Genomic DNA, 50,189 nt, shown 5'->3' with positions numbered 1-50,189 from the left:
CAGCTCTGCAAGCGAATCCTTTAGGCCGTGAAACACCATTCGCTTGCAGGGCAAGCTCCTACAGTGGCCTTGTGGCTACCTCTGCGTTTGGGTCCGGCATCAGAGGTCCGGCGTCCACTCCCGGTCCGGGTCGTGGGCCAGGAATTCCGGGCGCCGGCGGCGCGCGGCGAACGGTGCCTGGCAGCGGTTATCGCGGCGGTTATAGACGAAAAACACATTACTGCGCGGGTCCGGCGACATATTGGCGTTGGAGCCGTGCAGCGTGTTGCAGTCGAACAGCAGCAGACCACCGGCGGCACCGGTGGGCGCCTCGATACCGTGCCGCCGGATCAACTCCGCCAGGATCGCCTCGCCGGGAACACCGATCTCCTGCCGTTGCAATGACTGTTCATGATGATTTTCCGGAGTCTCACCGAGACAGGGCACGAACACTTTGTGCGACCCCGGGATCAGCATCAGAGGGCCGTTGAAAGTGTGATTGTCGGTGAGCACGATGGAAGCGCTGACCGCGTGCATGGCCGGCATGCCATCCTCCGCGTGCCAGGTCTCGAAGTCCGAATGCCAGTTGAACCCCTTGCCCTTGAAGCCGGGTTTGTAGTTGATCCGGGACTGATGCACATAGGGTTCACCGCCCAGAATCTGGCGGGCCCGGCCGATCAAACGCGGGTCCTCCGCCAGTTGGCGGAAACGCCGGGACAGGAAGTGCACCGCGAACAGAGAACGGATTTCACGGCTGTCCGGCTCCGTGATGGTGAAAGGGCGCCCTCGAAATGACGGCGTATTCATCAGCGATGACATTTCCCGCCGCAGCGCCGCGACCTCGCCGGCATTGAGAAAGCCGGGTTCGAACAGAAAGCCCTGACGTTCAAACCGCTCCAGTTGATCCGCGGACAGCGGGCCCTGTCCGGCGTCGCCTTTGACCACTGCCTCACGGCGTTGCAGCCAGGGAAGGTCCGGAGTCCGCGCAAGGCGGGTGGGATAGGGGTCGTTTCCAGACCGGAAAGACCTGGGATAAGACTGACGTGATAGCGTCGGTGCTGACATCAAATCACCTCCGAGATTTGCGATCAGTTCCAGCGCGGCGGCACGATCCGCCTGTTGCCTGGGTGTTCAATAACCTTTTCAGTGACTGAGAAAATCCACGAACGGAACCTTCAGTGGTGAGGGATGATGGTGGCCACAAGAAAAATTTCAAGAGCCTTGCCGCACACCCGCGCCACGGAAGCCACGCCGATTCATACCAACCTGCCGGTATTGCCACGGGGCTGTCCTGACGTCCCTTTCGGCGTACAGTAACCCCTCGATCGGCCCGGTTTGGCCGGCATCAAAGGGAGAGACAGATGGGATTCGATTTCAACGACACGCGCGTGGTGGTGGCCGGCGGCAGCCGTGGCATCGGCCGCGCCATCGCCCTGGCGTTCGCGGCGGCCGGCGCCCGGGTCTCGGTCTGCGCCCGTGGCGCCGAGACGCTGGACGCCTTGCGCCAGGACGCCGCCGCCAAGGGGTGGGAACTGCATGTAGCCACCTGCGACCTGGGTGATAAGACCGCTATCGACGGCTATATCCGTGATGCGGCACAAGCCCTCGGCGGGCTCGACGTACTGGTCAACTGCGCTTCGGCCTTCGGACGCGGTGATGACGAAAGCGGCTGGGGCATGAGCATGAACGTGGATCTGATGGGCACGGTGCGCGCCTGTCACGCTAGCCTGCCGTATCTGCGGGAATCTTCCCGGGCGTCGATCATCAACCTGACCTCCATCGCCCAATTCCACCCCTCCGTTCGCACCGCCCCCTATGCCGCGGTAAAGGCGGCGGTGAGTCACTACACCAGCAGCCTGGCGTTGCGGCTGGCCGGCGACGGGATCCGCGTCAACGCGGTGGCACCAGGGTCAGTGGAATTTCCCGGCGGTGTCTGGGACGACGCCCGCCGCGATAATCCAACGCTGTATCAAAATATCCTGGCCGGCATCCCGTTCGGCCGCTTTGGCGCGCCGGATGACATCGCCGAACCGGTGCTGTTCCTGGCTTCCCCGCAGGCGCGCTGGATCACCGGCCAGACGCTGGCGGTGGACGGCGGCCAGTTGCTCAGCTGAGATGGCCAACTCCACGCAGCGGCTGTTCTTCGACCTGGTGGACCTGCGCCTGTTCATCAATATCGCCGAAGCCAACAGCCTGACCCGTGGCGCCGAACGCTCCTGCCTGTCCCTGGCGGCGGCGAGCATGCGCATCAAGAATCTGGAAGATGCCATCGGTACCCGTCTGCTCAACCGCGCCAGCCAGGGCGTGACACTCACCCCCGCCGGTCAGGCCATGTTGCGCAACGCCTTGCGCATTCTGCAGCAAAGCGAACGCCTGCTCGGCGATCTGGCGGAGTACGGCCAGGGAGTCAAAGGCCGGGTGCGCCTGTTTGCCAACACCACTGCCATGACCGAGTTCCTGCCCGCCGCGCTGGGCCGGTTCCTGTCCGACCATCCGCGGGTGGATATGGATCTGCGCGAGCGGCTCAGCCACGACATCGTCAAGGCGGTCCAGGACGGCGCCACCGACATTGGCATCGTCGCCGGCTCGGTGTCCACCGAAGGCCTGCAAGCCCTTCCCTATCACGGCGACCGGCTGGTGCTGGCCACCGCCCTGAACCATCCCCTGGCCAGTCGTGCGCGGCTGGCGTTCAAGGAGGCGCTGGGCCACGACTTCGTGTCCCTGCACTCCGGCAGCGCCATCCACACCTTCATGGCCCAGGTGGCTAGTGAGCTGGGCCTGGATACCCAGATCCGTGTCCAGGTTTCCAGTTTTGACGCGCTGTGCCGCATGGTGGAAGCGAATGCCGGCATCGGTCTGCTGCCCCGCTCCGCGGCGCGCCGGCTGGCCCAGTCCATGGATATCCATGTCATCGAGCTGTCCGACGCCTGGGCCGAACGGGAGATGAAAATCTGTGTGCGGGAACTGGAAGCGCTACCAACCTTCGCCCGGGAGTTGGTGGATTATCTGTTGGCGACGCCAGGGCCGGCCAGTTGACGCCCAGCGTTCCTGTTTGTGTTTGCCACCGGCCTTCGTCTGCAAGGCAGACTCCCACAGCGGCTTCGTCGGCGCTTTTTGTAGGAGCCTGCCCCGCAGGCGAATATCATCATCCCAGCTTTGTCCCTTAGCTCACCAGGTTCGGCAACCATAGCGCCAGTTGCGGGAAGCTGCTCAGCAATAGCAGCAACAGCGCTTCACACAGCAGGAACCAGAGCAGGCCCTTGAACACGGTGCCCAAAGCCACCTGGTCACCCACCACGCTCTTCACCACGTAGACGTTCATGCCTACCGGCGGCGTCAGCAGTCCGACCTCGATCAGCTTCACCACCAGCACGCCGATCCAGATCAGATCCATGTTCAGGGCATGGAATACTGGCAAGAACACCGGCAGGGTCAGCAGCATCACCCCCAGCGGATCGAGGAACATACCCAGTACCAGGTAAACCAGCACCAGTGCCAGCAAGGCCCAGGCCACGGTCATATCCATGGACGTCACCAGCTCCACCAATCCGGTGGAAAGGCCGGCCATGGCCAGGAAGCGGGTCAGCATGACCGCGCCAATGGCAATGAAGAAAATCGATGCGGTGGTACGCAGAGCTTCCGCCAGCGACGCGCAAAAGGCACGCCAGGGCAAACGCCGTTGCAGCAGCGCAATGGCCAGTGTCATGGCGGCTCCGAGAGCCCCGGCTTCGGTGGGGCTGGCGACACCGCCGTAGATACTGCCGAGCACGCCCAGCACCAACAACGGCAATGGCCATACCGCGCGCAGACTGGCCATGCGTTCCGCCCAGCTCACCTGCTCATGCCGTTGCGGCGCCAACTTCGGATTGAGCCAGCAGCGGATCACGATCATGGAGGCGAAAAAAACGGCGGTGAGCAGACCGGGAATCACTCCGGCGAGGAACAGCTTGCTGATCGATTGCTCGGTGTACCAGCCATAGATGATGAACAGGATCGAGGGCGGAATCAGCGCCCCAAGGGTACCGGACGCGGCCACGGTGCCGGTGGCGAGCCCTCGGTCATAGCCATAGCGGAGCATCTCCGGAATCGCCAGTCTCCCCATGGAGGCGGTGGTGGCCATGGAGGAGCCGGATACCGCGGCGAAACCGGCGGAGCCGAAGTTGGTCGCCAGGGCGAGCCCGCCGGGCACCCGCATCAGCCAGAGCCGGGCGGCGTCGTAAAGCAGCCGGGTCAGGCCGGAATGGTAAGCGAACGCCCCCATCAGCAGAAACATGGGCACCGCCGACAGGGTCCAGCTGGCGCCGAATTCATAGGGCATGGCACGCAGCATGCCCAGCGCCGGATCGACCCCCCTCAGGGCAACGATTCCCCCCAGGGATACCACGCCCAGGGACACCGCAATGGGCACACGCAAAGCCATGAGCAGCAGCAGAATGCCGACGCCGCTCAGGCCGATCATCATATCGGTCATGACAAATTCCTCAGGCCACGGTGTCGTCTTGGTCCCACGCGGAGAACGGATTGATCGGCTCCAGTGAGCGTTGACCGGCAACGAGCATGATCAGGTCATCCACCGCGTGCAGCAGGAACAGTGCCGCCATCAGCAGACCGCCAGCGGGTACCAGCCAACGGGCCGGCCACACCACGATCTCGCCAACACCGGCGGTCCAGGTTTCACCGATCAGGGTCATATCCCAGGCTTCCAGCGCCCCCATCCAGATCAGGACGCCGACGTAAACCAACGCCACCACGTTACCGAGCAGATCGAGCCCGGCTAGCGGGCGCTCGCCCATATGCCGGGTAAACAGCTCCACGGTGATGTGATCACGGGTATAGGTCAGCAGCCCCAGGGGCAGGAAAATCAACGCCACCATGTAATAGTTGGCGACCAGTTCCAGGGTGCCATCGATCGGGTGGTTGGCGAGCCAGCGCAACAACACATCCAGCGTCACCTGGCCCATCATCACCAGCATGGCGCAGGCGGCGATCAGGGCGAACCCCTGCACCAACCGCATCAGCAGACGGTCGAGAGCCTTCATTGTATTTCCTTAAAAAAGAGGCTTGAAAGGGCGTTTTGAAAAGGGAGGACACGGCGGCCACCGGTGAAGGCGCCGCCCGTCGCTCTATCGGCTACAGCTTGGAGAAAATTTCGTCTTGCAGTGCCTGCTGATAGGCATCGTAGTCACCGTCCAGGTCGGCGACGAGTTTTTCCCATTTGCTCAGAGTGTCCAGGAACCCCTGGAGAAAAGCGGCCGGGTCATCACCGCCAACCCCACGCTCCTTGGCCAGCGCCAGCACCCGCCGGAATTCGCTATCGACATGATCGGCCAGCTTCTTGCTCTCGGTTTCGGAAGGCTTGGCGAATACCACGCCGGCGGCTTCGCCTTCGGAACGCGCCTTGGCGGAATCATCTTCGTAGCCTTCGGTGACGTCGCGAACCAGTTTCGCCAACTGGGACGAGATCACCGCGCGCTCGTCATCAGAAAGTTTTTTCCAGGTTTTGTCGTTCACTTCCAGGACGGTGGCGCCGTAATAGGAACCGAACGGCATATCACTGACCCACTTCACCACTTCCTTCAGATTGAGCGTGTGCATGTAGGCCAGCGGGCCGACGTTGCAGTCCGCCTGTCCACGCTGCAGCGCCTGATAGATGTCCTCGGTGGGGACCGCGACGATGGTGGCGCCGAATTGCTCCACCCAGTTCACCAATGGCGTGCTGGTGGCACGCACCCGCTTGCCGGCCAGATCTTCCAGGCCGTCGAGCTGTTGCCGACATTCAAAGTGGTACGGAGCGGAACCATAGTACGCCAGCGGGCGGGCGTTGTGCTTGAGGTGTTCGTCCATGCACTCGGGGCATTTCAACAGGTAATACTCGTTGGCGGCGGCCGCGGCGACACGGGCGTCGCTTACCGCCAGCATCAGCGAGGCAATGGTATCGGTGGCCGGAATCTGGCTGGTGACCCAGGCCGGGACCACCAGGCCGGAGTCGACGATACCACGCTGAATAGTGGACAGCGTCGCCGGCCCCTTGGCCATCACGCCACCGGAATAGACGGTCAGCTTGACCTCACCGCCGGAAGCCTCCTCCACGGCTTTGGCGAAAGGCTCAATGCCCTTGGCCACGGTGGTGTGGTTGCTGGGAAACGGAGAGGAGTAAGACAAATTGGCGGCGCTGGCGATACCACTGAACAGCGTCAGACAGAAGGCGGCCAAACCGGCCGTACGGGCAGTCAGAGTCATAGTGTACTTCTCCTGGGGCCCAAGCACGCATCCACAGCCCCAATCACTGAATTGTTGTTGTCATCACCGGGCCGTGCCGTCGGGCCGGCTCTATCACACTGCCCGCCCGGGCCAATGGAGACAATTCAGTTTTCCCTAAGTCTGCCTTCAGGAGGAGTGAAGGCCGCTTCCGCCGCCCGCTGGACCCGTTTGCCGTTGGCCACCATGTCACGCACCAGCCGCACCAGCTCCCCGAAACGGGTCACCACCGCATCCGGGCGGTGGGGGTGGCGTGGCGAACCGGGGAAGATCTTGTCCAGCCAGGACTGCGACCACTGGGCGCCGTTGTAGAACACGGCGGTGACGCCGGCTTCCTTGCCCGCGATCACGTCGGTGGTGCTGTCGCCCAGATACCAGCAGGTGGGGCCGGGCTCCTGCCCAAGCCGTCGTAGGGCTTCGAGAATCATATCCGGGGCGGGCTTGCGGTGGGCCACGTCGTCACCGCAGACGATCACGTCGAACAGCTCGATCCAGGCCCCCTCCTCCAACCGGCTCAATTCGTGCTCCAGATAGTCCCTTTTACGGTTGCTGATGATGCCCATGGGGATGCCCAGTTCCCGCAGCCGGCGCAGTTGCGAGGTGGTATCCCCCTCCAACGCATGAACATCGTCCACGTACTTCTTGTAGCAGTCGTCGAAAGCCGCGTGGATGCGGGCCTTGGCGTCCTGATCCGAACCGAACAGGACTTCGAAGATATCGGTGCGCGAGATTTTGCGCTGGGCGGTGATTTTCGGATGCAGTCGATGGTGGTCACGGACGTACTTGACCAAACGGGCGTCTTCCAGCGTCTTGGACTGCTCAGTGGTCAACAGCCGGTCACGCAGGCCCAGTGCTTCCAGACGGGGGAGCACATCGTCGATGGCGTGATACATGGCGTCATGGGTATCCACCAGGGTGGCGTGCCAATCCATCAGTAGCGCCGTGGGCACCGCCTGGGGAAGCTGCAGAATACTCATGGTCCCTCCAACATCCGTTCTCACGCAATGTAAGGTACTCGACATCGCCATGCAGCATAGCATGCTCTTTTTACCTTTCCGGGACAGCAGCGGGTGGCCAGTGCGACCATCATTCAATACCATTCGCCTCGCCGCCCTGAAGCCTGCTCAAGGGCTCTTATTCACCGGGGCTGAGGGAGAGGAGCCCGCATGCGCATCACCCCCATCTGGTCCCGCATCACCGCCCTGCTGTGTCTGGTCGTGGCCGCCATCCTGGCGGGACTGGCCTGGACCACCGCCAGGACCGCCTCCCCGCTTTTCCTGGACCGCTATGCCCAGGCCGGCGTTGATCTCTTTTTTGCCGCCGTTCTCCTGGTCCTGGCGCTGACGCTGCTATGGCGCCGCCGTCTGCTCGGCCTGCTGTTGGTACTGGGCGGGGCTGCCCTGCTGATGCTCGCCGCCTCGCCGATAAGACTGGTACAGCTGGACTGGAGCGGCGAAGGGATCACCGTATCGCTCCGCTCTCTGCCGGAACTGGCGGGTGAAGGCTGGCGGCGTCAGTCCATGACCACCGAGCTGGTGAACTTCAATGAGCCTGCTCCCGGCCCCACGGCCTGTATTTAAGAGCGGGTGGAAGCCCGGGGCCTGTTTCGTTTCCAGCAGCGTTATCGCTGGCGCACGCCCGAGGCCCTGACCGAGTCGCGCACCGGCGGAATCGAGGAATGTCTGCGCTTCCGCCATCAATTGATGGCGCAATTGGACGGGCTGGAAGGCGCTCTGGTGAGGGGCGATGCCGACGGGGCCAGGGCCTTGCTTGATCAACACCACGCCGAGAAAGGCCGGCTCGCGCTGCAACTGACCGATGTGGGCGAGCCACTGCGCGGGGCGTTGGCGAAACTGCTGCACACCGATCCGGCCTCCCCGGCCCCGCTCACCTTGGCGGACATCGCTCTGGTGCTCGGCAGCCGGCCACACGTCCAAGCTTGGCTGCAGCCCGGCGACGCCCAATGGTATCAACGCTATGCCCTGTTCAAACTGGGCCTGACCGACCTTGTACCGGTGGAGACACCACGTGAAGACACCGGTTTTGGCTGGCGCGGGGAAGATCCGATGTCCGTCTCCCACCTGCGCGAGACCGGCGGCTACCGGGCATTCGACTACACCGCGGCCAATCTCCACTGCGACGCGGACTACGCGGGTTTTCTCAAGAAGCAAGGGCTCGCGGTGCCAGCGGACAGCGCCGTGCTGCAGTTGTTTCTATCCCGGCTCTGGGCGACGACACCAAAAGGCGCCACCGATGTGTCCCGGCGCATTATCAGTGTCAATCTGCCCAATTTGCCCAGCCAGGCGGAAGACCCTCGGGATTGCGTGGCGCTGGCCCGCTTCTACACCGATCCGGAACCTTCTGAGCACGTAATTACCCTGCTGCGCCGGGCCACCGGTGCCGGAGTTTTCAACCACCAGCAAAGAATGCTGGGCGCCGAGATGGACAAGCTGCCCCGGGAAGAACGTTTCAAACGACAGAGCAAGGCCGTTCGGAAGGTCTATGAGCAGTTCGAGTTCAGTGAGAAGACCCTGCCCCTGCCGCCGATCGTGCCCATGTTCACCGCCATATTGGCGCCAAGGCGGGACACCAACGCCCTGTGTCAGGCACTGTACGTGATGCCCTGGATGGTGAGCCACGACAGCGCTCTGGAGACGCTCTACGACCTGGCCCGGCAGTGGCGCGGCGAACCGATCCGCCTGGACATGGCCGGTCCGCCGGAGGAAATCTGCTCGTTGGGCCTGATGCTGCCGCCTGGCGGCTTCGAGCGTCAAACCCGGGAGCGAAACCGGTTCCTGGCGCAGGCGAAGCTGCCCTGTAAGGTGGTGCTGCCCGAGGGCACCTACATTCACAGCGAACGACTGGAGTGCCGCCATGAGCAATGAGCGTGCCGTCGAATCGCCTCTCTATCGTCCGGCACCGGGGTTGATGCTCGCCATTGTGGCGACTTTGGGCTGGGCCGCCGTGACCCTGCTGTCGCTGTTGCTGGATTGGGACTATCTGGCCCCGGGCTACCGGACCATAGGTGATGACATCAGCGCCGCCGGCGCTCAGATCTGGGGTCTGCCCTGGCTACTGGCGCTGCTGACGGCGGCCTCCACCCTCGTCACCGCGCTTTTGTTTATTCGCCAATTGCGCGGACGGCGGCCCGGGCTGATGTTCACCATCACGGCGGCCCTGGCCTTTTCCGCGCTGCTGTTACTGCTGGCACCGCCGGGCGCGGACTTCCAGGTGCGCTACTACCATGGCCCCGGGGACCGCACCATGGTTCTGTTCACCGGCCACCGCACACCGCTGTTCCGCTACAGCGAGAGCCATGAGGAGAGCACGCTGTATGGGGAAGGCTACAAAGACAGCCGCCACTTTGTCTGTCTGACCGATCGTACCTGGAAGGTCGGCGTGATCCGGGTCAGCCGGAGTCTGTTCCCGATTCTCGACAAGGAGAACCAGCAGCGTATTCTGGAGAGCCAATGCCGGGAACGGTGAGCCCGGTTCAGTCCGGGTCCACCAGACGGGCACCGCTGCCTTCTTCCGCCAGTTCGTCCATGGGGTTACGCAACGGACAGGCGGACAGGGAAAGACAGCCGCAGCCGATGCAACCACTGAGTTGATCCCGCAGCAGGGTCAGCCGCTCGATGCGCTTGTCCAGATCCTCGCGCCATTGGGCCGACAGGCGCCCCCAGTCCTTGGCATTGGGGGTACGCTCCTCCGGCAGGGTGGCCAGCGCCTGGGCGATTTCCGCCAGCGGAATGCCGGTTCGCTGGGCAATCTTGATGACCGCCAGCCGCCGCAGCACGTCACGGGTATAGCGCCGCTGATTGCCACTGCTGCGGCGGCTCTGGATCAACCCCTTGGCTTCATAAAAATGAATGGCGGACACCGCAAGGCCGGTGCGTTCGGCCACCTGGCCCACGGTGAGCGCCTTGCCCACATTATCGGCATTGAGCCTTTCCATGATTCACCTTTGACCTTAACAATGCTTGAGGTTGTAGCTTTTTCTTTCTGAATTCGCAATACCGTGGTGGTATCGTCGATTTACTTCGAGCCGCTTCGACCAGAAACAAAGCCTCATCACAAGGAGCCTCCGTGGATACGGTTATCTCGGTCAGAAATCTCAACAAGACCTACGACTCGGGTTTCCAGGCGCTGAAACAACTCGACCTGGACATCCATAAAGGGGAAATCTTCGCCCTGCTTGGCCCCAACGGCGCCGGCAAGACCACCCTGATCAGCATCATCTGCGGCATCGTCCGCCCCACCGCCGGCACCGTGCTGGCTGGCGGTTTCGACATCCAGCAGCACTACCGGGCGGCGCGCGGAAAGATTGGCCTGGTGCCACAGGAACTGACCACCGACGCCTTCGAAACGGTGTGGGCAACGGTGACCTTCAGCCGCGGCTTGTTTGGCAAGCCACGTAATCCGGCTCACATTGAACGGATACTGAAAGACCTGTCCCTGTGGGACAAACGCAATGACAAGATCATGGCGTTGTCCGGCGGTATGAAGCGGCGCGTGATGATCGCCAAGGCACTGTCCCATGAACCGGAGATCCTGTTCCTGGATGAACCCACCGCCGGCGTCGACGTGGAGCTGCGCCGGGATATGTGGCAACTGGTGGAACAACTGCGCGAGCGCGGCGTCACCATCATTCTGACCACCCACTACATTCAGGAAGCCGAGGAACTGGCCGACCGTATCGGCGTGATCAACCATGGCAAGCTGGTACTGGTGGACGAAAAGAACGCGCTGATGCAGAAACTGGGCAAGCGCGAACTGCATGTGCAGCTGGTGACGCCGCTGACGCGGATCCCCGAAGCCCTGTCGGCCCTGCCGTTGACGCTGTCCGAGGACGGCTTGGAGATCACCTTCACCTTCGACGCCCGCGACGAGCAAAGTGGCATCGCGCCGTTATTGCGTCAACTTGAGGACAACGGCATCGAATTCCGCGATCTGCGTACCCGGGAAAGCTCTCTGGAGGACATCTTCGTGCACCTGGTCCATGAGTCGCGCCATGATGAAACCACACCCGGGAGGGAGTCCGCATGAATTTCCACGCCATTCGCGCCATCTATCTGTTCGAGATGGCCCGCACCTGGCGCACGCTGCTGCAAAGCATCGCCTCGCCGGTGATTTCCACCTCGCTGTATTTCGTGGTGTTCGGTTCCGCCATTGGCTCCCGCATGGTGGAGATCGACGGTATCAGCTACGGCGCTTTCATTATTCCCGGCCTGATCATGCTGATGCTGCTCAACGAAAGCATTTCCAACGCCTCCTTCGGCATCTACATGCCGCGTTTCTCGGGCACCATCTATGAAGTACTGTCGGCGCCGGTGTCCTACGTGGAAATCGTCACCGGTTACGTCGGCGCCGCCGCCAGCAAGTCAATCATTCTCGGCCTGCTGATCCTCGCCACCGCGCGGCTGTTCGTGGACTTCCACATCGCCCACCCGGTGTGGATGGTGACGTTTCTGGTACTCACCGCGGTGACCTTCAGTCTGTTCGGCTTCATCATCGGGGTGTGGGCGGACGGCTTCGAGAAGCTGCAGATCATTCCGATGATGATCGTCACGCCACTGACTTTTCTCGGCGGCACTTTCTATTCAGTGAACATGCTGCCGCCGGTGTGGCAAACGATAACGCTGTTTAATCCCGTGGTGTATCTGATCAGCGGGTTCCGTTGGAGTTTTTATGGCGTCGCCGACGTCAATGTCGGTATCAGCCTGGGCATGACCGTGTTGTTCATGGTGCTGTGCGTGGGGGGGATCCACTGGATCTTCAAAACCGGCTACCGGCTGAAGAATTAACCGGTCAGCGGCGGTTCGAGCTGCCCGGGCGGTCCTTATCATCATCGTCACCCAACAACTCGTCCAGATCTTCCTGACTGAGGTAGTCCAGGTCCCAATGGCTGGTGTACCGTTCCTTCAGACGGTGACGGCCGCGATGTAGATCCTCCGGCTCGTCACCGGCATGGGCGGCGCCGGAGTCTTCCTCCGGCGGCGCTGACGGGGGGCGGTGGAACCAGCGTTTCAACCAGGCCAGCATGAGCACCTCACTTGGCTTCCCGGAAGCCATTGACTGCGCTTTTACCCGGAGTGAATACCGGGGTAATCACCAAACTGACGGACATAGCATGAATCTGCAACTCACGGACCTGCTTTTGCTCAGCGCCTTGTGTATCGCCGCGGCCCTGTTCTGGCGCGCCCAGAAGATTCGCGAAAGCGCCCTGCTGGCCACACGCCGGTATTGCCAGAGAGAAGACGTGATGTTGCTGGACGAAACCGTGGCGCTGCGCCGTGTGCGGGTACGCCGCGATCCGGGCCGAGGGCTTTGCCTGCTGCGCTGCTACAGCTTCGAGTTCACCGTCACCGGTGGCGAACGTTACCAGGGCGAGACCCGCATGCTGGGGCCAAGGGTGCTCAGCATCACCCTGCCGCCGCATCGCTTCAGTCCGGAAGATCAGCGCCTGCACTAGAGAGCGGCTGTGGGAGCTTCGTAGTCCCTTCCGTGGGAATCTTGCCGTTCCATAATGGCGGGACAACACCGCGATGTGCCTTGCCTCGTTGCCCCAAAAGAAAACGCCCCGGGAATCGCTTCCCGGGGCGTTTTTTGCTTCGTTGCGAATCGACTGGGTATCAGGTCCAGCCGAACAGCAGGTCCAGCAGGCTGCTCAGCAGGTCACCCAGAACAGGAACGTCCTGCAGGGCGTCCTCAATCGGGCTCAACAGCTGCTTCAGCAGGCTCTCATCGTTACCGGTCAGGGTTTCCAGCAGACCGGCCAGCGGATCACCCAGGGCCGGGATTTGCTCCAGCAGGTCACCCACGGTCGGAACCAGGGCACCGCCGTCACCGACAGGGCCGTCGAGGACACCACCAAGCAGGCCGTCCAGATCCAGGTCACCGCCCAGCGCGCCGCCCAGCAGGCCGGTCAGCAGATCGCCCAGCACCGGAATATTCTCCAGCAAGGACAGATCAGGCTCGAAACCGCCGTCACCGCCAGGCAGACCACCACCCAAAGTACCCAGTATCTGGTTCAACAGATCACCCAGTACCGGGATCTGATCCAGAGCGCCGGTGAGCATATCCAGCGGGTTGCCGTCACCACCACCCAAGCCACCGTCGGCCAGGCCGAGCAAGGTGGCCAGAAGGGGATCGAGTACGTCACCCAGCACCGGAATCTCACCCAGCAGACCGGTCAGACCGGACAGCTGGTCGCCGGCACCGGCCAGGCAAGACAGCGGATTACCGGATTCGCAGGTCAGCGCGCCCAGTACTTGCTCCAGCACGTCGCCCAGCACCGGTACTTGATCCAGCAGGCCGGTCACGGCTTCCAGATCGCCACCGCTCAGACCACCCAGCAGACCTTCCAGATCCAGCGGCAGGCCGCCGTCACCACCGATATCGCCGTTGAGGATACCGCCAATGATATCACCCAGAACCGGAATCTCGCCGGTCAGATCACCCAGCATGCCCAGGTTTTCCAGCAGGCTGGTGAGCGGATCGGAGCCGTCGCCCGGAAGCGGCAGGCCGCCTTCCAGCAGACCGCCCAGCAGATCGCCCAGAACCGGAATGCCGCCAACGGCATCGGCGATCGGGCCCAGGCCTTCGCCGATATCCAGTAGACAAGTCAGTTGGTTCTCGCCATCTTCACAGTTGCCACCCAGGCCAACCACGGTGGTTACCGCGCCCAGCACTTCGGTAAGACACGCTTGCGGGTTGAACTCGGACGCATTGGTGGCCACCGGGCACAACGCCATGGAAACGGTGTTCACGGTGCCCAGCAGCAGTTCGCCACTGGCCAGGTTGTTGGCCACGCCGGTCAGGCAGGTCTGCGGGTTCATCATGTCTTCGCAGCCCAGCAGGCCGACCACGCCCTGGATGGTATCCGGAGTGGACTGCAGCACCTCGACCAGACAGGTCACCGGGTTGCCGTCCGCGTCCTGGGAGTTAGCCGGACACAGTGCCTGGGTCACCGGGCTGGTACCGTCCAGCAAGCCAGTGATGGTGTTCTTCAGGTAAGTGCCGCTTTCCAATACACAGGCTTGCAGGAAGTCTGGATTGGTGGCGCTACCCAGCAGACCGGACTCGGTGTCCGCTACCGCGTTGGCACACAACAGGCCCAGCAAGTTGTCGTTGCTCAGGGAAATGTTTTCAAGCGCTTCATTCTGACAAGTCAGAACATCAATCGCATCGCCCAGATTGGAGTCGATCAGAGCACCAGGACAAACAGAAGCGGTGAAATGGTTGTTGCTATCGATCAGCGTCAACAACTCCGCTTCTTCTTCAGGAGTCGGCTCGTCGGGATCGTCGGGGTTATCAGGGTTGTCGGGATCATCCGGATCATCGGGATTGTCCGGGTTATCAGGGTCATCCGGATTGTCCGGGTTATCGGGGTTGTCCGGGTTATTCGGGGTTCCCGGGTTGTTCGGATCGTTCGGCGTACCGCCGCCACCACCACCGCCACTGCCACCACAGGCGGCCAGGGCGACCACCATCAAGCACAGTAGCAGGCCTCTTGCCATGGACGTAATCATCGCTTCCACCCTCATTGAGTAACCATTGTTCGAAAAATTCAGGTCATCCAGTGACCAGGGTTGAGCTCCCCGTCCCCCTGAAAACCGATGAACCTCGAATGAACGAATGTACAAAGGGTGGCTATGAAAAAATGTAGAATGTGATTTACGTCATGTTAACGGCGCGTGCTCAGGTAACTCCGCGGTTTCCGTTGTCAGCGGCTGTAACCGAATTGTGACTTTTATCTCATCTATCAGGAGAACCGCGTAACAGGATTGAGCAAAAAACAACAAGATTGGCGCGCCCTGACCGGCGCGCCGAACCTGTTTCTGTTCCAGCAAGGATCGCTTGTCAGCCAGAGCGGGCCGACAGGACAGGAAGGGAATCAGGTGATCTCTATCATCACCCGGTGTCGATAAGCGGGGCGCTCGGCCAGACGGTGATACCAGGCTTCCAGATGAGGCAGATCCGGGCGCTGGTCATCCAGCTCAAACCACGGATAGCTCAGGCAGCCCAGCGGGATATCGCCCATGCCAAAGTCATCACCGGACAGGTAGGGCTGGCTGGCCAGAGCCTGGTCCGCCACCGCCAGTTGCTCGCGTAAAAACCGCAGTCCCCGTTCCATGGCCGCCGAATCGCGAGTCTCCGCGGTTCGGCGTACCCGGTTGATGAACCAGTCCTTGTAGGCACCCACCAGGGTGGTGGAAGCCCAATCCATCCATTTGTCCGCGCCGGCCCGGCGTTTCGGATCCGAGGCGTACACCCGGCCGGCGCCGTACTGAGCGCCGAGATAACGAACGATGGCATTGGATTCCCACAACACCAGGTCGCCATCCTGCAGGCAGGGAATCAGGCCGTTCGGATTCATTTCCCGATATACCGGCTCATCCAGCCCGCCGTAACGGCCACCAAGCGGCTGATGCTCCACATCCAGCCCCAGCTCATCGGCGCACCACAGCACCTTTTTCACGTTGGTGGAATCCTTGCGGCCCCACACTTTCATCGCTCTTCTCCGGTTCCGGGCCGGCGCCGTCAGGCAACCGGCCACTCAACGATCAGCCATCCACCTTGTTCAGGTGCACATCCATTTGCGGGAAGGGGATGTTAATGCCCGCTTCATCGAAGCGGCGTTTTACCTTCTCAGTGATATCCCAAAGCACACCCCAGTAGTCCGCGTTCTTCACCCAGGGACGGCAAAGAAAATTCACCGAGCTGTCCGCCAGTTCGCCGACCACGATGGTCGGCGCCGGATCCTTGAGGCAGCGCTCGTCTTCCGCGATCACTTCCTGCAGGATCTGCTTCACCTTGCTCAGATCCGAGTCATAGCCAACCCCGAACACCATGTCCACCCGGCGGGTGGGCATTTCCGAGTAGTTGACGATATTGCCGGCAATGATCGGACCGTTGGGCACCGTCACCACTTTGTTGTCCGGCGTGTTGAGGATGGTGGCGAAAATCCGGACTTCCTTCACGGTACCGGAGGTGCCGGCCACTTCCACATAGTGCCCGACACGGAAAGGCCGGAACATGATCAACATGACGCCGGCGGCAAAGTTGCCCAGGGAATCCTTCAGTGCCAGACCCACCGCCAGACCGGCGGCACCGACAATGGCCACCAGGGAGGTGGTCTCGACACCCAGTTGATCCAGCGCGGCGATCACCACGAAGACAAACAGCAGGATGTGGATGATGTTACCCAGGAAATTGGCCACCGTCGGGTCCAGGCGCTTGTTCAGCAGCCCTTTGCACCAGTTGGAGATACGCTTGGCCACCCAGATACCAATGACGAAGACCACCACCGCCATGGCGAAACTCCAGGCGTATGGCATCAGGTTCTCATTGATGAATGTTTCGATCTGTTCCATGTACCCACCTCTTTTCCTGAAAGCCCAAAATTATGCCGCATCCTTAGTGGCATCCCCATTCGTGGACCGCCTTCGGGCTGGTGTTTTTACACAATATTCATGGTTCGCCGGCACCGCGCGATGCCAGCGAACACTATCAACCCAGTTGAGCCAGCACGGTTTCCGCGCTGCTTTTGTCCACGCCTTTGGCGTCCACGCCCAGATACTTCACCACGCCATCCTCGGCGATCAGGGCGAAACGCTGACTGCGGATACCGAGCCCGGCACCGCTGGCGTCCAATTCCAGCCCCAGGGCACGGGTGAACTCAGCGTTGCCGTCCGCCAGCATGGTAATGTGTTCGGCGTTCTGGTCCTGCTGCCAGGCGCCCATGACAAAAGCGTCGTTCACCGCCATGCAGGCGATGGCGTCCACTTTCTCCAGTAACGCATCAGCGTTCACCACGAAACCCGGCATGTGGGTCACGGAACAGCCGGGGGTAAAAGCGCCGGGAACGGCGAACAAAACCACCTTGCGGCCTTTGAAGAAATCACCGGTGGGCAAGTCTTCCGGTCCTTTGGCGCCATTGGTTTTGATGGTGACGTCGGGCAGTTTATCGCCAACGGATATAGTCATGATCAGGTCCCGCTTGGTTGTCGTTGAAGCCAGGGCGCGCTCCGCGCCAGGAAATCCGCATCAATGTAGCATGCCATCAGGGCATTCTCCCAACACACCCCAAGTCCACCACCCAGCGGCACCGACGACATCGGCCCGGCCATTCACATCCTCCTCACGATCATCGGCAAGCCCCACCAACGGCCGGTCCTTGCCACACTTGACCTAAAGCGGAGTTGAGGTTTTACCCTGCGGCACCGAGAAAATTGGCTATCAGGAGCAATGCGATGCGAATCATGATCATAGGCGCGAGCCAGGGGCTGGGCAGGGCACTCATCGATGGGCTGGGGAATACCGGCGATACACTGATAGGCGTCTCACGAACCGTGCCCGATCCGCTGCCTCGGCGCGACGATGTGATTGTCGACTGGGTCCCGGCGGATGCCGGCCAACCCGCGCAGGCCGCCCGCCATCTGGCGAAAGCCGTGCAAAAGGAAGGCCTCGACGTGCTGATCTACAATCTGGGCCTGTGGGAAAACCGTGCCTTTGAGGAGGATTACCGTTTCCTCGACGATCCGGACGATGACATCCAGCATCTGGTGGCGGTCAACATCACCGCCACTCTCCTGGTGATCAAAGCGCTGTTGCCGGCTTTATTGCAAGCCACCGCGCCACGGATTCTGCTCACCGGTTCCACTTCAGGGTTACCCGGCAGCGGCCGCCCCGAAGTAACCTTCGGTGCTTCCAAGTTCGCCCTGCGTGGTATGGCCGAAGCGCTGCGCGAGGGCTTCCGTGGGCAAGGCCTCGCGGTCAGCTGCCTGCAATTGGGACACCTCAACACCGATGATCCGTTAACCACGCCTTGTGAACAGGCCGCGCAGCGGGGCGATGGTACGCTGATTCCGCTGCACGACGTGGTAAGCATGGTGCGTTCCCTGCTGGCGCTGTCTCCCGCCTCTTACGTCAGGGAACTGGTGTTACCTGCTATCGCGGATCCTCGCTTCTAGAAAGCCGATGGGATCAGCGGCGCTGCCGCCACCATCCACCCAGCAGCAGAATCAGGAACGGCAACCAGGCCAGCGGTCCGAACGCACCGCCACCGCCGCCGCCCGTGGAAGGGCGATGCCCCTTGAACATCGGCTGCGAACCATCAACCCGATTGGAAACCGGCGTCACCTGCTCGCGCTGAGCCTTGGCCAGACGTTCGATATCGCGGCGTTTGGCGTTATCGCGGTCGATGCCGTACTGCTGGAACATCTCCTCCCGCAGCACCACCATGGAGGTGTGGTTGGTGACCAGGCCGTACTCCAGACCGAGATCGATGATGCCGTTACGAAGGTCCGCGTTGTCACCGAAATTATTCAGCTCCCGCTGCATCCCCTCGATGGTGGCATAGGCCCACAGCCGCTCCAGCTCCGGGTTGTCGCCTCCGCTGGCGGGGAATTCGAAGCGGGTTCTGTAGCGGCGTTTCTCGCCGCCGACCTCGGCGGTAAGCGTCACCTCCGCCGGGCCCTGGCCCCAATAGTGCCCCATCAGCACCATCTGGCGGCCCCGGTATACGGTGCCCAGACGTTCGGGAGTCACATCGGCGGTTTTCACGCCGTCGATCTCCACTTTCACATTGTTCATGGCCTGGTGGGTGACCTTGCTGGTGGCCAGCAGAATCTGCCCGACAATGTCATCGCTGTTGGAGACGTTTACCGCGAAGCCCTTGCTGGCGTCGGTGAGCGCGGTCAGCATCGGCCGGTTGGCGCTGTTGCCCATGACGAAGGTGAACAAGCGGATGTCATGGGTCTCGAGCAGTTCGAGGAATTTCTTCTGATCGGTGACACCGACGTTGGCGACGCCATCGGTCACCAGCACGATGCCGGTGGGCCGGTCCGCGTCCAGAGGCCGCAGCGCCAATTTCAGACCATCGAACAGATTGGTGCCGCCCTGGGGGCCCAGGGCCTGAACCCGCTTCACGTAATGACGCACGTTCTCCGGGTTCACCACCACATAGCCATTGGTCAGCTCGCTGGCATGGTCATCAAACAGAACGATACGGAAACGGTCACCGGGGCGCAGTTTACCCAACGCCTGGCTGACTCCTTCGGCCAGCGTCGCCAGCTTGCCCTGCATGGACCCGGAGATATCCAACACGAATACCCAGTCGCTGCCGGTGGTGATCGGCTGCAGATCGTCCCCCGGGGTCAGGCTCAGCATGAAGGTCCCGCGGGAGGCGCCGGCGGCACGATAAGCCACGAGGTCCACACTGCCCGGCAGATCCGCCGCATGCCGCCAGTACACCACCACATCCTGGTCAAGCCGGAAGGCCGCCGCCGGCGACGCCGGGTCCTCGCCTTCACCAGCGGGCACCGCGCCCTCTTCCGTCTCTTCGGTGGCCCCGGCACGGCTGTCCAGCGTCACTTGCCATTGTTGTGGTCCCAGCTGTTTGACCCGGGCCTGCGGGTGCTTGGGCAGACGCACCGCCTCCACCGGATAGCCGGTGCGCAGGTTCATGGTGAAGGTGAAGTGCTGCTCCACTTTGTCGTTGGCGGTCCAGAACGACAGGCGCTCTTCATCCACACCGCCCTCTTCCAGAGGATAGACATAACGGCCGATGCCGGTATCGACAAAAGCCGGTTGCAGATACACCAGCCGCACCCGGGTGTCCTGGCCCGCCCGTACCGGGCTGACGAAGACATCGAAGGTGCGGTAATCGTCCTTTTCCATCAGACCGGCGTCCCGGCCCGCGGCTTTCTCCTGCTCGTAGACCTCGCGGGCTTTTTGTTTCTCCAGCACCTCGCCGGTGACCGGTTTGCCGTCGATCCACACCGTGAACTCCGCCACCGCCGCCTGGCGCGGTACCGGGAAGCTGTACCAGGCCTCGAAATCGCGGTCGTGGGGGTTGTGGAACACTTGTTCCACCTCGGTGACCGCGTAACCGTCCTCCACATCCACGGTGACATGCTGCTCGCGGATGCTCAGCGGCGGCTCACTGCCGTCCGCCGGGGTCATCAACCCGGCCGCCGCCGCGATCTTCGTTCCTATCACCAAGGCCAGTCCCAGCAACCAATGTCCGAAGGTTCGTCCTGTGAGTGTCATTGTCATTCCCCTTATTTGAACGTTGTTTAATTTAGGCACAGGACGACCGATTTATTAAACGGTGTTCATTAACAAGATGTTTCGGACAGTGTTCAATTGAGGGATGACGCCGAGCAGGCGCCGCCTTCCAAGCCCCTATGGCGGCGGCCCTGCTGGCGAATGATGTCTGACGCTGGGACAACCTTCGCCTGCAAGGCAGGCTCCCACAGGTGGCTACGAAGCGGCCGTGGGAGCTGCCCTGGCGGCGAATCGGCGTGCGCGGCGCACTAGTGTGATGTGTTCAGGAAGGGCGGCGCAGCTCGGCCGCCACGTTATCGATCAGAGCGGCGAAATCCGGTTTGGCCACCAGCGCCAGGATCAGGCTGAAGATACCGTTGATCAGGGCCAGCACGACGTCAGCGTGGGCCAGACTGAGCACGATCGCCAGCACCGACACCAGGTCCATCACGCCCAGGAACGAGAAGGCTCCCGCTTGCGCCTTCAGCATCGCCAGCTCCTGGCCCTCGGCGCTTTTCGCCCGAGGATCCTTCAGCAGCCGCGCGGCCACCGTTTCCGGGGCCAGCAGCACCTTCCGCAAGGGCCGCGCCACCACCAGCATCAGTCCCATGGCACCCACCGCCACCATGCGGGCGGTATCCACCGGCGCCAGTTGCGCCAGCGGCTGGAAGTGCCCGTAGATCACCAGCAACGCGATGGCGATGCCCACCAGCAGCGGCGCCGCCAGCACCGCGAACCACACCAGCGTCAACCGCCGGGCCAGCGCCCTTGTTTGATCCGATACGGTTTGATCCGACCTGGTTTGATTCGACATGGCACTTCGCTCCGCTATCAAGGGCGCCGGTCAGTCGCGGAAATTGTTGAACTGCAGCGGCAGTTCCAGCTTGGATTCCTTGAGCATGGCGATCACTTGCTGCAGGTCATCCCGCTTCTTGCCGTTGACCCGCACCTGATCCCCCTGGATCGATGCCTGCACCTTGATCTTGCTGTCCTTGATCATCTTGACGATCTTCTTGGCGGTGGGCTGGTCGATGCCCTGCTTGAAAGCCAGGGTCAGGGAGAAAGTCTTGCCGCTGTGCACCGGCTTGTCTTCCCGGTCGGCGCCGGCGGCGCTCAGATTCTGTTTTACACAGGCCTTGGCGAACAGCTCCTCGAGCTGGCGAACCTGGAATTCCGATTCGGTCTTCAGCGTCACCGACAGCCCGTTCTGTTCGATACTGGCTTCCACGCCACGGAAATCAAAGCGGCTGGCCAGCTCCCGGTTGGCGTTATCCACGGCGTGGCGCAGCGCCACTTCATCGGTTTCGGAAACGATGTCGAAGGACGGCATGGTTCTTTCCTTGCTTCAGTTGATTCCGGCCAGGACGGCCCCGCGGGGGGATTATACGGGGTTTGCCTGAGGAGCGAAGCACCCTTGTTGCGCAACACGCAACATCTTATAATCCATCACCATGATCAAATCATTCCGCCACAAAGGACTGCAGCGGTTTTTCACCACCGGCTCCACCGCCGGTGTTCAAACCACTCATGCCAAGCGTCTGAGGATGCAACTGGCCGCCCTGGATACCGCAACGGTCATTGAGGATATGGATATTCCGGGCTTCTCCTTGCACCCCTTGAAAGGAAAAGCAAAGGGGCGCTGGTCCATCCGGGTAAGCGGAAACTGGCGTCTGACCTTTGAATTCAAGGACGGCAACGCCTATGTGTTGAACTACGAGGATTATCACTGATGAACATGCACCATCCCCCACACCCCGGTGAGTTCATCCGAGAGGTTTACCTGGAACCTCACGGTTTAAGTGTGCGTGCGCTGGCGGCAAAGCTGGATATCTCTCCCTCCTCGCTCAGTCGTGTCCTTAACGGGGCCAGCGGCGTGAGCCCGGAAATGGCTTTGCGCCTATCAAAAGCCCTGGGGCGAACTCCGGAAAGCTGGCTGGCCTTGCAGGACCTTTACGACCTCTGGCAGGCACGGCAACGGATCAATCTGGACAAGGTCCAGGCCATCGATTTCAAGGTTGCCTGAACCACCGGAACCCTTCTCCGCCGCAAGCGCGTTGCATTGCCGCGCCCGGCACAATCGCCGACACTAGCCGCCCCAATCACCATGAAGCAACGATCATGAGAACCTTCGTTCTGCGCGCCCGAGCCGCCCCCACCGACAGTCGCCGCCTGCGCGAAGGCGTGGGACAGGCCGCCCATACCGAGATTCTGGCGCATAGTCTGATGAACGCCCTGTTCGTTGCTCAGTCCCACCGCGACGATGTCACCGTCTACCTGGTACTGGAAAGCACTCAGGACTATTCACGCACCGTGGCTTTCGTCGCCGACGATATCCGTGATCTCGGCGGCTTCCACGAGCAGGCGTTGCTGGACAGGATCGCCAGTGCCCTGGATGTGTCCCAGGGCATGGGCAAGGAACAAACCCGGACGGTGGCACCGGGTATTACCGTGAGTACGCTGAGTTTCGAGAAGCTGGTTCAGGACCTGGCCAACGACTACCAGCTTTATGTCATGGACAAGAAAGGCGAACCGATCCAGGACGTGGATTTCCCCGACAACCCCTGTTTCCTGCTCACCGACCACATTCCCATGCCGAAAAAGAGCTTCAACAGCCTCAAACGGCTGGGGGCCGAGAAAATCAGCCTGGGTCCGAAAATGCTGTTCGCCTCCCAATGCGTGGTGCTGATTCACAACGCCCTGGATATTCAGGGCGTGTGAAGCACATCCCCTCTCCGCTCAAACGGACAGCGGAATCAGCTTCCACGCCACCTGTACAAAGGCGGTCACGCCGGCGGCCTTGAAATGGTCCTGCTTCTCGATGACGTCCTGACGAGACAGTTCGCACAGGGCATAGCGCGCCTGATCCTGATAGAGGCGCCGCACTTCCCCGGCGAACACCGGGAACGGCGGGCCAGCCATTTCCGCCGGGTCGTATTCAAAGCTGATCAGCAATTGCGGCGCATCGCCGGACAGCTCGCAAACATGGGGCGCATAGCGGGCACGCATGGCCTCGGGCAGGGCCACCAGAGCGGCCCGGTCATAGACCAGATCCACCGGGCCCAATTGCTCGGCGGTGAGTTCGAACAGATCGCCCTGGAACACCGTCAGATCCCCGTGGTGCCAACGGCGTCCGCCGGCCCAGTCGTCCACCTGGGGTTCCACTTCCCGTTCCTCGAACAGCTGGCGCACCGCCAGCTCGCTCAGCTCGGCGCCCACCACCCGGTGGCCTTGTTCCAGCAGCCAGCCCATGTCCAGCGTCTTGCCACACAGCGGCAGGAAAACCCGGGATCCGGCCGGCAAGTCAAAGGCCGGCAGGTTACGTTTGAGTACCGGGTTCACGAACGGCAGGTGAAACCCCAGCTCTTGTTTGTGCCACTTTTCTTCCCAGAAATGAGATTCCATGGGGGCTCCTGATCATGGGTTCCGTTGTCGTGGACCGCTCTCCATATTGTGCCCGGGGACTGCGGCGCTCAATGCGCCTCTTCCCAGTTGTCACCGATGCCGGCATCCACGATCAGCGGCACTTTCAGTTCGGCGGCGGCCTCCATGCGCTGGCGCACTTCCTTGACCAGGGATTCCACCTGCTTCTCCGCCACCTCAAAGACCAGTTCATCGTGTACCTGCATGATCATCAGGGCATCAAAGTCCGTGGTGTCGAGCCAGTCGTGGACCTGCACCATGGCCCGTTTGATGATATCGGCGGCGGAGCCCTGCATCGGCGCGTTGATGGCGGTGCGCTCGGCGGCCTGACGGCGCTGGCCATTGCGGCTGTTGATTTCCGGCAGATAAAGGCGGCGCCCGAACAGGGTTTCCACATAGCCCTTGTCGGCGGCGGTGGCGCGGGTGTCATCCATGTAGCGGCGCACGCCCGGGTATTTTTCGAAGTAGCGGTCGATGTATTCCTGTGCTTCGCCGCGCGGTATGCGCAGTTGCTTGGCCAGGCCGAAAGCGCTCATGCCATAGATCAGGCCGAAGTTGATGGCCTTGGCATTACGGCGTTCGTTGTCGCTGACCTCATCCACGGTTTTGCCCCAGACCTCGGCGGCGGTGGCACGGTGAATATCCAGACCTTTCTCGAAGGCGTCCAGCAGGCCCTTGTCCCCACTGAGGTGGGCCATGATCCGCAGCTCGATCTGGGAATAGTCGCAAGCAACGATCTTGCGGGCCCCTTTACCGTCCTCCGGAGGCGCGGAAAACGCCTGGCGAATCTTGCGCCCTTCCTCACTGCGCACCGGAATGTTCTGCAGGTTGGGATCGCTGGAAGACAGCCGCCCGGTGGCCGCCACCGCCTGATGGTAGGAGGTGTGCACCCGGCCAGTGCGTGAGTCGATCAGCTCCGGCAGCTTGTCGGTGTAGGTGTTCTTCAGTTTGGCCACCTCCCGGTAGCCCATGATCACTTCCGGCAGCGGGTATTCCAGTGCCAGTTCCTGCAATACCGCCTCGGCGGTGGAAGGCGCGCCCTTCGGGGTCTTCTTGATTACCGGAATTTCCAGCTTGGTATAGAGGATCTCACCCAACTGCTTGGGCGAGCCCAGATTGAATTTTTGCCCCGCCAGCTCATAGGCTTTCTCTTCCAGCTCCGCCATGCGCTTGGCCAGATACTGGCTTTGGTGCCGTAGTTTGGCGGCGTCCACATAGGCGCCGTTGCGCTCGATACGGCTGAGCACCGGCACCAGCGGCATCTCAATTTCCTTGAATACCCGCTCCAGGGGCTTTTCCTTCTCCAGTCTCGGCCACAGTGCTTCGTGCAGCCGCCAGGTGATGTCCGCGTCCTCGGCGGCGTAAGTGCCGGCTTCCTCCAAGCCAATCTGATTGAAGGTCAGCTGCTTGGCGCCCTTGCCGGCGATCTCCTCGAAACTGATGGTCTTGTGGCCCAGGTATTTGAGCGCCAGAGAATCCATGTCATGGCGGGTGGCGACGGAATCCAGCACATAGGATTCCAGCATGGTGTCGAAGGCCACGCCACGAAGGGTAATCTCCGCGTCCACCGCCAGCACGCTCATGTCGTATTTGAGGTTCTGGCCCACCTTCTTGATGTTGTCGTCTTCCAGGATCGGCTTGAGAGCGGCCAATACCCGTTCCCGGGGAAGTTGATCCGGCGCTCCGGGGTAATCGTGGCCGAATGGAATATAAGCGGCTTCACCCGGCGCCAGCGCCATACTCACGCCAACCAGACGCGCCTGCATGTAATCCAGGCTGGTGGTCTCGGTGTCGAAGGCGAACACCTTGGCTTTACCCAGCTTCTTCACCCAGGCATCCAACCCCGCCTCGTCGACGACAGTGACGTAGCCGTCGCGCTGAATCGCGCCCTGCTCTCCCCCTTCACCCTCAACCGCCGAAGCGCCGGCGGCCGGATCCTCGCCCTCCAGCAGTTCCGCCAGCCATCCCTTGAATTCCAGAGTGCGGTAATGGTGCGTCAGGGCTTCCGTGTCCGGGTCGCCCATTTTCAGGTCTTTGAGCGCTTCCTTGAGCTCACAGTCCACTTTGATGGTGGCCAGCTTATAGGAAAGGAACGCCTGGTCGCGGTGCTCTTCCAGTTTCTTGCCCAGGGTCTTGGCGCCACGCACGGAGAGTTCCGCCACCTTGTCCAGGTTGGCGTAGATCCGTTCCATCGATCCGAGCCCCTGCAACAGGGCCAGAGCGGTTTTCTCACCGACCCCGGGAACGCCAGGGATGTTGTCCACCTTGTCGCCCATCAGCGCCAGGAAGTCGATGATCAACTCCGGGCCGACGCCGAATTTGTTCTTCACCCCATCCACGTCGAGCAGGGTGTCGGTCATGGTGTTGATCAGGGTGACCTTGCCGTTGACCAGCTGCGCCATGTCCTTGTCGCCGGTGGAGATCAGCACGTGCTTGCCCTCGCCGCCGAACTGGCGGGCGAAGGTGCCGATCACGTCATCCGCCTCGACCCCCTCTTCAACGATCAGCGGCAGCCCCATGGCGCGGATCAGATCGTGCAACGGCTGCACTTGCTCGCGCAGTTCGTCCGGCATCGGCGGCCGGTTGGATTTGTACTCCTCGAACAGTTCATCCCGGAATGTCTTGCCCTTTGCGTCGAACACCACCGCCATGTATTCCGGATCGTAGTCCTTGATCAGCTTGCGCAGCATCGACGCCACGCCTCGCACCGCGCCAGTGGGCTGCCCGTTGGAGGTGGTCAGCGGCGGCAAGGCATGGAAAGCGCGGTAAAGATAGGAAGAACCGTCGACAAGAATGATCGGTTTGGACTCGGCCATGGGGGTCCCTGGGTCACTGTGAGGAAAGGCCACAGTGTAACGCGAAGGCTCGGGCCCAATCGACCGGAGAAGTCCGCCGGGGTGGCGCCACCGGCTGGCGAAGGGCTCTGTCTCCCAACGCCACAACGATTCGATTGCAGGCAAGCTGCCACAGCGGCTTCGTAGCGCAACCTGTGGGAGCCAGCCTGCTGGCGAATTCCGGACCTTGAAGCTCCCACAAAAAACCATGAAACCTCTGTTGGACCGGCATCGGCTCAGAGACGCTCGCGGATCCGCCGGCAGATGGCGTCCACCGCCTTGCGCGCGGCAGGAATGGCGCCGCCCATGGTGATGAAGCCGTGTACCAGCTCCGGATAGTCCAGATTCACCACGGTGACCCCGGCGGCCTTGAGTCTTTCGCCATAGGCCAGGCCTTCGTCGCGCAGCGGATCGGTGGCGGTCACCAGGATGGTTTCCGGCTGCCCCTCCAGATCCGGGTTGCGCAGCGGTGAGATGCGAATATCGTCCAGCAGGCTGTCATCAGGCAGGTACTGCTGGTGGAACCAGGCGATCATGTCCCGGTCCAGTCCACCTTGACCGGCTCCCAAGGTCTCCGCCGACTCGAAATTCGTCTCGCCGTCGGTTTTCGGATAAACCGCCACCACCAGTTTCGGCTTGGCAAGCCCTTCCAGCGCGGCCTGTTGCGCGGTGACGATACTCAGATTGCCGCCGGCGCTGTCGCCCATCACTGCGAGCCTCTGGTCATCCAATCCCAGCTTGTCAGCCTGCGCCAGAACCCATCGCCAAGCGGCCACCACGTCATCCGCGGCGGTGGGGGCCACATGCTCCGGCGCTAGCCGGTAGTCCACATTGAGGATCACCGCGCCGGTGCGGTTGGCCAGATAACGGCACAACCGGTCGTATTCCACGGCGGAACCAATGGTAAAACCGCCGCCGTGGAAATAAACGATGGCCGGGGCCGGAATCGGCGCCGCCACCGGACGGTACAAACGCACCAGGATATCGCCGCCGGCCACCGGCACGCGCAAATCACTGACCTGGGCTACCGTTTCCTGGCCGACATCGAGCATGTCGATCATCTGCGCATAAAGAGCACGCCCCTTGGGTAGCGGCAGTTGATGAAACCCCTTGCGGCTGTCGCCGAGCGCCAGCAACAAGCGCAGGCGCGGATCCAGGCGGCCACGGTCGACCTTTTCCACCAGACCGGCCAGACGCCCGAGAGCGCTACCGGGGAGTTTCATCAGGGTGCGGACGGTGTGCCGCTCCAGGGTGTGTTGTAACGCCATGTCTTCTCCTTGCTGAGGAGATTTGTAAAATATTTTTTACAAATCGTGCCCGGGAAATGCGAGAGTTATACCATCGGTCAATGTAAACGGCTCGGTCATCCCCGGCCGTTTTTCGGGTGCCCTCTCCCCCGGTGGATGCCCTGTGTTTCAAGGAAGACGTTCATGTCCGTCTACACGCCCGTGTCCCAACGCCGCATCGCCGAGGTGCTGGCGCATTACAACCTGGAGCTGGTATCGGCCACCGCCGCCAGCCACGGCATTGAAAACAGTACTTTCCTGATCGAAGCCCGCCAGTACGATGGCGCCACCCGGGAGGTGGTGCTGACCGTGTTCGAACAGTTCGACGAGGACGAGCTGGCACCCTACATCAAGGTGGTGTCCGACCTCGCGCTGGCACGCCTGCCGGTGGCGCCGGCGCTGGCGGACGGCAAGGGGCGCACTGTTCACGAGGTGGAGGGCAAGCCGGCGGTATTGATGCCGCGCCTGCGCGGCGAGCATTGTCTGACCCCGCAGGTGGAACACTGCCGCCAGATCGGCCATGTGCTGTCGCAATTGCATCAGGCACCGATCGACGACCTGGGGCGCCTGCCCAATGAACGGGAACGGCTGGCCCGCTTCATGGAACAGTCCACGCGGCTCCCGGACGCCGCCGCCCATCAGGCCGCCCAGATCCTGAAACGCTGGAAAAAGACGCCCCCCACCGGAGTACTGGTCCATGCCGACCTGTTCCGCGACAACGTGCTGTTCGACGGCGATCACCTGAGTGGCGTGCTGGACTTCTACAACGCCTGCGCGGAACGCCCGGAATACGACTTGGCGGTGGCGCTGAACGACTGGTGCGTGGCCGCCGACGGCCGGCCGGTTCCACGCCGCGAAGCGGCGTTATTGGTCGGTTACCGTGAAGGCGGGGGGCATTACGACGAGGAAGTGCTGGCACTGGCTCTGGCGGTGGCGGCGCTGCGTTTCTGGCTGTCCCGGCTGGCCGGGCCGGTGTCCGCCGATGCCGAGGGGCAAGGCAGCAAGGATCCGGCGGAATTCGCCCGTATTTTCGGTTACCGCTTCAACGCGCTCAGTCTTTGATCCCTCATTGAGATGGGCGGCGCTACCCGCCAGCGCGGATGCGCCGGTTCAGTTGCTCCAGCCAATCCTGCTCCCGCCATAACCAGGGCGTCTGCGGCCGCGCCAGACTGGTCGGCGTCATTACCGACACCCCGGCGGTGAGCGCCTGATCCACGGTGGATTCGATGAACGCCGCCCAGCCCCGGGGCAGCGATGAAGGCGGCCGGGATACCTGCAAGTAGCCGTCGCCCAGGACCGGCTCCATGCGCCGTAGACGGGCGAACGCCAACCGCCGGTTCAACTGATCGTGCAGGCGCCGCAACCACTGCTCGCCAGTGGCCTCCATCAGCAGTTGCCGCACCGGCGGTGCCAGCATGCGGCCAAGCCGGCCAGGCACCGGCAGACGCTCGCCGCTGGCCAGGCGAAAACGGGGATCGTCGTCGAGCCACAGCGCCAACTCCAGGAAGTCCAGTTCTCCGGTGTCCATCTGCCGCAGGTATTCGCTCTGTCCGGCACCGCAACTGACTCCGAAACGCACGCCAGGGAACAGCGCCCGCAGCGTCCTCGGCACTTCCACCAAGTAGGCCTCCAAGGACCGCTCCTGGCGCTCGCTCCAATGCCGTGGCAGCGGCCGTTCCGGCGAACGGCCAAACACCCGGCGGATCAACCCGTGGGCCGCCGGCGGCTGGGGGAACTGGTGGCAGAAATCCACCGCCACCACCCGGTCCAGCAAGTCCCATTCCCGAATCAGAGCCAGCGTTTGCGCCCAGACATCAACGAAATCCTCCGGTCGTCGCACGAAAGAGCGGCGGGCACGGGAGTCCGGCAGGAAATGGCTGTGCAACCACAGCGACAGGCCACGGTCGGCGGCGCCCTGCAGCAGCCGCCTCACATTGCGGCGAATGCGGATGGTGGCCTTGCTGGCGGCAAGGTCTCGGCGCGGGTCGGCGGGCACATCCAGCTCACAGCGGTCCATATGGACACCGCGCGCCGGCGCCGCCAGCAGATGGGGGAAGGGATCCAGGCGCAGAGCATTGAAACCGCGAGCCACCGTCTCATCCAGCACACGGTCCAGAGACCGGTACTCACGCGCCAGCGGCCAAGCATAATCCCAGCACGCCAGGGCGAGGCGCTCGCTCTCCTTACCTGCTGACGGTCCCTGCTCACCCATCCGCTCTGCTCTTATTCAAACAAGCGCATCAGCATACCGGTTTCGGCGCCGCGCTCAATGGCCCCGGGCGGGCCAATATTACCGTCCCGCTTGCAAACAGGTGACGAAGGCGGGGGTGACCACCTGTTCCAGCCAGTCGCTGTAACCGCTGTCCGTGTGGTCCCGGCCCAACGGGTCCAGCCTGATCTGGTCACAATCCGGGCACAACCGCTTCACCAGTTGCCCCTGGGCTTCCGGCTCCAACAGAGCACACCGCATATTGCTTTTGTTGATCCGCGCCGCCAACGTGACGAAGCGGCGGCTGCTCGGCCCCGCGCCCAGTTGCTCGCTGATCACCAGCGGGTCGGCCAGGCCGAAGTGATGTTGAAAATAAGCGTAAGGATGATGGTAGGTCAGCCAGGCCTGCTGTCGCAGCGGTGCAAGACGCGCGGCGATGGCCTGCTCGGAGGCTTCCACGGCGGCGATGAAGCGGCCCGGTTCCATCGCCGGCAAGGGCACCCGGTCCTGCTCCGCCAATGCTCGCGCCAGTACCACCATGTTGGCGGGCGCCAGCCACAAATGCGGATCAATCTGGCTGTGCGAATGACCGGCGTGATCCCCAGCATGATCGTGACCGGCGCTGCCATCACGCACTTCGGCGCCCGGCAGGTCCGCCAGGGCCAGGTTGGGACCGGAACGGCGCCGGATCAGCGCCGCCACTGGTGGCTCGGCGTCCTCGCCAAGCCACACCACCAGATCCGCGTCCCTGACCGCCAGAGCCTGGCGTGGCGACAACGACAGATGGTGCGGATTCTGATTCGGCGCCAGCAGCGTGACCACCTCGGCCTGGTCGCCATACAGTTGCCGCAACGCCATGGCCAGCGGCTCGACACTGGCGACGATGGTGGCGGAAGATGATGGCGAGGCCGGAAGCGAAACCGGCAACCCCGCCAGCAATAGCAGAATCAACAAGAAACAGCGCATGGGGCATCCCCGAAAACAGCAAACCCGGACGCCAATGAGAGCGCCTCGGAACAAGTGAAATAGTATATCATCACGGCTTTTGAGAATGGGCCTGTTTATGGACACGGCATTGGTGCAACTGGATGACGTTTCCCTCTCCTTCGGCGCGGAGCCGGTGCTGGAGCGGGTATCCCTGACCCTGAATCCAGCCGGCATCACCACCCTGATCGGCCCCAACGGCGCCGGCAAGAGTACCCTGGCCCGTGTCGTGCTGGGCCTGCAGGCGCCGGACCAGGGCCGCGTCTGGCGCCGTCCGGGCTTGCGCATCGGCTACATGCCCCAGCATCTGCAGGTGGACGAGAGCCTGCCGCTCACCGTCGACCGTTTTCTCTGGCTGGCCGCACCGGGCCGCACCCGCCACCGCCGTGAAGCCCTGGCCCGCACCGGGGTCTCCCACTTACGCCGCCGGGCCGTGCGGCGGCTCTCCGGCGGTGAATTGCAACGGGTGCTGCTGGCCCGTGCACTGCTGCGCAAACCGGACCTGTTGGTGCTGGACGAACCGGCCCAGGGCGTGGACGTGGCCGGCCAGGACGCCCTCTATGGCCTGCTCAGCGAAGTGCGTGAAAGTACCGGCTGCGGCATCCTGCTGATCTCCCATGATCTGCATCTGGTGATGGCGCGCACCGATCAGGTGGTGTGCCTGCAACATCACGTGTGCTGCTCCGGCACCCCGGAATCAGTGAGCCGGGACCCGGCCTACCACGAGCTGTTCGGGCCCCGCGCCGGCACCCCCAATCTGGCGCTCTACACCCACGACCACGATCACGCCCACGATCTGCACGGCCATGTGCATGATGACCCTGATCACCATGACCACGGGGAGCACCACCATGATTGAGTTGTTGCTGCCCTCGCTGCTGGCCGGCCTGGCGGTGGCGCTGGTCTCCGGCCCCATGGGCGCGTTCGTGGTGTGGCGGCGGATGGCGTTCTTCGGCGACACCCTGGCCCACGGCGCCCTGCTCGGCGCCGCCCTGGCCCTGGCCCTGGATGTGAACCTGTATCTGGCGGTAGTGGTGGCCTGCCTCTCCATCGCCCTGGCCCTGACCGGCCTGCAACAGCAAAGACAGATCACCGGCGACACCCTGCTCGGCATCGTCGCTCACACGACCCTGGCTCTCGGGGTGATCAGCCTGAGCGTGCAACAAAGTGTGCAAGTGGACCTGATGGCCTATCTGTTCGGCGACCTGCTGGCGGTGACCTGGAACGACGTGCTCGCGCTGTGGGCCGGAGCGGCACTGATCATCGCCCTGGTGGTCTGGCAATGGCGCGCCCTGCTGAGCATCACCGTGAACGAAGAGCTGGCCCAGGTCGAAGGCGTGCCCGTCGCCTTCACCCGCCTGCTGTTGATGCTGCTACTGGCACTACTGATCGCCGGTGCCATCCGTACCGTGGGAGTGCTGTTGATCACCTCCCTGCTGGTGATCCCCGCCGCCGGCGCCCGGCGCCTGTCCAGCACTCCGGAACAGATGGCCATGCGCGCCAGCGTGCTCGGGCTGCTGTCGGTGACCCTGGGCATGACGATGAGCTGGTACGCGGACACGCCGGTGGGACCGTCCATCGTGGTGGCCGCCGCGGCTCTGTTTGTCCTCACGCTACTGCGCCGGCCGCCGTCCTGACATGAACCGCGACACCAACCTGGACCGGCGCATCTGGGCACTGGCCTGGCCCCTGCTGTTATCCAACGCCACCGCCCCCTTGCTGGGCCTGGTGGACACCGCCGTGGTTGGCCATCTGTCGTCGCCCGTGTTTCTGGCGGCGGTGGCGCTCGGCGGCAACGTGTTCATGTTCCTCTACTTTTCTTTCAATTTCCTGCGCATGGGCACCACCGGCTTCACCTCCCAGGCGCGCGGCGCCGGCGACAACACCCTGGTGGTACTGCTACGGGCCTTGCTCCTTTCCTTTGCTATTGGCGTTGCCCTGATCCTGCTGCAGCCGGCATTGCGAGAACTGTCGCTGTGGCTGCTCGGCGGCAGCGACGAGGTGCAGGCGCTGGCCAGGGACTACATCAACCTGCGTATTCTTGGCGCCCCGGCGGCACTGGCCAACTTCGCCCTGATCGGCTTCGCCATCGGCATCCACAACACCCGCGTGCCGCTGAAAATGACGCTGCTGATGCACAGCAGCAATGCTCTGCTGGATGTGTTGCTGGTGCAGGTTTGGCACTTCGATGTGCGCGGCGTGGCCGCGGCCAGCGCCGCGGCGGAGTACATCGGCCTCGCCGGCGGCCTGTTCTGGCTGCGCCGGCATATCTTCGGCGACGCCTGGCGGACCCTGCCGAGACACCTGCTGCTGCAGGCGGCGCCGATGATCCGGCTGATGGCGGTGAACCGGGATATCTTCCTGCGCACCGTGGCGTTGCTCACCGTGTTCTTCTTTTTCGCCGCCCAGGGCGCCCGCCTCGGCGACAGCATCCTCGCCGCCAACGCCGTACTCATCACCTTTCTGCTGCTATTGAGCAACACCCTGGACGGCTTCGCCAACGCCGCCGAAGCCCTGGTGGGCGACGCCCTGGGGCGGGGCCGCGCCACGGAGCTTCACCAGGCGGTACACCGCACCGGCCTGTGGACACTGATCGTCGCGGTGATCGCCCTGATCGGCTTCGCCCTCGGCGGCGTGCCACTGATCCACCTGCTTAGCGATCTGCCCGCCATCCGCGACACCGCCACCCATTACCTGCCCTGGATGCTGCTGCTCCCCCTCACCGCCAGCGCCGGCTTCTGGCTGGACGGCGTCTTCGTCGGCGCCACCCTGGCCCGGGAAATGCGCAACACCATGCTGGTGGCCACGCTGCTGTTCTTCCCGGTATGGTGGCTCACCCGCCCGCTGGACAACCACGGCCTGTGGCTGGCGATGAATCTTTGGATGGCCAGCCGGGGGTTGTTGATGGCCTGGGTTTGGCGGCGGCGGGGCTTCGTATAGCCCCTTGCTCTGTGGGAAGCCAGCTCGCTGGCGAATACAGCCTCAATAGAACTGAACCACTTCTTCCAACCAGAAGAATTTAGCCCCACTCCATTTATGAAGCAGCCACAGAACACGGACAGACCTTGCCTTTTGTCCACCACCTGGCTTTACAGTAATGGCAAAATACGAGACCCGATCCCATGATGCATGCTTCATTAAATTATCCGCCAAGTGCTAAAGGATTGATTGATGCAAGGTGAGTGCCTCTGTGGAAGCGTGAAATTCGAAATTGATGGGGAGATACGGAATCTCTATCAATGTCACTGTTCACTGTGCCGCAAAGCCACAGGGGCTGCCGCCAACGCGGCTACGCTTGTGCCAAGCAGCAGTTTTCGTTGGATCTCTGGTCAAAGCGGGATAAGGTCTTACCAAAAGCCAAGCGGATTCCGGTGCGACTTTTGTTCAGTGTGTGGAAGCCCGGTACCCAACAGCTTGCGGGGTACCGAAATGATTTGGGTCCCAGCCGGTTTACTTACTGGATTGGCGGCATCAAGGGTTGCGGTCCATCTTCACACCGCATCCGCCGCGCCGTGGGCGCAAGAATCCACCGAGTGCGTTTGGTTGGAGGGTGGTCCCGGAAGCCTGGAATCACTCAACAAATTGTTGTAGTCCGTTCCGGGCGTGAGCAGAAGCTTGGGGTCAGGTCTTGCTTTCTTCCTCACCAACTCCCTCATGCACGACAAGTGACTACATTGATGGCAAAAGGCAGGACCTGACTCCAATATACTCGTGCCCCAAGGTGTTGACGCCACTGCAACCACAAGCCCAGATAAAGGAAGCCATACTATGAGCAGGAAACTGGCCGCCAAAATCCTATTGATTTCCTTGGTTCTTTTCTCATCGCCTTTGATAGCCGCAGAAAAGCACATCGGAATTTTGGTTTACGACAAAGTATTGAGTAGTGATGTGACCGCTCCAGCCGAGGTCTTTGGTGTTGCCACACGGAAATCCTGGTTCTCGGATTATAAGGTGTTATTAATCGGTGTAGATCGAGATGCGACCGTCGTGACCACCGAGGAAGGCATACGCCTCACGGTCGACACAACGATCTATGACAACCCCAATCTGGATGCGCTTATCGTGACCAGCTCCTATGTCATGGATAGCCTTTTTGAGAACAAGGATTTAACAGCATTCCTCAAAAAGCAGGCCGAAAATGTTTCCTGGCTGGCGAGCAACTGCTCTGGCGCTTTTTTGTATGCTCATGCGGGCTTGCTGGATGGTTACACTGCGACCACCTGGGCTGGTGGTGAAAAGCAGCTACAGCGTGAATTTCCCAAAATCAATGTGATCGAGGATCGCAATGTTGTCGTTGATCGCAACAGAATCTCCAGCAATGGTGGGGTTCCGTCCTATCAGGGTGCTCTGGTCCTGTTAGCCCAGATGAGTAGCGAAAGGAAGGCAAAGCAGGTATTCGAAACAATCCAGTTAAATCGCCTCATACCCTGGAAAGAGGTGACCCGATACTTTCCTGAAAAATAAGCGCAAGCAATATACAGCATCGCTTGTTGCCGATGAGCCTGATGACGCTTGTCATGACTGGCATGATCATCTTTCTTTTCCTTTTTCGAGTCTAGGACATGACACCAACGCTCAATACCTTGCTCACAGGACTTGAACAAAGGGGTAAAGATAATGATGCCCGGGTCAGCGAGCGCCGCCGGAAGTACTTGAACATCACCCGTGATACCGGCGAGTTCCTCGCGGTGCTGGTCAAGGCGATCCGGGCCGGGCGGGTGCTGGAGATTGGCACCTCCAACGGTTACTCCACTCTGTGGCTGGCTTCGTCATTGAACAACGGCGGCCGGGTGGTAACGGTGGAGTTCGATAACGACAAGATTGGTGAAGCCAAGGCAAATTTTCAGCGCGCGGGTCTTGTTGATCGCATTGAGCAGATCAAGGGCGACGCCGTCACTTACCTTCGGGGCAATACCGCGACCTTTGATCTGGTCTTTCTCGATGCCGATCGGAGCCAGTATCTGGACGTCGCCGACCGTATCATGGAAGCAGTGAAACCCGGTGGCGTTCTGGTTTGCGACAACGCCCTGTCTCATGCGGCGGAGATGGCCGACTTCATCGCTCATCTTCAACAGCACCCCCGATTTACTACCTGTCTGGTACCTGTGGGCAAGGGTGAATTTGTCGCCTATAAATCCTGCCTATGAGCACGCGGGACGCCAAGGAGGCAGTATGACCGTCAAGCGTATGGACAACGTGGGCATCGTGGTCGAAGACATCGATGCCGCCATTGAGTTCTTTAGCGAACTCGGCCTCGAACTCGAGGGCCGCGCGCCTGTCGAGGGAAGCTGGGCCGATGACGTTACCGGATTGCGCGGCATGCGCGTCGAGATTGCCATGATGCGCACGCCGGATGGCCACAGCCGGCTCGAACTCTCCCGGTTCCTGGCACCGCCCGTGGTCGCCGATCACCGCACCGCGCCGGTGAACGCTCTCGGCTATCTGCGCGTGATGTTCACCGTGGAGGATATTGACGACACGCTCGCCCGACTCGACAAACGCGGTGCGAAACTTGTCGGCACGGTGGCGCAATTCGAAGACACGTACCGCCTCTGCTACATCCAGGGTCCGGAAGGAATCCTGATCGGGCTCGCCCAGGAGCTTGGGTAGCCGATTCGCTCTCGAGGCAGCTTCCCACAAGGGCAACGAAGTCGCTGGCTTGCTAGCAAATAAATCATGGAAGAATTCGCCAGCAGGCGGAGGGCCGCCCCGGCTGGCTCCCACGGTAGCTTTGTCGCAAACAACGGCGTTACTAAACCTCTTCCACCGTCGCCAGCACCGGCACGAACACATCCGACATCGCCGCCAGGGCCGCGTTGTGCAGTTGTTCGGCCGGAACCACGCCGGTGCCATAGGTGGCGGGCAGATCGCGGGTGGCGCAGGCGGCGGCGACCACCGCCATGTCGAAGCCCAGGTCGTAGCCGGCCCGCACGGTGGAGGAAACACACATGTGGGTCATGAAGCCGACCACCAGGACCGGGCCCTCCACGTCGCGCAGATGCTGTTCCAGGTCCGTGCCAGAGAAGGCGTTGGGGCGCGGTTTGATCACCACGGCCTCGCCTGCCTCGGGTTGGGCGCGTTGCAGGAAGGCGCCACCACCGGCCGGGTCGAAGGGGCTGCCGGCGGGGCCTTCGTGGGCCACGTGGATCACTGGCCAATCCATTTTCTTGGCTCTTTCGCGCAGCCTTTCGATCTCAGTCAGGGCAGCATCGAGACCGGTGAGCGGCAAGGCGCCGCTGCCATAAACTTCCTGGGCATCGATGATCACCACCGCCGCCTTGCCACGTTGCGGGGTTTGCCAGGCCGATGCTCCGGCCAGGGTTCTCAGGGTTACCGGCTTGTCGTTACTCATATCGCGTGCTCCCGTGTCAGCGCATGAATTCAAGGAGGGCTCATGGTGGCCTGCGCATTCGCCTGATCCAAGCTGGTATTTTGCGAGCATTACCTGCAAAAATGCAGGCATGAAAGATTGGGATGATTTCCGTTTTCTGCTGGCCCTGAGCCGCTCCGGTACTCTGCGCGAAGCGGCGCGCCGTCTTGGGGTGAACGAGACCACCATGGCCCGCCGCCTCGCCGCCGTGGAAGGCCGTCAGGGCACCACTTTGTTTCTGCGGGGGCGGGACGGCCTGCAGCCAACGCCCACGGGCGAGCGGCTGGCGCGTGCGGCGGAGCGCATGGAGCAGGCATTGCTGCGGACCAATCCGGATCACGGCCAGGGGACGGTATCGGGGCTGGTACGGCTGACCTCGGTGGCCTGGATCGTGGAGGCGCTGCTGGCGCCCCGTCTGATTGATCTGCATCGGCGCCACCCGGCGCTGACCATGGAGCTGGCGGCGTCCAATACCACCGTCAGCCTGTCCCGCCGGGACGCGGATCTGGCGCTGCGTCTGGCCCGCCCCCGGGAAGAGCATCTGGTGGCCCGGCGTCTGGGCGCCCTCGGGCTGACGCTGGCCAGCTCGGTGCGGGGCTCCGCCCAGGGCTGGATCGCCTACCATCGCGGCTGGGACGATCTGCCGGAGATCCAGGCCATGGCCGGCGTGTTCCGGGATCCGCCGGTGGCACGCATTGCGGGCCTCACGGGCATTCAGGCGGCGGTGCGTTCGGGGCTTGGCATGGCGATGCTGCCGGATCCAATGATCGACGCCGACCCCGGCCTGGTGGCGGCACAGCCAACCATAAGGGTGAGTCGGCCTCTGTGGGTGGTGCTGCACGAGGATTTGCGCGAACGCCCGGCGATCCGGGCCTGCCTGGATTGGCTGGAAGAGGTGGTACGGGAGGCCGGCTGGACCGATCAGTCCTCGCTGAAATCGAAGTAGAGCACGTTGGACCAGTTGCCCAGCCCCAACTCATGGAGCGGCGCCAGCGGGTTCGCCGGTTGCAGGTTCAGCATCCGCGCCAGGGGGCCGGGAGCCGAGGGTTTGACCTGATTGAGGTGGCGCAAGGTGCGTTCCATTTCCTGGTCCAGATCCGCCAGACTCCCGAACAGGTCCCGGTTCTGCTGGGCCAGTGGCGTCTCGTCCAGGTCGAAGATCTCGGCGCACTCCAGCACAATGTGATCGGCGCGATTCTCCGGCGCATTCAGGAAGGCTTCCGCCTCTTGCACCAGTTCCGCTGCCTCGGGCCAGTCGATGCGCGCCAGGAAGTCACACAGGCGCCTTACGCCCTTGTCGTAATCCCCCGCCAGCGCCACGTCGTCGTCCAGTTCCCAGATCATGGAGGGGCAGATCACGGTATCGGCGGACACCAGCAGCCGGTAGCTGAGCGGAATCGCGTACCCCCATTCGGACAACCCCCGGACCACGGGTTTGGGCTGATCCGGCGTCCGCGCGGGAACCCGGTCGGTCGCGTAAAGATAGCTTCGGTTCGCCATGAGATGCCGCCTGCGCTGCTTTCGAATGAGCCGCCTATGGTGGCCCTACGGTGCAACGCCGACAACCGGGGCGCACCGATTCAGTGATCGCCGGCCCAGGGATCGTAGCTTCCGATATTCCAGAAATGGCCTTGTGGGTCGCGGCAGGAAAAATTCTCGCCACCGTAATCCGGCGCCGTCAGTTCGATGACGATTTCGCCGCCGTTGGCTTTGACTTTTTCGTGGACGTCGCGCGGATCCGCCACCACCACATAGGGCGACTGGGTCTCTTTGCCGCCGGTCTCGCCGGGCTGCAGGATATTGCAGCCGTATTCGTTCTCGCGGGCAGTGCCCAGCATCACCATGCCGGCGCCCAATACCAGCTGGGCATGCAGCACGTCGCCATTGTCGTCGCGATAAACCGCCTGCTCACGGAAGCCAAAGGTGTCACACAACCAGCGAATGGCGGCATCGGCGTCACGGTAACTGAGACAGGGAATGATGGTCGAACTCATGGTGCTCTCCTGGTCGGTCGGTGCCGATATTCTGGCGCGGCCGATAACACCGGTATTGTAAATAGTTGACCTGAGCGCCGCTCAATCCAGCAATGGCAGATGAAAGATATCCGGCCGCGACCAGCGCCGGTAATGGCCTGGCGTAATTCCGGCCAGGTCACGGAAGTCCCGATTGAAATGGGCCTGGTCGTAATAGCCACAGACCAGCGCCACCTGGTCCAGATCCAGCGGCGGCAGGTGACGCAGCAGCTCAAGGCTGTGATGGAAGCGCAGCAGCCTCGCGTATTGTTTGGGCGTCACGCCGACAGTGTCGTGGAAACAGCGAATCAGGTGCCGCTGGCTGATACCGCAATGCTCAGCCAGGGAACCGGTGGCACGCAGCCCGGGTTCCCGGACCATCAGGGCCAGAGCGCCATTGGCGGTCACCGAAGTCCGTGGCGGGGGTCGTAACCAGCGCCGCAATGCCTGCTCCATCAACAGGAAACACCGCCGGGGTGAGTCCGCCTCCCACAGCGCCATCTGAAGATCCATCGCCGGTGCCCCGAGGGCGTCATCCAATGGCACATGGACATTGCGAAATTCAGGCGCCGCGCAACCCAATATCGGCGGCACACCACCGGGACGGAACACCACACCCATGATGTGCGCTTGCTCGGCGGTATCGATGACCATGTAGCCGTCGTGCACACCGCTGATCAAGGGCCCGCGGAATCGGCTGACACGGGTGATGTCGGTGGGGTCGTAGACGCGCAGATCGGCGTCATCCAGGTTGAAGATGAGTTGCATCTTGCCGCGCGGCAGCACTCGTTCGAGATGGTACTCAGGCGCCGTGAAACGCACCCACCATATCTGTTCGATGTGCTCGGAAAGGGGTGCGCCGGGAGAGTGGAAATAGGCTTCCATACCCGCTCGACCCGGTCAGGACGAGCGCCGCCGTATACCGGCGGGCTCCGGGGCGGCGGGCGGCTGTCCCAGCAATGGCGGAATGGACCAAACGCAACGAATGCTCATGGAGCTTCCCGGTCGGTTGAATAACTCAGAGGCGCATCGCCTGGGCCAATCTTAACCCGCTGCCCCGTTTCCGGCGCAAGCCGTCATTATTCTTCCCAATCCGGATTCCAGGCGACCTCCCAGAGGTGGCCATCCGGATCCTGGAAGTAGCCGCAATAGCCGCCCCAGAACGCTTTTTCCGCGATCTTGGTTACGTGGGCACCGGCCTCCTCGGCCTGCCGCATAACCTCGTCCACTTCCTCCGGCGAGCCCACATTATGGGCCAGAGTAAAGCCTCCGGCCGAGGCGGGTACCAACGGGACGCCCGCTCCCTTGGCCAGGGCCGGGCGAGGATACAGCGCCAGCACCAGGCCACCGTCGAGATGGAAAAACACCACCGCGCCGTCCTCGAATTCGGTGCCAACGATGCCCTCGGTGGGCAAACCAAGGCCGTCGCGATAAAACCTAAGGGAACGATGCAGGTCATCCACGCCCAGGGTGATGACTTTTATGTTCGGCTTCATCCGTCTTCTCCAAAACAGGGGAACAGGGACCCGTGAGCTTGGCTCAACGTCGCCCGGATGTCTTGAATAAATCGGACAAAAGCCGCCCCGCCAGGGCGCCGGTGTTATTCAGGGAATCAGCGTTTCTTTTTCCCGGGCATGATGAATTTCATCAGGGTCATGAACCACATCAGCTGGCCCGGGTCCCCTTCCACCTTGATATCGCCGGCCTGCATGCCTTCCATGAACGCCATCTGGTTCTTGCCGGAGGCACGCAGGGTGCGGAACGCGTAATCCGCGTCGCGGAAATTCAGGGTGATGGTGGGCGCGCCGTGCAAACCGGCGCCGTGTTTTACACCTTGCGGTGTGAAGTGATACCAGCGGGCCACCCGGCCATCGAAGGTACGCCATTGCATCAGCACATCGCGGTGCTCCAATTGCTGGCGAAAACCCTCATTGTGGCGGCCCAGCCAGCGCAATCGCCAGCCGAGCAGCATCAAGATGAAACGAAACTTCATTACGCGCTCCCGGCCAGCGGCCGGCCCGGTCAGGGCATCAGGGCCGGCAGTTCCTTGTTGAGTTTGAGCTTTTCCTTCACCGCCTCACCGGTGAGGGCGTAGCCCAGCAGTGTGCCGTCGGCGCCGCGGAACAGGGCGGTGACATCATTTTCCTGCTGCGTCACTTCCCACTCGCCTTCACTATCCGCCGGCGGCGGGCAGACCACCACCGGGCAAGCCGGAGTCTTGATGGTCACCGGCATGACGCCGTAACTCACCGCGGTCTCCTCGCCTGCCAGGGTTTTGGCCAGGGCGCGGGCGCTGGCCATCAGCGGCAGCACATAGGGCAGAACATGGCCTTCCACTTCCGCGCAATCGCCCAGGGCGTAGATGTCCTCGGCGCTGGTGCGCAGGGTGCGATCGGTGAGGATGCCCCGGTTGGTGCGCAGACCGGCTTCCTTGGCCATGTCGATGCGCGGACGCAAGCCGATGGCGGACAGCACCACGTCGGATTCCACCCGGGTACCATCGGACAGTTCGGTAATCAGAGTGCCATCATCACCGTGGTGTACCGCCTGTGCCAGGGGACCGAAATGGAAACGCACGCCCAGGGCCTCAAGTCCCCGGCCCACCGCCTCGGAAGCCGCCGGCGGCAACAACAGTGGCAGGCAGCGCCCCATCGGTTCCACCAGGGCCACTTCAAAGCCGCCGTTGCTCAGATCGTTGGCGAATTCACAGCCGATCAGACCACCACCGAGAATCGTCACGCGGCGCTTGCCTTGCAGGGCTTCGCGGAAGCGGCCGTAGTCCATCAGGTCATTGACCGAGAACACCTCGCCCACCGCGTCACCTTCCAACGGCGGCGTCCAGGTATCCGCCCCCAGCGCCAGCACCAGTTTGCTGTAATCCAGGTGATCGTCCGGCAGCAGCACCCGGTGCCCGTCGGCATCGATACCGGCCACATGAACGTGGGTCCGCACCGTGACGTTGAACTGCTCGGCCACCTGTTCCGGTGAGGCCATGGCCAGTTCATCGGCGGTTTTTTCCTTGGTGAAACCGGTGGACAGCATCGGCTTGGAGTAACTGCGGCCGTCGTCGGCGGTCAGCACCACCAGCGGCGTTTCCTTATCCAGCTTGCGGAATTCCTTGACCACGTTGAATCCGGCCAGACCGGATCCGATCACTACGATGGGCTTCATTGGCGCTCCTTATGTGGTGCCAGGGTGGTGCCAGGGACGGGAATGGCGGCCGCTCAGATTTCCACCATCTCGAAATCTTCCTTACCGACGCCGCAGTCCGGACATACCCAGTCGTCGGGGATATCTTCCCACTTGGTGCCGGGCTCGATGCCCTCCTCGGGGAGCCCTTCCGCTTCGTCATAGATGAAGCCGCACACCACACATTCCCATTTCTTCATGTCATACCTCGTTGATCAATATCCCGGACAGCGCCAGGGGCCGGAAACCAGGGGCCCGCTAACGTAGCCACGCCGTCCTGAAAAATCAATGACACCAGCGGATGTCACCATGGCAGCCGGGCCGATGACCTCACCATGACCGGCCCCGCCATGGCCGACGACCCTGCCAGATTCGTGCCGCTCTCTTGCCCCTCGCGCCACCTTGCGCCATAGTCCACGCCGCCGGTCGAGAGCGGAGTGTCACACTATGCCAAATTCACCTCTGGACGCCGACCCGAAATGGCGTCCACTGGATCGTCTTACCGTACCACCGCTCATCCGCGACTGGCTCGGTGACCCCGGATCCCTCACCGCCCGCCTGCGCCGCCACGGCACTTTTCACGTCCGCCACAACCGCTCCCTGGTGACGGTCCCCGTGCCTTTCGAACGCGAGCAGTTACACCAGAGCGGGCGCCGTATCGCGCTGATCCGGGAAGTCACGCTGATGCTGTGCGACACTCCGGTGGTGGAAGCCCGCAGCGTCCTGCCGCTGCTCAGTCTGCGCTGGGCCAACCGCAATCTGGCGCATATGGGTGGCCGTTCGCTGGGCAGTGAGTTATACCGTTACCCCGAGGCGCACCGGGATCAGGTGTGGGTCCGTTATGGCCTGTCGCCGGCCGGCCGAGGGCCGTGCTGGGGGCGTCAGACCCGTTTCGTGAAAAGGGGCAGACCGCTGCTGGTGGCGGAGTACTTTCTGCCCGCGCTCTGGTCCCTGGTGGGGGAACAATAGAAGGAACAACCATGCTGGCTTTCGTGGAACACCGTTATCCCTCGCTGTGGCCCTGGATTCAGTTGATGCGCCTGGACCGGCCGATCGGCAGCATGTTGTTGATGTGGCCTACCCTGTGGGCGCTGTGGATCGCCGCCGATGGCACGCCGAGCCTGAAGAACATTGTTATCTTCGTGCTCGGGGTATTCGTGATGCGCGCCGCCGGCTGCGTGATCAATGACTTCGCCGACCGTAATTTCGACGGCTCGGTGGAGCGCACCCGGGGCCGCCCGCTGGCCACCGGCGCCCTGAGCGCCAAACAGGCTCTGGGCCTATTCGTGGGCCTGCTGTTCATCGCCCTGATCCTGGTGTTGTTCCTGAACCGCTTCACCTTCTGGCTGGCGTTCGGTGGACTGGGGCTGGCCATTCTTTATCCGTTCACCAAACGCTTCACCAATCTGCCTCAGGTGGTGCTGGGCGCGGCCTTCAGCTGGGCCATTCCCATGGCGTTCGGCGCCGAAACCGCCAGCGTGCCGCCGATCGCCTGGCTGCTGTTCATCATCAACCTGCTGTGGACGGTGGCCTACGACACCGAGTACGCCATGTGCGACCGCGAGGATGACCTCAAGATCGGGATCAAGAGCACCGCCATTCTGTTCGGGGATCTGGACAAGGTGATCATCGGCATTCTCCAGGGTCTGGTGCTGGCCGGGCTGGTGCTGGTGGGGCTGCGCCTGGGCTTCGGCCTGCCCTGGTATCTGGGCCTGCTGGGCGCCCTCGTCCTGTTCGTTCATCAACAATGGCGTATCCGCTACCGGGAACGCTGGCCCTGTTTCCACGCCTTTCTTAACAACCATTGGGTGGGTGCCTGCGTTTTCGTCGGTCTGTTTCTGCAATATTTGTGACTCCCCGGAAACGCCGCCGCCCGGCGTAATGCCGCGACCGGCGGCGAAAAGGTTGGCAAATCTGTCATCAAGATGTCATAAAAAAGCCATCTAATGAGGCTCCCCACATCCGGGCGGGAAAGCGGAAGACCGAACTATGTCAAAAAATCGCATCCTCATTGTCGATGACGAGCCGGCCATCCGGGAGATGGTGTCCGTGGCTCTCGAACTGGCCGATTTCGACGTGCTCGAAGCCGAAAGCGCCCAGCAGGCCCACGAACGCATCGTTGACGAACGGCCGGACCTGGTCTTGCTGGACTGGATGCTGCCCTCGGTAAGCGGTATCGAACTGGCTCGTCGCCTGAAACGGGACGACAACACCAGCGAAGTGCCAATCATCATGCTCACCGCCAAAAGTGAGGAAGATAACAAGATCCAGGGATTGGACGTGGGCGCCGACGATTATGTCACCAAGCCGTTCTCCACCCGCGAGCTGATCGCGCGCATCCGCGCGGTATTGCGCCGCTCCTCCGCCGCCGCCGGTGAAAAGGAAATCGATGTCCAGGGTCTGTGCCTGGATCCGGTCAGCCACCGCATCAGCGCTCACGGGGTGCCGGTGGACATGGGACCCACCGAATACCGTCTGCTCGAGTTCTTCATGAGCCACCAGGAACGGGCCTACTCCCGCACCCAGTTGCTGGATCAGGTCTGGGGCGCCAATGTGTACGTGGAGGACCGTACCATCGATGTGCACATCCGCCGTCTGCGCAAGGCCTTGGCGCCTCACGGCTTTGATGGTTTCATTCAGACCGTGCGGGGCACCGGTTATCGCTTTTCGGTAAAATCCGCCCAGGTGTCCTGATACACCTCTGATACGGATCGCACCGGCCGAAACGGGCCTCCCCCTCCGCAACGGCCCCGAGAGGAAGCAACGGCCAATGAAAAGCAGTCTGGCCAAGGAAGTAAACCGCATCATTGTTCTTATCGCCCTGTCGCTGGTCGCGGCCCTGGCGATACAGAACATATGGCCGCTGGTGGTGGGTCTGCTCGGCTACATTGTCTGGAGCACCCGCCAGCTGTTCGCCCTCTACACCTGGCTGATCCGCGAGGAACACACCGAACCGCCGGACAGCGTGGGACTGTGGGGAGAGTTCTATACCCGGTTGGAACACCTTTTTCAGCAGGAGCGGCGCGCTCAGGAGAACCTGCAGGGCATCATTCTTCGCGCCCAGCAATCGGTGAATGCGCTGGAAGACGCGGTGGTGCTGATCGACAGCCACGGCTACCTGGAATACTGGAACCACGCCGCGCACCGGTTGATGGGCCTGAACGAGGAAAAGGATCTCGGCCAGCCGCTCACCAACCTGATCCGCCACCCCCGCTTCACCGAATACCTGTCCCGCGGCGACTTTCGTGAACCGCTGGAAATCCCCGGGCCGGTGGACGACAACCGTATCCTGCAATTCCGTATCACCGAGTTCGGCGTCGGTGACCAGTTGATCCTGGCCCGCGATGTCACCCGGCTGCATCACTTGGAGGAGATGCGCAAGGATTTCGTCGCCAACGTCAGCCATGAGCTGAAAACGCCGCTGACCGTACTCAAGGGCTATCTGGAGACCCTGCAGGACACCGTGCCGGAGGAGCAGGCCCGGCTACGCCGGGCGCTGTCGCAGATGGCCAGCCAGTCCCAACGCATGGAAGCCCTGGTGCATGACTTGCTGCTGCTGTCGCGGCTGGAAAGCACCAATACCGACAATACCCACCAAGCGGTGACCGTGCATGGCATGCTCAAGCGTATGCGTGAGAGCGCCCTGGCACTGGCGCCGGACAAGCATCACGAGATCGTCCTGGAGGTACCGGAAACCGCCCGGCTGGTGGCCAACCCGGCGGAGCTGGAAAGCGCCTTCGGCAACCTGATCACCAATGCCGTGAAGTACACACCGGAAGGCGGCCATATCCTGATCCGCTGGTGGCAGGACGACAAAGGCGCCCACTTTTCCGTCTCCGACGACGGTATCGGCATCGATCCGAAACATATTCCGCGCCTGACTGAACGCTTCTACCGACCCGACACCAGCCGGGTGACCCAGACCGGGGGTACCGGTTTGGGACTGGCCATCGTCAAGCACGTGCTGATCCGTCACGGAGCAAGGCTGGAGATTCGCAGCGAATTGGGCAAGGGCAGTGTCTTTACCTGCCATTTCCCGCCGGAACGGCTGGTGAGCAAACCCACAGCGCTGGCGCAGTAGCGCCCAGGCCAAAGGCATTCGCTATTCACTGCCAAGCGGAGCGCCGCCCGGGCAGCGAATGCCTTGCCTCAATAATGCGGCGGCGGCGCGTCCTGGATGCGCAGCGCGGTGACCTCCTCGTTCAGTTCCACCACCCGCTCCACCAGACGCTGGCACACCTTTTCCAGCTCATCCAGGGAACGCTGCTGACCACTGACGATACGGTTCAACTCATTCACCAGATCTTCCTGGTAAGCCAGCTTGGTTTCGATATCGAGAAAACGATCGTCGCTCATGAGTATCTCCGGTTAGCGGGCGGCCATTATAGCGGTCCATCCACCGCGTCCGTCAGTGCCTGTTCCGCCACCGCCAGCGGCGACTCCGCCCGCCACCCGAACTGGCCGTCCAGCATCAGATGGCTGAGCCCGTGCACCAGACCCCAGGTCCTCAGCGTGGCGCCTTCCACGCCAGCGGCCTCTTCATCCAGGCCGTGCGCCGCGGCCACGGCGGAACGCAGTGCCCGGAAAGAGGCCGCGGCCACCCGTGTCAGTTCTTCATCCCCCTGACGGTTGAGCGTGGGGCCAAACATCAGACGAAACAGCGCCGGGTGCCGCCAGGCGAAACGGAGATAGGCCAGCCCGGCTTCCCGCAATCCCTGGCCGGGGTCGGCGCCGCGCACGGCTTCCCCTTGCCCCTCCTGCAAACGCCGGAAGCCCTCCGCCGCCAACGCCGCCAAGAGCGCGTTCTTATTGGCGAAATGGCGATAGGTGGCATTGGCGGTCACCCCGACCCGGCGCGCCAACTGGCGCAGGCTGATATCGCCGTCGGCACGCTCCGCTAGCAACGCAATACCCTCCTCGATCAAGGTTTCGCGCAGATTTCCGTGGTGGTAAGCACTCCCTCTCTCCATTTTTCACACCCAATGTTGACACTGTGAACTTTGCCTTTCAGACTAATGTTCACAGCATATACTTTTGCCTGGGAGATAACAGCATGATCACGTTGCACTGGCTTTCAGCCCTGGTGGCCCTGCTTCTTGGCGCCGTGCAGTTGGCGGCCCCCAAGGGCGGCGGCTCCCACCGGGGCCTGGGCTGGGCCTGGATCCTCGCCATGGCCGCCACCGCCCTGTCGTCGTTCTGGATTCACAGCTTCCTGCCCCTTGTCGGTTCGTTCGGCCCCATCCATCTGTTGTCGGTGTGGGTCCTGTTTTGTCTGGTGATGGCGGTGGTGGCCGCGCGCCACCGGCGGATCCGCTCGCACCGGAGATTCACCGTGGGGGCCTATCTGGGTCTGGTGGGCGCCGGCCTCGGCGCCCTGGCCCCCGGCCGCCTGATCAGCGGCTGGTTGTTCTGACCCACCGGGATATTGCCAGCTCCCCCCAAGACGGCTATGGTTAGCGCCGTCTTGGGGGAGTAGTCGCTTGGGCGCCCCGCCCTTGACGGTCATCAACACAGTTGCGCCTCAATGCGCATGGTGGCCGTGTCCTCGGATTGACGAGACCTGAGACATTGTCTGCTGGCAGACCGCGGGGGCGGGATGAGTGGACAGTGTCTCTCGTGTTTGTCGTCCCGCCCCCCGGAGCCCTACCCATGACCCACCCAGCTTCCCGAGGCCGTTCGCGCCTTGAGAACAGGCAGGTCCACGCCATCCGCCTCGCCGTTCACAACGGGGAGACGCGCTGATGGAAGCCTTTCTGTCCTCCACCCTGCTGGTTACCCTGGGGGAAATCGGCGACAAAACGCAGCTGTTGTCCCTGGCGCTGGTCTGCCGCTTTCGCAGGCCCTGGCCGATCCTCGCCGGCGTCATCATCGCCACATTGATCAATCATGGCCTGTCGGTCTGGTTTGGTGACTGGCTCAGCGCTCATATCCCGGAGCAGTGGCTGCGCTGGATCCTCGGTATCGGCTTCATTGGCCTGGGGCTGTGGATGCTGATTCCGGACCAGGACGAGGAAATCAAGGCGGATCCTCGTTTCGGGCCCTTCCTCACTGCTCTGGTGCTGTTCTTCATCGCCGAGATCGGCGACAAGACACAACTGGCCACGGTGGCGCTGGCGGTGCGCTTTCAGGAATTCTGGCCCGTGCTGTTGGGCAGCACTGCCGGTATGATCGCCGCCAACTTGCCGGTGATCTGGGTCGCCCATCGCCTCGCCGGTGAGCGTCTGGAACGCTGGGCTCACCGTATCAGCGCGGTGCTGTTCATCGTTTTCGGAATCTGGGCGCTGCTGTAAACCCCTTGCTGGAGTCGTCATGGCACTGAAAGCCACTATCTACAAAGCCGAACTCACCGTCTCCGACATGGATCGCGACTATTACGCCACCCATGAGCTGACGCTGGCGCTGCACCCTTCGGAAACCGAGTCACGTATGATGCTGAGGCTGATGGCGTTCGCCCTGCATGCCCACGAGGACCTGGCCTTCACCCGTGGCATCTCCAGCACCGAGGAGCCGGACCTGTGGCGGCATAATCCGGACGGCACCCTGGCGCTGTGGATCGAGTTGGGCATGCCGGACGAGAAACGGCTGCGCAAGGCCTGCGGCCTGGCGGAGCAGGTACTGGTCCATTGCTATGGTCCGCGCGCGCCGCGGGTGTGGTGGGAGAGCATGGCCAACAAGGTGCGCCGCTTCGACAACCTCACCGTTCGTCATGTCGCCGCCGACAGCGAAACCGCCCTGGCCGGGCTGGCGCAACGGAGTATGCGCCTGCAGGCCATGATCCAGGACGGGCAGTTGTGGATCGGCGATGACAGCCGCAATGTGGAAGTCGACCGGCCGCAATGGTATCCCTAGGCGCCATGCCGAAGAGCAGCTACCATCAATGACAGGCCCGCACGGAGCGGGCCTTTCGGATTCGCCATCCAATGCTGGTCTGGCAAGGAGACATGCCTCATGACATCCGATCCGGCATCCGTATTGCTCTCGCAACTGGCCCGTCACTGGAAGGGGCTGCTGACTCTCGGCATTGTTTTCGTGGTCCTGGGCACTCTCGGCCTGGGTGCCGTCGGGTTGTTCACCCTGGTCGGCGTGCTGTGGTTCGGGGCCATTCTGATTTTCGGTGGCGTGCTGCAGATCGCGCAGGCGTTTCGCGCTTCCGGCCTGCCACGCAGTTTGTTGTTTCTGGCCATCGGCCTGCTCTACGCCCTGCTCGGCCTGTACGTGGTGTCGCAGCCGCAAGCAGCCGCCGGCGCCCTGACTTTACTGATCGCTCTCGCCTTGGTGCTTACCGGCCTGCTGCGTCTGCTGCTGGCCTGGCAGATGAGCCCGGTGGTCTCACCCTGGCTGCCGGCTCTGACCGGTGTTCTGGGCTTGGTACTGGCCGGGATGATCTTCTCCGAATGGCCGGAATCCAGTGTCTGGGTGATCGGACTGTTCATCGCCATCGAATTGCTGTTGAACGGCTGGATGCTGATCATGGTGGCGCTGACGGTTCGGCGACGCGCCAGCTCCTGACCCTTTCGCCCCCTGTGGGAGCTTGTCCGGGCGGCGGGCCGCTGCAAGCGAATTCGGCTTCTGGCGAAAAGATTCGCTTGCAGGCAA

The 50,189-nt window shown here is 62.3% G+C and carries 58 protein-coding genes; 29 read left to right on the top strand and 29 right to left on the bottom strand.

The features are described from left to right. Positions 1 to 99: 99 nt before the first annotated feature. Entirely contained in the window at positions 100 to 1,044 is a 945-nt protein-coding gene (gene thpD, locus CRO06_RS18250; RefSeq protein WP_097059083.1) for an ectoine hydroxylase, read from the bottom strand. 296 nt (positions 1,045 to 1,340) lie between these two features. Here thpD and CRO06_RS18245 point away from each other — a divergent pair, with 296 nt between their 5' ends. After that, positions 1,341 to 2,093 carry an SDR family NAD(P)-dependent oxidoreductase gene (locus CRO06_RS18245; RefSeq protein WP_022997257.1) on the top strand — a complete coding sequence of 251 codons (753 nt, stop codon included), beginning with the start codon at positions 1,341 to 1,343 and terminating at the stop codon, positions 2,091 to 2,093. Between the two features lies 1 nt (position 2,094). After that, positions 2,095 to 3,015, top strand: coding sequence for a LysR substrate-binding domain-containing protein (locus CRO06_RS18240; RefSeq protein ID WP_097059082.1), 921 nt, complete (start codon positions 2,095 to 2,097; stop codon positions 3,013 to 3,015). A 127-nt stretch (positions 3,016 to 3,142) separates the two neighbouring features. Here the strand turns inward: CRO06_RS18240 and CRO06_RS18235 are convergent, their stop codons facing one another. The 4 genes from CRO06_RS18235 to CRO06_RS18220 form a co-directional block, all read right to left on the bottom strand. Beyond that, positions 3,143 to 4,450 carry a TRAP transporter large permease gene (locus CRO06_RS18235; protein WP_097059081.1) on the bottom strand — a complete coding sequence of 436 codons (1,308 nt, stop codon included), beginning with the start codon at positions 4,448 to 4,450 and terminating at the stop codon, positions 3,143 to 3,145. A gap of 10 nt (positions 4,451 to 4,460) precedes the next feature. Next, the gene (locus tag CRO06_RS18230; protein WP_097059080.1) at positions 4,461 to 5,018 is read right to left on the bottom strand and encodes a TRAP transporter small permease subunit; all 558 of its coding nucleotides are present in this window, start codon (positions 5,016 to 5,018) and stop codon (positions 4,461 to 4,463) included. Between the two features lie 91 nt (positions 5,019 to 5,109). Continuing rightward, the gene (gene dctP / locus CRO06_RS18225; RefSeq protein WP_063141254.1) at positions 5,110 to 6,219 is read right to left on the bottom strand and encodes a TRAP transporter substrate-binding protein DctP; all 1,110 of its coding nucleotides are present in this window, start codon (positions 6,217 to 6,219) and stop codon (positions 5,110 to 5,112) included. A 125-nt stretch (positions 6,220 to 6,344) separates the two neighbouring features. Further along, a complete protein-coding gene (locus tag CRO06_RS18220; RefSeq protein ID WP_080531762.1) occupies positions 6,345 to 7,214 on the bottom strand; it encodes an HAD family hydrolase in 870 nt (289 codons plus the stop codon). Positions 7,215 to 7,403: 189 nt separating this feature from the next. Between CRO06_RS18220 and CRO06_RS18215 the strand changes: the two genes are divergently transcribed. The 3 genes from CRO06_RS18215 to CRO06_RS18205 are packed head-to-tail and all read left to right on the top strand — an operon-like array spanning position 7,404 to position 9,723. Then, positions 7,404 to 7,817 (top strand): hypothetical protein, encoded by a 414-nt coding sequence (locus CRO06_RS18215; protein ID WP_097059079.1) that lies wholly within the window; start codon positions 7,404 to 7,406, stop codon positions 7,815 to 7,817. 6 nt (positions 7,818 to 7,823) lie between these two features. Next, positions 7,824 to 9,122: a hypothetical protein gene (locus tag CRO06_RS18210; RefSeq protein ID WP_097059078.1), complete on the top strand. Its 1,299-nt coding sequence runs from the start codon at positions 7,824 to 7,826 to the stop codon at positions 9,120 to 9,122. Beyond that, positions 9,112 to 9,723: a hypothetical protein gene (locus CRO06_RS18205; protein ID WP_026948744.1), complete on the top strand. Its 612-nt coding sequence runs from the start codon at positions 9,112 to 9,114 to the stop codon at positions 9,721 to 9,723. The genes CRO06_RS18210 and CRO06_RS18205 overlap by 11 nt, the downstream gene beginning before the upstream one ends. A gap of 7 nt (positions 9,724 to 9,730) precedes the next feature. Here the strand turns inward: CRO06_RS18205 and soxR are convergent, their stop codons facing one another. Beyond that, positions 9,731 to 10,192, bottom strand: coding sequence for a redox-sensitive transcriptional activator SoxR (gene soxR / locus CRO06_RS18200; protein WP_022997265.1), 462 nt, complete (start codon positions 10,190 to 10,192; stop codon positions 9,731 to 9,733). Between the two features lie 131 nt (positions 10,193 to 10,323). Here soxR and CRO06_RS18195 point away from each other — a divergent pair, with 131 nt between their 5' ends. Beyond that, positions 10,324 to 11,283, top strand: a complete 960-nt coding sequence (locus tag CRO06_RS18195) for an ABC transporter ATP-binding protein (RefSeq protein WP_022997266.1) — start codon at positions 10,324 to 10,326, stop codon at positions 11,281 to 11,283. Beyond that, positions 11,280 to 12,041 carry an ABC transporter permease gene (locus tag CRO06_RS18190; protein ID WP_022997267.1) on the top strand — a complete coding sequence of 254 codons (762 nt, stop codon included), beginning with the start codon at positions 11,280 to 11,282 and terminating at the stop codon, positions 12,039 to 12,041. Before CRO06_RS18195 ends, CRO06_RS18190 begins: the two co-directional genes overlap by 4 nt. 4 nt (positions 12,042 to 12,045) lie before the next feature. Here CRO06_RS18190 and CRO06_RS18185 read toward each other — a convergent pair whose 3' ends face one another. After that, positions 12,046 to 12,279, bottom strand: coding sequence for a hypothetical protein (locus tag CRO06_RS18185; protein WP_097059077.1), 234 nt, complete (start codon positions 12,277 to 12,279; stop codon positions 12,046 to 12,048). 88 nt (positions 12,280 to 12,367) lie between these two features. Here CRO06_RS18185 and CRO06_RS18180 point away from each other — a divergent pair, with 88 nt between their 5' ends. Beyond that, positions 12,368 to 12,709, top strand: coding sequence for a DUF3301 domain-containing protein (locus CRO06_RS18180; RefSeq protein WP_022997269.1), 342 nt, complete (start codon positions 12,368 to 12,370; stop codon positions 12,707 to 12,709). 160 nt (positions 12,710 to 12,869) lie between these two features. Here the strand turns inward: CRO06_RS18180 and CRO06_RS18175 are convergent, their stop codons facing one another. The 4 genes from CRO06_RS18175 to CRO06_RS18155 all read right to left on the bottom strand — a co-directional run bounded on the left by CRO06_RS18175 (position 12,870) and on the right by CRO06_RS18155 (position 17,226). Then, on the bottom strand, positions 12,870 to 14,756 hold the full coding sequence (locus CRO06_RS18175) for a hypothetical protein (protein ID WP_233917639.1): 1,887 nt from the start codon (positions 14,754 to 14,756) through the stop codon (positions 12,870 to 12,872). Between the two features lie 377 nt (positions 14,757 to 15,133). Continuing rightward, positions 15,134 to 15,751: a glutathione S-transferase family protein gene (locus CRO06_RS18165; RefSeq protein WP_055100342.1), complete on the bottom strand. Its 618-nt coding sequence runs from the start codon at positions 15,749 to 15,751 to the stop codon at positions 15,134 to 15,136. Positions 15,752 to 15,803: 52 nt separating this feature from the next. Further along, the gene (locus CRO06_RS18160; protein ID WP_026948747.1) at positions 15,804 to 16,613 is read right to left on the bottom strand and encodes a mechanosensitive ion channel family protein; all 810 of its coding nucleotides are present in this window, start codon (positions 16,611 to 16,613) and stop codon (positions 15,804 to 15,806) included. Between the two features lie 136 nt (positions 16,614 to 16,749). Then, the gene (locus CRO06_RS18155) at positions 16,750 to 17,226 is read right to left on the bottom strand and encodes a peroxiredoxin (RefSeq protein ID WP_097059076.1); all 477 of its coding nucleotides are present in this window, start codon (positions 17,224 to 17,226) and stop codon (positions 16,750 to 16,752) included. Between the two features lie 266 nt (positions 17,227 to 17,492). Here CRO06_RS18155 and CRO06_RS18150 point away from each other — a divergent pair, with 266 nt between their 5' ends. Then, a complete protein-coding gene (locus tag CRO06_RS18150) occupies positions 17,493 to 18,212 on the top strand; it encodes an SDR family NAD(P)-dependent oxidoreductase (RefSeq protein ID WP_097059075.1) in 720 nt (239 codons plus the stop codon). 13 nt (positions 18,213 to 18,225) lie between these two features. On the opposite strand, the gene CRO06_RS18145 is transcribed toward CRO06_RS18150, so the two are convergent. The 3 genes from CRO06_RS18145 to CRO06_RS18135 all read right to left on the bottom strand — a co-directional run bounded on the left by CRO06_RS18145 (position 18,226) and on the right by CRO06_RS18135 (position 21,619). Then, positions 18,226 to 20,292: a VIT and vWA domain-containing protein gene (locus CRO06_RS18145; RefSeq protein ID WP_097059074.1), complete on the bottom strand. Its 2,067-nt coding sequence runs from the start codon at positions 20,290 to 20,292 to the stop codon at positions 18,226 to 18,228. Between the two features lie 280 nt (positions 20,293 to 20,572). Further along, complete coding sequence (locus CRO06_RS18140) at positions 20,573 to 21,103, bottom strand: hypothetical protein (RefSeq protein WP_097059073.1); 531 nt, start codon at positions 21,101 to 21,103, stop codon at positions 20,573 to 20,575. Positions 21,104 to 21,133: 30 nt separating this feature from the next. Beyond that, positions 21,134 to 21,619, bottom strand: coding sequence for a YajQ family cyclic di-GMP-binding protein (locus CRO06_RS18135; RefSeq protein ID WP_014996635.1), 486 nt, complete (start codon positions 21,617 to 21,619; stop codon positions 21,134 to 21,136). Between the two features lie 121 nt (positions 21,620 to 21,740). Between CRO06_RS18135 and CRO06_RS18130 the strand changes: the two genes are divergently transcribed. The 3 genes from CRO06_RS18130 to trmY all read left to right on the top strand — a co-directional run bounded on the left by CRO06_RS18130 (position 21,741) and on the right by trmY (position 23,007). Next, positions 21,741 to 22,019, top strand: a complete 279-nt coding sequence (locus tag CRO06_RS18130) for a type II toxin-antitoxin system RelE/ParE family toxin (RefSeq protein WP_026948751.1) — start codon at positions 21,741 to 21,743, stop codon at positions 22,017 to 22,019. Continuing rightward, positions 22,019 to 22,312: a HigA family addiction module antitoxin gene (locus tag CRO06_RS18125; protein ID WP_014996637.1), complete on the top strand. Its 294-nt coding sequence runs from the start codon at positions 22,019 to 22,021 to the stop codon at positions 22,310 to 22,312. Before CRO06_RS18130 ends, CRO06_RS18125 begins: the two co-directional genes overlap by 1 nt. A gap of 95 nt (positions 22,313 to 22,407) precedes the next feature. After that, positions 22,408 to 23,007, top strand: coding sequence for a tRNA (pseudouridine(54)-N(1))-methyltransferase TrmY (trmY, locus tag CRO06_RS18120; protein WP_097059072.1), 600 nt, complete (start codon positions 22,408 to 22,410; stop codon positions 23,005 to 23,007). 18 nt (positions 23,008 to 23,025) lie between these two features. On the opposite strand, the gene tmpT is transcribed toward trmY, so the two are convergent. The 3 genes from tmpT to CRO06_RS18105 all read right to left on the bottom strand — a co-directional run bounded on the left by tmpT (position 23,026) and on the right by CRO06_RS18105 (position 27,811). Next, on the bottom strand, positions 23,026 to 23,691 hold the full coding sequence (gene tmpT / locus CRO06_RS18115; protein ID WP_026948753.1) for a thiopurine S-methyltransferase: 666 nt from the start codon (positions 23,689 to 23,691) through the stop codon (positions 23,026 to 23,028). A gap of 68 nt (positions 23,692 to 23,759) precedes the next feature. After that, entirely contained in the window at positions 23,760 to 26,525 is a 2,766-nt protein-coding gene (gene polA / locus CRO06_RS18110) for a DNA polymerase I (RefSeq protein WP_097059071.1), read from the bottom strand. A 254-nt stretch (positions 26,526 to 26,779) separates the two neighbouring features. After that, a complete protein-coding gene (locus CRO06_RS18105) occupies positions 26,780 to 27,811 on the bottom strand; it encodes an alpha/beta hydrolase (protein ID WP_097059070.1) in 1,032 nt (343 codons plus the stop codon). 162 nt (positions 27,812 to 27,973) lie between these two features. On the opposite strand from CRO06_RS18105, the gene CRO06_RS18100 reads away from it, so the two are divergent. Continuing rightward, positions 27,974 to 28,891, top strand: coding sequence for a homoserine kinase (locus tag CRO06_RS18100; protein WP_097059069.1), 918 nt, complete (start codon positions 27,974 to 27,976; stop codon positions 28,889 to 28,891). A gap of 22 nt (positions 28,892 to 28,913) precedes the next feature. On the opposite strand, the gene CRO06_RS18095 is transcribed toward CRO06_RS18100, so the two are convergent. Further along, on the bottom strand, positions 28,914 to 30,041 hold the full coding sequence (locus tag CRO06_RS18095) for a cellulase-like family protein (RefSeq protein WP_097059068.1): 1,128 nt from the start codon (positions 30,039 to 30,041) through the stop codon (positions 28,914 to 28,916). Positions 30,042 to 30,119: 78 nt separating this feature from the next. Next, positions 30,120 to 31,004, bottom strand: a complete 885-nt coding sequence (locus CRO06_RS18090; RefSeq protein WP_026948756.1) for a metal ABC transporter substrate-binding protein — start codon at positions 31,002 to 31,004, stop codon at positions 30,120 to 30,122. A gap of 97 nt (positions 31,005 to 31,101) precedes the next feature. Between CRO06_RS18090 and znuC the strand changes: the two genes are divergently transcribed. From znuC to CRO06_RS18055, 7 genes are all read left to right on the top strand, one after another. Continuing rightward, positions 31,102 to 31,881 (top strand): zinc ABC transporter ATP-binding protein ZnuC, encoded by a 780-nt coding sequence (gene znuC / locus CRO06_RS18085; RefSeq protein WP_063141456.1) that lies wholly within the window; start codon positions 31,102 to 31,104, stop codon positions 31,879 to 31,881. Continuing rightward, positions 31,874 to 32,659, top strand: a complete 786-nt coding sequence (gene znuB / locus CRO06_RS18080; RefSeq protein WP_055100334.1) for a zinc ABC transporter permease subunit ZnuB — start codon at positions 31,874 to 31,876, stop codon at positions 32,657 to 32,659. The genes znuC and znuB overlap by 8 nt, the downstream gene beginning before the upstream one ends. Before the next feature lies 1 nt (position 32,660). Then, entirely contained in the window at positions 32,661 to 33,962 is a 1,302-nt protein-coding gene (locus CRO06_RS18075) for an MATE family efflux transporter (RefSeq protein WP_097059067.1), read from the top strand. A gap of 231 nt (positions 33,963 to 34,193) precedes the next feature. Next, positions 34,194 to 34,613 (top strand): GFA family protein, encoded by a 420-nt coding sequence (locus CRO06_RS18070; RefSeq protein ID WP_082439278.1) that lies wholly within the window; start codon positions 34,194 to 34,196, stop codon positions 34,611 to 34,613. A gap of 177 nt (positions 34,614 to 34,790) precedes the next feature. After that, entirely contained in the window at positions 34,791 to 35,486 is a 696-nt protein-coding gene (locus CRO06_RS18065; RefSeq protein ID WP_022997287.1) for a DJ-1/PfpI family protein, read from the top strand. A 98-nt stretch (positions 35,487 to 35,584) separates the two neighbouring features. Continuing rightward, a complete protein-coding gene (locus tag CRO06_RS18060; RefSeq protein WP_026948761.1) occupies positions 35,585 to 36,169 on the top strand; it encodes an O-methyltransferase in 585 nt (194 codons plus the stop codon). A gap of 25 nt (positions 36,170 to 36,194) precedes the next feature. Next, a complete protein-coding gene (locus tag CRO06_RS18055; protein WP_097059066.1) occupies positions 36,195 to 36,632 on the top strand; it encodes a VOC family protein in 438 nt (145 codons plus the stop codon). Between the two features lie 142 nt (positions 36,633 to 36,774). Here CRO06_RS18055 and CRO06_RS18050 read toward each other — a convergent pair whose 3' ends face one another. Beyond that, positions 36,775 to 37,374, bottom strand: a complete 600-nt coding sequence (locus CRO06_RS18050; protein ID WP_097059084.1) for a cysteine hydrolase family protein — start codon at positions 37,372 to 37,374, stop codon at positions 36,775 to 36,777. 109 nt (positions 37,375 to 37,483) lie between these two features. On the opposite strand from CRO06_RS18050, the gene CRO06_RS18045 reads away from it, so the two are divergent. Further along, on the top strand, positions 37,484 to 38,338 hold the full coding sequence (locus CRO06_RS18045; protein WP_179746652.1) for a LysR family transcriptional regulator: 855 nt from the start codon (positions 37,484 to 37,486) through the stop codon (positions 38,336 to 38,338). On the opposite strand, the gene CRO06_RS18040 is transcribed toward CRO06_RS18045, so the two are convergent. From CRO06_RS18040 to rd, 7 genes are all read right to left on the bottom strand, one after another. Beyond that, entirely contained in the window at positions 38,314 to 38,892 is a 579-nt protein-coding gene (locus CRO06_RS18040; protein WP_022997292.1) for a DUF7822 domain-containing protein, read from the bottom strand. The two genes, CRO06_RS18045 and CRO06_RS18040, sit on opposite strands and share 25 nt — an antisense overlap. A gap of 80 nt (positions 38,893 to 38,972) precedes the next feature. Beyond that, the gene (locus CRO06_RS18035; protein ID WP_080531779.1) at positions 38,973 to 39,386 is read right to left on the bottom strand and encodes a VOC family protein; all 414 of its coding nucleotides are present in this window, start codon (positions 39,384 to 39,386) and stop codon (positions 38,973 to 38,975) included. A gap of 81 nt (positions 39,387 to 39,467) precedes the next feature. Next, the gene (locus CRO06_RS18030; protein ID WP_097059064.1) at positions 39,468 to 40,289 is read right to left on the bottom strand and encodes an AraC family transcriptional regulator; all 822 of its coding nucleotides are present in this window, start codon (positions 40,287 to 40,289) and stop codon (positions 39,468 to 39,470) included. 194 nt (positions 40,290 to 40,483) lie between these two features. Beyond that, positions 40,484 to 40,900: a VOC family protein gene (locus tag CRO06_RS18025; RefSeq protein ID WP_022997293.1), complete on the bottom strand. Its 417-nt coding sequence runs from the start codon at positions 40,898 to 40,900 to the stop codon at positions 40,484 to 40,486. Between the two features lie 116 nt (positions 40,901 to 41,016). Then, the gene (locus CRO06_RS18020; protein ID WP_014996658.1) at positions 41,017 to 41,397 is read right to left on the bottom strand and encodes a hypothetical protein; all 381 of its coding nucleotides are present in this window, start codon (positions 41,395 to 41,397) and stop codon (positions 41,017 to 41,019) included. 29 nt (positions 41,398 to 41,426) lie between these two features. Beyond that, a complete protein-coding gene (locus CRO06_RS18015) occupies positions 41,427 to 42,575 on the bottom strand; it encodes an NAD(P)/FAD-dependent oxidoreductase (RefSeq protein WP_097059063.1) in 1,149 nt (382 codons plus the stop codon). Positions 42,576 to 42,628: 53 nt separating this feature from the next. Then, a complete protein-coding gene (gene rd, locus CRO06_RS18010; protein ID WP_022997295.1) occupies positions 42,629 to 42,793 on the bottom strand; it encodes a rubredoxin in 165 nt (54 codons plus the stop codon). Between the two features lie 247 nt (positions 42,794 to 43,040). On the opposite strand from rd, the gene CRO06_RS18005 reads away from it, so the two are divergent. From CRO06_RS18005 to phoR, 4 genes are all read left to right on the top strand, one after another. Next, a complete protein-coding gene (locus CRO06_RS18005) occupies positions 43,041 to 43,562 on the top strand; it encodes a chorismate--pyruvate lyase family protein (protein WP_022997296.1) in 522 nt (173 codons plus the stop codon). A gap of 11 nt (positions 43,563 to 43,573) precedes the next feature. Further along, positions 43,574 to 44,446 (top strand): 4-hydroxybenzoate octaprenyltransferase, encoded by an 873-nt coding sequence (gene ubiA / locus CRO06_RS18000; protein ID WP_022997297.1) that lies wholly within the window; start codon positions 43,574 to 43,576, stop codon positions 44,444 to 44,446. Positions 44,447 to 44,582: 136 nt separating this feature from the next. Next, positions 44,583 to 45,287, top strand: a complete 705-nt coding sequence (gene phoB, locus CRO06_RS17995) for a phosphate regulon transcriptional regulator PhoB (RefSeq protein WP_022997298.1) — start codon at positions 44,583 to 44,585, stop codon at positions 45,285 to 45,287. Between the two features lie 76 nt (positions 45,288 to 45,363). Next, positions 45,364 to 46,674: a phosphate regulon sensor histidine kinase PhoR gene (phoR, locus tag CRO06_RS17990; RefSeq protein WP_055100324.1), complete on the top strand. Its 1,311-nt coding sequence runs from the start codon at positions 45,364 to 45,366 to the stop codon at positions 46,672 to 46,674. Positions 46,675 to 46,742: 68 nt separating this feature from the next. Here the strand turns inward: phoR and CRO06_RS17985 are convergent, their stop codons facing one another. Beyond that, on the bottom strand, positions 46,743 to 46,949 hold the full coding sequence (locus CRO06_RS17985; protein ID WP_022997300.1) for a SlyX family protein: 207 nt from the start codon (positions 46,947 to 46,949) through the stop codon (positions 46,743 to 46,745). A 26-nt stretch (positions 46,950 to 46,975) separates the two neighbouring features. Beyond that, positions 46,976 to 47,563 carry a TetR/AcrR family transcriptional regulator gene (locus tag CRO06_RS17980; RefSeq protein ID WP_022997301.1) on the bottom strand — a complete coding sequence of 196 codons (588 nt, stop codon included), beginning with the start codon at positions 47,561 to 47,563 and terminating at the stop codon, positions 46,976 to 46,978. 83 nt (positions 47,564 to 47,646) lie between these two features. Between CRO06_RS17980 and CRO06_RS17975 the strand changes: the two genes are divergently transcribed. The 4 genes from CRO06_RS17975 (at position 47,647) to CRO06_RS17960 (ending at position 50,102) form a co-directional block, all read left to right on the top strand. Next, positions 47,647 to 48,006, top strand: coding sequence for a DUF2306 domain-containing protein (locus tag CRO06_RS17975; RefSeq protein ID WP_022997302.1), 360 nt, complete (start codon positions 47,647 to 47,649; stop codon positions 48,004 to 48,006). 328 nt (positions 48,007 to 48,334) lie between these two features. Then, complete coding sequence (locus tag CRO06_RS17970) at positions 48,335 to 48,883, top strand: TMEM165/GDT1 family protein (RefSeq protein WP_080531783.1); 549 nt, start codon at positions 48,335 to 48,337, stop codon at positions 48,881 to 48,883. 19 nt (positions 48,884 to 48,902) lie between these two features. Then, positions 48,903 to 49,442 carry a YaeQ family protein gene (locus tag CRO06_RS17965; protein WP_097059062.1) on the top strand — a complete coding sequence of 180 codons (540 nt, stop codon included), beginning with the start codon at positions 48,903 to 48,905 and terminating at the stop codon, positions 49,440 to 49,442. Between the two features lie 99 nt (positions 49,443 to 49,541). Continuing rightward, positions 49,542 to 50,102 carry an HdeD family acid-resistance protein gene (locus CRO06_RS17960; protein ID WP_097059061.1) on the top strand — a complete coding sequence of 187 codons (561 nt, stop codon included), beginning with the start codon at positions 49,542 to 49,544 and terminating at the stop codon, positions 50,100 to 50,102. Positions 50,103 to 50,189 lie beyond the last annotated feature (87 nt).

Origin of the sequence: Alloalcanivorax xenomutans (genome assembly GCF_900217905.1) — a bacterium.
Classification (GTDB): Bacteria; Pseudomonadota; Gammaproteobacteria; order Pseudomonadales; family Alcanivoracaceae; genus Alloalcanivorax; species Alloalcanivorax xenomutans.
The sequence above is the reverse complement of the archived record's forward strand: the minus strand, read 5'-3'. Positions and strand labels throughout refer to the sequence as shown.

Bases quoted from the DNA above. Each gene is read 5' to 3' on its own strand.
- thpD (WP_097059083.1), bottom strand. From the start codon at position 1,044: ATGTCAGCACCGACGCTATCACGTCAGTCTTATCCCAGGTCTTTCCGG.
- CRO06_RS18245 (WP_022997257.1), top strand. From the start codon at position 1,341: ATGGGATTCGATTTCAACGACACGCGCGTGGTGGTGGCCGGCGGCAGC.
- CRO06_RS18240 (WP_097059082.1), top strand. From the start codon at position 2,095: ATGGCCAACTCCACGCAGCGGCTGTTCTTCGACCTGGTGGACCTGCGC.
- CRO06_RS18235 (WP_097059081.1), bottom strand. From the start codon at position 4,450: ATGACCGATATGATGATCGGCCTGAGCGGCGTCGGCATTCTGCTGCTG.
- CRO06_RS18230 (WP_097059080.1), bottom strand. From the start codon at position 5,018: ATGAAGGCTCTCGACCGTCTGCTGATGCGGTTGGTGCAGGGGTTCGCC.
- dctP (WP_063141254.1), bottom strand. From the start codon at position 6,219: ATGACTCTGACTGCCCGTACGGCCGGTTTGGCCGCCTTCTGTCTGACG.
- CRO06_RS18220 (WP_080531762.1), bottom strand. From the start codon at position 7,214: ATGAGTATTCTGCAGCTTCCCCAGGCGGTGCCCACGGCGCTACTGATG.
- CRO06_RS18215 (WP_097059079.1), top strand. From the start codon at position 7,404: ATGCGCATCACCCCCATCTGGTCCCGCATCACCGCCCTGCTGTGTCTG.
- CRO06_RS18205 (WP_026948744.1), top strand. From the start codon at position 9,112: ATGAGCAATGAGCGTGCCGTCGAATCGCCTCTCTATCGTCCGGCACCG.
- soxR (WP_022997265.1), bottom strand. From the start codon at position 10,192: ATGGAAAGGCTCAATGCCGATAATGTGGGCAAGGCGCTCACCGTGGGC.
- CRO06_RS18190 (WP_022997267.1), top strand. From the start codon at position 11,280: ATGAATTTCCACGCCATTCGCGCCATCTATCTGTTCGAGATGGCCCGC.
- CRO06_RS18185 (WP_097059077.1), bottom strand. From the start codon at position 12,279: ATGCTGGCCTGGTTGAAACGCTGGTTCCACCGCCCCCCGTCAGCGCCG.
- CRO06_RS18180 (WP_022997269.1), top strand. From the start codon at position 12,368: ATGAATCTGCAACTCACGGACCTGCTTTTGCTCAGCGCCTTGTGTATC.
- CRO06_RS18175 (WP_233917639.1), bottom strand. From the start codon at position 14,756: ATGGCAAGAGGCCTGCTACTGTGCTTGATGGTGGTCGCCCTGGCCGCC.
- CRO06_RS18165 (WP_055100342.1), bottom strand. From the start codon at position 15,751: ATGAAAGTGTGGGGCCGCAAGGATTCCACCAACGTGAAAAAGGTGCTG.
- CRO06_RS18160 (WP_026948747.1), bottom strand. From the start codon at position 16,613: ATGGAACAGATCGAAACATTCATCAATGAGAACCTGATGCCATACGCC.
- CRO06_RS18155 (WP_097059076.1), bottom strand. From the start codon at position 17,226: ATGACTATATCCGTTGGCGATAAACTGCCCGACGTCACCATCAAAACC.
- CRO06_RS18150 (WP_097059075.1), top strand. From the start codon at position 17,493: ATGCGAATCATGATCATAGGCGCGAGCCAGGGGCTGGGCAGGGCACTC.
- CRO06_RS18145 (WP_097059074.1), bottom strand. From the start codon at position 20,292: ATGACACTCACAGGACGAACCTTCGGACATTGGTTGCTGGGACTGGCC.
- CRO06_RS18140 (WP_097059073.1), bottom strand. From the start codon at position 21,103: ATGTCGAATCAAACCAGGTCGGATCAAACCGTATCGGATCAAACAAGG.
- CRO06_RS18135 (WP_014996635.1), bottom strand. From the start codon at position 21,619: ATGCCGTCCTTCGACATCGTTTCCGAAACCGATGAAGTGGCGCTGCGC.
- CRO06_RS18130 (WP_026948751.1), top strand. From the start codon at position 21,741: ATGATCAAATCATTCCGCCACAAAGGACTGCAGCGGTTTTTCACCACC.
- CRO06_RS18125 (WP_014996637.1), top strand. From the start codon at position 22,019: ATGAACATGCACCATCCCCCACACCCCGGTGAGTTCATCCGAGAGGTT.
- trmY (WP_097059072.1), top strand. From the start codon at position 22,408: ATGAGAACCTTCGTTCTGCGCGCCCGAGCCGCCCCCACCGACAGTCGC.
- tmpT (WP_026948753.1), bottom strand. From the start codon at position 23,691: ATGGAATCTCATTTCTGGGAAGAAAAGTGGCACAAACAAGAGCTGGGG.
- polA (WP_097059071.1), bottom strand. From the start codon at position 26,525: ATGGCCGAGTCCAAACCGATCATTCTTGTCGACGGTTCTTCCTATCTT.
- CRO06_RS18105 (WP_097059070.1), bottom strand. From the start codon at position 27,811: ATGGCGTTACAACACACCCTGGAGCGGCACACCGTCCGCACCCTGATG.
- CRO06_RS18100 (WP_097059069.1), top strand. From the start codon at position 27,974: ATGTCCGTCTACACGCCCGTGTCCCAACGCCGCATCGCCGAGGTGCTG.
- CRO06_RS18095 (WP_097059068.1), bottom strand. From the start codon at position 30,041: ATGGGTGAGCAGGGACCGTCAGCAGGTAAGGAGAGCGAGCGCCTCGCC.
- CRO06_RS18090 (WP_026948756.1), bottom strand. From the start codon at position 31,004: ATGCGCTGTTTCTTGTTGATTCTGCTATTGCTGGCGGGGTTGCCGGTT.
- znuC (WP_063141456.1), top strand. From the start codon at position 31,102: ATGGACACGGCATTGGTGCAACTGGATGACGTTTCCCTCTCCTTCGGC.
- znuB (WP_055100334.1), top strand. From the start codon at position 31,874: ATGATTGAGTTGTTGCTGCCCTCGCTGCTGGCCGGCCTGGCGGTGGCG.
- CRO06_RS18075 (WP_097059067.1), top strand. From the start codon at position 32,661: ATGAACCGCGACACCAACCTGGACCGGCGCATCTGGGCACTGGCCTGG.
- CRO06_RS18070 (WP_082439278.1), top strand. From the start codon at position 34,194: ATGCAAGGTGAGTGCCTCTGTGGAAGCGTGAAATTCGAAATTGATGGG.
- CRO06_RS18065 (WP_022997287.1), top strand. From the start codon at position 34,791: ATGAGCAGGAAACTGGCCGCCAAAATCCTATTGATTTCCTTGGTTCTT.
- CRO06_RS18060 (WP_026948761.1), top strand. From the start codon at position 35,585: ATGACACCAACGCTCAATACCTTGCTCACAGGACTTGAACAAAGGGGT.
- CRO06_RS18055 (WP_097059066.1), top strand. From the start codon at position 36,195: ATGACCGTCAAGCGTATGGACAACGTGGGCATCGTGGTCGAAGACATC.
- CRO06_RS18050 (WP_097059084.1), bottom strand. From the start codon at position 37,374: ATGAGTAACGACAAGCCGGTAACCCTGAGAACCCTGGCCGGAGCATCG.
- CRO06_RS18045 (WP_179746652.1), top strand. From the start codon at position 37,484: ATGAAAGATTGGGATGATTTCCGTTTTCTGCTGGCCCTGAGCCGCTCC.
- CRO06_RS18040 (WP_022997292.1), bottom strand. From the start codon at position 38,892: ATGGCGAACCGAAGCTATCTTTACGCGACCGACCGGGTTCCCGCGCGG.
- CRO06_RS18035 (WP_080531779.1), bottom strand. From the start codon at position 39,386: ATGAGTTCGACCATCATTCCCTGTCTCAGTTACCGTGACGCCGATGCC.
- CRO06_RS18030 (WP_097059064.1), bottom strand. From the start codon at position 40,289: ATGGAAGCCTATTTCCACTCTCCCGGCGCACCCCTTTCCGAGCACATC.
- CRO06_RS18025 (WP_022997293.1), bottom strand. From the start codon at position 40,900: ATGAAGCCGAACATAAAAGTCATCACCCTGGGCGTGGATGACCTGCAT.
- CRO06_RS18020 (WP_014996658.1), bottom strand. From the start codon at position 41,397: ATGAAGTTTCGTTTCATCTTGATGCTGCTCGGCTGGCGATTGCGCTGG.
- CRO06_RS18015 (WP_097059063.1), bottom strand. From the start codon at position 42,575: ATGAAGCCCATCGTAGTGATCGGATCCGGTCTGGCCGGATTCAACGTG.
- rd (WP_022997295.1), bottom strand. From the start codon at position 42,793: ATGAAGAAATGGGAATGTGTGGTGTGCGGCTTCATCTATGACGAAGCG.
- CRO06_RS18005 (WP_022997296.1), top strand. From the start codon at position 43,041: ATGCCAAATTCACCTCTGGACGCCGACCCGAAATGGCGTCCACTGGAT.
- ubiA (WP_022997297.1), top strand. From the start codon at position 43,574: ATGCTGGCTTTCGTGGAACACCGTTATCCCTCGCTGTGGCCCTGGATT.
- phoB (WP_022997298.1), top strand. From the start codon at position 44,583: ATGTCAAAAAATCGCATCCTCATTGTCGATGACGAGCCGGCCATCCGG.
- phoR (WP_055100324.1), top strand. From the start codon at position 45,364: ATGAAAAGCAGTCTGGCCAAGGAAGTAAACCGCATCATTGTTCTTATC.
- CRO06_RS17985 (WP_022997300.1), bottom strand. From the start codon at position 46,949: ATGAGCGACGATCGTTTTCTCGATATCGAAACCAAGCTGGCTTACCAG.
- CRO06_RS17980 (WP_022997301.1), bottom strand. From the start codon at position 47,563: ATGGAGAGAGGGAGTGCTTACCACCACGGAAATCTGCGCGAAACCTTG.
- CRO06_RS17975 (WP_022997302.1), top strand. From the start codon at position 47,647: ATGATCACGTTGCACTGGCTTTCAGCCCTGGTGGCCCTGCTTCTTGGC.
- CRO06_RS17970 (WP_080531783.1), top strand. From the start codon at position 48,335: ATGGAAGCCTTTCTGTCCTCCACCCTGCTGGTTACCCTGGGGGAAATC.
- CRO06_RS17965 (WP_097059062.1), top strand. From the start codon at position 48,903: ATGGCACTGAAAGCCACTATCTACAAAGCCGAACTCACCGTCTCCGAC.
- CRO06_RS17960 (WP_097059061.1), top strand. From the start codon at position 49,542: ATGACATCCGATCCGGCATCCGTATTGCTCTCGCAACTGGCCCGTCAC.